56 protein-coding genes and 2 tRNA genes (2 of these 58 only partly in view) are annotated in these 54,571 nt (G+C 66.4%); 9 read left to right on the top strand and 49 right to left on the bottom strand.

The window, feature by feature from the left end:
• Positions 1 to 255, top strand: partial view of a DUF4384 domain-containing protein gene (locus LXN00_RS06785; protein WP_234506664.1) — the 3' portion only. 216 nt of this gene lie to the left of the window's left edge; the window shows 255 of its 471 coding nt (coding positions 217–471); its start codon lies beyond the left edge, outside the window; it ends in the stop codon at positions 253 to 255.
• On the opposite strand, the gene LXN00_RS06780 is transcribed toward LXN00_RS06785, so the two are convergent.
• The 13 genes from LXN00_RS06780 to LXN00_RS06720 all read right to left on the bottom strand — a co-directional run bounded on the left by LXN00_RS06780 (position 252) and on the right by LXN00_RS06720 (position 12,630).
• Positions 252 to 1,298 (bottom strand): 3-dehydroquinate synthase, encoded by a 1,047-nt coding sequence (locus tag LXN00_RS06780; protein WP_234506661.1) that lies wholly within the window; start codon positions 1,296 to 1,298, stop codon positions 252 to 254. The genes LXN00_RS06785 and LXN00_RS06780 overlap by 4 nt on opposite strands.
• Positions 1,276 to 1,830 (bottom strand): shikimate kinase, encoded by a 555-nt coding sequence (locus LXN00_RS06775; protein WP_234506658.1) that lies wholly within the window; start codon positions 1,828 to 1,830, stop codon positions 1,276 to 1,278. Before LXN00_RS06775 ends, LXN00_RS06780 begins: the two co-directional genes overlap by 23 nt.
• Before the next feature lie 18 nt (positions 1,831 to 1,848).
• The gene (aroC, locus tag LXN00_RS06770; protein ID WP_234506655.1) at positions 1,849 to 3,000 is read right to left on the bottom strand and encodes a chorismate synthase; all 1,152 of its coding nucleotides are present in this window, start codon (positions 2,998 to 3,000) and stop codon (positions 1,849 to 1,851) included.
• Between the two features lie 53 nt (positions 3,001 to 3,053).
• On the bottom strand, positions 3,054 to 5,330 hold the full coding sequence (locus LXN00_RS06765; RefSeq protein WP_071677086.1) for a secretin N-terminal domain-containing protein: 2,277 nt from the start codon (positions 5,328 to 5,330) through the stop codon (positions 3,054 to 3,056).
• An 11-nt stretch (positions 5,331 to 5,341) separates the two neighbouring features.
• Complete coding sequence (locus LXN00_RS06760; protein ID WP_071677087.1) at positions 5,342 to 6,286, bottom strand: competence protein; 945 nt, start codon at positions 6,284 to 6,286, stop codon at positions 5,342 to 5,344.
• Positions 6,283 to 6,882 carry a type 4a pilus biogenesis protein PilO gene (locus LXN00_RS06755; RefSeq protein WP_071677935.1) on the bottom strand — a complete coding sequence of 200 codons (600 nt, stop codon included), beginning with the start codon at positions 6,880 to 6,882 and terminating at the stop codon, positions 6,283 to 6,285. The genes LXN00_RS06760 and LXN00_RS06755 overlap by 4 nt, the downstream gene beginning before the upstream one ends.
• Entirely contained in the window at positions 6,872 to 7,495 is a 624-nt protein-coding gene (locus tag LXN00_RS06750) for a flagellar protein FliT (protein WP_234506650.1), read from the bottom strand. The genes LXN00_RS06755 and LXN00_RS06750 overlap by 11 nt, the downstream gene beginning before the upstream one ends.
• Positions 7,488 to 8,621 carry a type IV pilus assembly protein PilM gene (gene pilM / locus LXN00_RS06745; RefSeq protein ID WP_234506648.1) on the bottom strand — a complete coding sequence of 378 codons (1,134 nt, stop codon included), beginning with the start codon at positions 8,619 to 8,621 and terminating at the stop codon, positions 7,488 to 7,490. Before pilM ends, LXN00_RS06750 begins: the two co-directional genes overlap by 8 nt.
• Before the next feature lie 181 nt (positions 8,622 to 8,802).
• Complete coding sequence (locus LXN00_RS06740) at positions 8,803 to 9,807, bottom strand: homoisocitrate dehydrogenase (RefSeq protein WP_234506643.1); 1,005 nt, start codon at positions 9,805 to 9,807, stop codon at positions 8,803 to 8,805.
• Positions 9,808 to 9,857: 50 nt separating this feature from the next.
• On the bottom strand, positions 9,858 to 10,352 hold the full coding sequence (locus LXN00_RS06735; protein WP_234506639.1) for a DUF5317 domain-containing protein: 495 nt from the start codon (positions 10,350 to 10,352) through the stop codon (positions 9,858 to 9,860).
• A gap of 50 nt (positions 10,353 to 10,402) precedes the next feature.
• On the bottom strand, positions 10,403 to 11,833 hold the full coding sequence (locus LXN00_RS06730) for an HD-GYP domain-containing protein (protein WP_234506637.1): 1,431 nt from the start codon (positions 11,831 to 11,833) through the stop codon (positions 10,403 to 10,405).
• Between the two features lie 643 nt (positions 11,834 to 12,476).
• A tRNA-Phe gene (locus LXN00_RS06725) sits at positions 12,477 to 12,552 on the bottom strand.
• 1 nt (position 12,553) lies between these two features.
• Positions 12,554 to 12,630 (bottom strand) — tRNA-Asp (locus LXN00_RS06720).
• A gap of 65 nt (positions 12,631 to 12,695) precedes the next feature.
• On the opposite strand from LXN00_RS06720, the gene LXN00_RS06715 reads away from it, so the two are divergent.
• Positions 12,696 to 13,061, top strand: coding sequence for a hypothetical protein (locus LXN00_RS06715; RefSeq protein ID WP_234506634.1), 366 nt, complete (start codon positions 12,696 to 12,698; stop codon positions 13,059 to 13,061).
• Here the strand turns inward: LXN00_RS06715 and LXN00_RS06710 are convergent.
• Entirely contained in the window at positions 13,024 to 13,782 is a 759-nt protein-coding gene (locus LXN00_RS06710) for a type III pantothenate kinase (RefSeq protein ID WP_234506631.1), read from the bottom strand. The two genes, LXN00_RS06715 and LXN00_RS06710, sit on opposite strands and share 38 nt — an antisense overlap.
• On the bottom strand, positions 13,783 to 14,205 hold the full coding sequence (locus LXN00_RS06705; RefSeq protein ID WP_234506626.1) for an OsmC family protein: 423 nt from the start codon (positions 14,203 to 14,205) through the stop codon (positions 13,783 to 13,785).
• 48 nt (positions 14,206 to 14,253) lie between these two features.
• Between LXN00_RS06705 and LXN00_RS06700 the strand changes: the two genes are divergently transcribed.
• A complete protein-coding gene (locus LXN00_RS06700) occupies positions 14,254 to 15,351 on the top strand; it encodes an N-acetylmuramoyl-L-alanine amidase family protein (protein WP_234506623.1) in 1,098 nt (365 codons plus the stop codon).
• Here LXN00_RS06700 and LXN00_RS06695 read toward each other — a convergent pair.
• Entirely contained in the window at positions 15,348 to 16,121 is a 774-nt protein-coding gene (locus LXN00_RS06695; protein ID WP_234506620.1) for a serine/threonine-protein kinase, read from the bottom strand. The genes LXN00_RS06700 and LXN00_RS06695 overlap by 4 nt on opposite strands.
• A 48-nt stretch (positions 16,122 to 16,169) precedes the next feature.
• On the opposite strand from LXN00_RS06695, the gene LXN00_RS06690 reads away from it, so the two are divergent.
• Positions 16,170 to 16,925 carry a patatin-like phospholipase family protein gene (locus tag LXN00_RS06690; protein ID WP_234506616.1) on the top strand — a complete coding sequence of 252 codons (756 nt, stop codon included), beginning with the start codon at positions 16,170 to 16,172 and terminating at the stop codon, positions 16,923 to 16,925.
• The gene (lepB, locus tag LXN00_RS06685; protein ID WP_234506611.1) at positions 16,922 to 17,728 is read left to right on the top strand and encodes a signal peptidase I; all 807 of its coding nucleotides are present in this window, start codon (positions 16,922 to 16,924) and stop codon (positions 17,726 to 17,728) included. Before LXN00_RS06690 ends, lepB begins: the two co-directional genes overlap by 4 nt.
• Here lepB and LXN00_RS06680 read toward each other — a convergent pair.
• From LXN00_RS06680 to LXN00_RS06635, 10 genes are all read right to left on the bottom strand, one after another.
• Entirely contained in the window at positions 17,721 to 18,284 is a 564-nt protein-coding gene (locus tag LXN00_RS06680) for a LutC/YkgG family protein (protein WP_234506609.1), read from the bottom strand. The genes lepB and LXN00_RS06680 overlap by 8 nt on opposite strands.
• Positions 18,274 to 19,668: a LutB/LldF family L-lactate oxidation iron-sulfur protein gene (locus LXN00_RS06675; protein ID WP_234506606.1), complete on the bottom strand. Its 1,395-nt coding sequence runs from the start codon at positions 19,666 to 19,668 to the stop codon at positions 18,274 to 18,276. Before LXN00_RS06675 ends, LXN00_RS06680 begins: the two co-directional genes overlap by 11 nt.
• On the bottom strand, positions 19,658 to 20,368 hold the full coding sequence (locus LXN00_RS06670; protein WP_234506603.1) for a (Fe-S)-binding protein: 711 nt from the start codon (positions 20,366 to 20,368) through the stop codon (positions 19,658 to 19,660). The genes LXN00_RS06675 and LXN00_RS06670 overlap by 11 nt, the downstream gene beginning before the upstream one ends.
• Before the next feature lie 22 nt (positions 20,369 to 20,390).
• The gene (locus tag LXN00_RS06665) at positions 20,391 to 22,832 is read right to left on the bottom strand and encodes a cation-translocating P-type ATPase (RefSeq protein WP_234506600.1); all 2,442 of its coding nucleotides are present in this window, start codon (positions 22,830 to 22,832) and stop codon (positions 20,391 to 20,393) included.
• Between the two features lie 2 nt (positions 22,833 to 22,834).
• The gene (locus LXN00_RS06660; protein WP_234506597.1) at positions 22,835 to 24,049 is read right to left on the bottom strand and encodes a cysteine desulfurase; all 1,215 of its coding nucleotides are present in this window, start codon (positions 24,047 to 24,049) and stop codon (positions 22,835 to 22,837) included.
• A gap of 15 nt (positions 24,050 to 24,064) precedes the next feature.
• Entirely contained in the window at positions 24,065 to 26,089 is a 2,025-nt protein-coding gene (locus tag LXN00_RS06655) for a heavy metal translocating P-type ATPase (protein WP_418952987.1), read from the bottom strand.
• On the bottom strand, positions 26,089 to 27,492 hold the full coding sequence (locus LXN00_RS06650; protein WP_234506595.1) for a multicopper oxidase family protein: 1,404 nt from the start codon (positions 27,490 to 27,492) through the stop codon (positions 26,089 to 26,091). The genes LXN00_RS06655 and LXN00_RS06650 overlap by 1 nt, the downstream gene beginning before the upstream one ends.
• Before the next feature lie 57 nt (positions 27,493 to 27,549).
• The gene (locus LXN00_RS06645) at positions 27,550 to 27,939 is read right to left on the bottom strand and encodes a DUF302 domain-containing protein (RefSeq protein ID WP_234506593.1); all 390 of its coding nucleotides are present in this window, start codon (positions 27,937 to 27,939) and stop codon (positions 27,550 to 27,552) included.
• A gap of 135 nt (positions 27,940 to 28,074) precedes the next feature.
• Positions 28,075 to 28,728: a peptidase M4 gene (locus tag LXN00_RS06640; RefSeq protein WP_234506590.1), complete on the bottom strand. Its 654-nt coding sequence runs from the start codon at positions 28,726 to 28,728 to the stop codon at positions 28,075 to 28,077.
• Entirely contained in the window at positions 28,725 to 28,964 is a 240-nt protein-coding gene (locus tag LXN00_RS06635) for a hypothetical protein (protein ID WP_234506588.1), read from the bottom strand. The genes LXN00_RS06640 and LXN00_RS06635 overlap by 4 nt, the downstream gene beginning before the upstream one ends.
• A gap of 93 nt (positions 28,965 to 29,057) precedes the next feature.
• On the opposite strand from LXN00_RS06635, the gene LXN00_RS06630 reads away from it, so the two are divergent.
• A complete protein-coding gene (locus LXN00_RS06630) occupies positions 29,058 to 29,888 on the top strand; it encodes a sulfite exporter TauE/SafE family protein (RefSeq protein ID WP_326491130.1) in 831 nt (276 codons plus the stop codon).
• A gap of 16 nt (positions 29,889 to 29,904) precedes the next feature.
• Positions 29,905 to 30,525: a class I SAM-dependent methyltransferase gene (locus LXN00_RS06625; protein ID WP_015716300.1), complete on the top strand. Its 621-nt coding sequence runs from the start codon at positions 29,905 to 29,907 to the stop codon at positions 30,523 to 30,525.
• Positions 30,526 to 30,528: 3 nt separating this feature from the next.
• On the opposite strand, the gene LXN00_RS06620 is transcribed toward LXN00_RS06625, so the two are convergent.
• The 23 genes from LXN00_RS06620 to LXN00_RS06510 all read right to left on the bottom strand — a co-directional run bounded on the left by LXN00_RS06620 (position 30,529) and on the right by LXN00_RS06510 (position 52,859).
• Complete coding sequence (locus LXN00_RS06620) at positions 30,529 to 31,287, bottom strand: WD40/YVTN/BNR-like repeat-containing protein (protein WP_015716301.1); 759 nt, start codon at positions 31,285 to 31,287, stop codon at positions 30,529 to 30,531.
• Positions 31,288 to 31,293: 6 nt separating this feature from the next.
• Complete coding sequence (locus LXN00_RS06615; RefSeq protein ID WP_015716302.1) at positions 31,294 to 31,809, bottom strand: CueP family metal-binding protein; 516 nt, start codon at positions 31,807 to 31,809, stop codon at positions 31,294 to 31,296.
• Between the two features lie 10 nt (positions 31,810 to 31,819).
• A complete protein-coding gene (locus LXN00_RS06610; protein WP_234506580.1) occupies positions 31,820 to 32,941 on the bottom strand; it encodes a sensor histidine kinase in 1,122 nt (373 codons plus the stop codon).
• Positions 32,925 to 33,602, bottom strand: coding sequence for a response regulator transcription factor (locus LXN00_RS06605; RefSeq protein WP_234506577.1), 678 nt, complete (start codon positions 33,600 to 33,602; stop codon positions 32,925 to 32,927). The genes LXN00_RS06610 and LXN00_RS06605 overlap by 17 nt, the downstream gene beginning before the upstream one ends.
• Positions 33,599 to 33,811 carry an SHOCT domain-containing protein gene (locus LXN00_RS06600; RefSeq protein WP_019551341.1) on the bottom strand — a complete coding sequence of 71 codons (213 nt, stop codon included), beginning with the start codon at positions 33,809 to 33,811 and terminating at the stop codon, positions 33,599 to 33,601. Before LXN00_RS06600 ends, LXN00_RS06605 begins: the two co-directional genes overlap by 4 nt.
• A gap of 37 nt (positions 33,812 to 33,848) precedes the next feature.
• Complete coding sequence (locus LXN00_RS06595) at positions 33,849 to 36,224, bottom strand: heavy metal translocating P-type ATPase (protein WP_234506575.1); 2,376 nt, start codon at positions 36,222 to 36,224, stop codon at positions 33,849 to 33,851.
• Positions 36,209 to 36,712: a DUF305 domain-containing protein gene (locus tag LXN00_RS06590; RefSeq protein WP_234506572.1), complete on the bottom strand. Its 504-nt coding sequence runs from the start codon at positions 36,710 to 36,712 to the stop codon at positions 36,209 to 36,211. Before LXN00_RS06590 ends, LXN00_RS06595 begins: the two co-directional genes overlap by 16 nt.
• A 10-nt stretch (positions 36,713 to 36,722) precedes the next feature.
• Positions 36,723 to 37,004, bottom strand: coding sequence for a metal-sensitive transcriptional regulator CsoR (csoR, locus tag LXN00_RS06585; protein WP_234506570.1), 282 nt, complete (start codon positions 37,002 to 37,004; stop codon positions 36,723 to 36,725).
• Positions 37,004 to 37,204 (bottom strand): CopZ family metallochaperone, encoded by a 201-nt coding sequence (locus tag LXN00_RS06580; RefSeq protein ID WP_234506567.1) that lies wholly within the window; start codon positions 37,202 to 37,204, stop codon positions 37,004 to 37,006. Before LXN00_RS06580 ends, csoR begins: the two co-directional genes overlap by 1 nt.
• 89 nt (positions 37,205 to 37,293) lie before the next feature.
• A complete protein-coding gene (locus LXN00_RS06575) occupies positions 37,294 to 37,596 on the bottom strand; it encodes a Rieske (2Fe-2S) protein (protein WP_234506565.1) in 303 nt (100 codons plus the stop codon).
• Between the two features lie 57 nt (positions 37,597 to 37,653).
• Positions 37,654 to 38,949, bottom strand: a complete 1,296-nt coding sequence (sufD, locus tag LXN00_RS06570; RefSeq protein WP_234506562.1) for a Fe-S cluster assembly protein SufD — start codon at positions 38,947 to 38,949, stop codon at positions 37,654 to 37,656.
• A gap of 56 nt (positions 38,950 to 39,005) precedes the next feature.
• The gene (sufB, locus tag LXN00_RS06565; protein WP_234506559.1) at positions 39,006 to 40,412 is read right to left on the bottom strand and encodes a Fe-S cluster assembly protein SufB; all 1,407 of its coding nucleotides are present in this window, start codon (positions 40,410 to 40,412) and stop codon (positions 39,006 to 39,008) included.
• Positions 40,409 to 41,161, bottom strand: coding sequence for a Fe-S cluster assembly ATPase SufC (gene sufC, locus LXN00_RS06560; RefSeq protein WP_234506558.1), 753 nt, complete (start codon positions 41,159 to 41,161; stop codon positions 40,409 to 40,411). Before sufC ends, sufB begins: the two co-directional genes overlap by 4 nt.
• Before the next feature lie 89 nt (positions 41,162 to 41,250).
• On the bottom strand, positions 41,251 to 44,013 hold the full coding sequence (locus tag LXN00_RS06555) for a hypothetical protein (RefSeq protein WP_234506555.1): 2,763 nt from the start codon (positions 44,011 to 44,013) through the stop codon (positions 41,251 to 41,253).
• Between the two features lie 84 nt (positions 44,014 to 44,097).
• Positions 44,098 to 45,414 carry an isocitrate lyase gene (gene aceA, locus LXN00_RS06550; RefSeq protein WP_234506550.1) on the bottom strand — a complete coding sequence of 439 codons (1,317 nt, stop codon included), beginning with the start codon at positions 45,412 to 45,414 and terminating at the stop codon, positions 44,098 to 44,100.
• A gap of 107 nt (positions 45,415 to 45,521) precedes the next feature.
• Complete coding sequence (locus tag LXN00_RS06545; protein WP_234506547.1) at positions 45,522 to 46,853, bottom strand: FAD-dependent oxidoreductase; 1,332 nt, start codon at positions 46,851 to 46,853, stop codon at positions 45,522 to 45,524.
• 43 nt (positions 46,854 to 46,896) lie between these two features.
• Complete coding sequence (locus LXN00_RS06540; protein WP_234506544.1) at positions 46,897 to 47,577, bottom strand: ABC transporter ATP-binding protein; 681 nt, start codon at positions 47,575 to 47,577, stop codon at positions 46,897 to 46,899.
• A complete protein-coding gene (locus tag LXN00_RS06535; RefSeq protein WP_234506542.1) occupies positions 47,577 to 48,716 on the bottom strand; it encodes an ABC transporter permease in 1,140 nt (379 codons plus the stop codon). The genes LXN00_RS06540 and LXN00_RS06535 overlap by 1 nt, the downstream gene beginning before the upstream one ends.
• A 44-nt stretch (positions 48,717 to 48,760) precedes the next feature.
• Entirely contained in the window at positions 48,761 to 49,033 is a 273-nt protein-coding gene (locus LXN00_RS06530) for an NIPSNAP family containing protein (protein ID WP_234506539.1), read from the bottom strand.
• A gap of 9 nt (positions 49,034 to 49,042) precedes the next feature.
• Positions 49,043 to 50,392, bottom strand: coding sequence for an FAD-binding oxidoreductase (locus LXN00_RS06525; RefSeq protein ID WP_234506536.1), 1,350 nt, complete (start codon positions 50,390 to 50,392; stop codon positions 49,043 to 49,045).
• Positions 50,393 to 50,401: 9 nt separating this feature from the next.
• Positions 50,402 to 51,646, bottom strand: a complete 1,245-nt coding sequence (locus tag LXN00_RS06520) for an MFS transporter (RefSeq protein ID WP_234506531.1) — start codon at positions 51,644 to 51,646, stop codon at positions 50,402 to 50,404.
• Positions 51,647 to 52,606, bottom strand: a complete 960-nt coding sequence (locus LXN00_RS06515; protein WP_234506528.1) for an aldo/keto reductase family protein — start codon at positions 52,604 to 52,606, stop codon at positions 51,647 to 51,649. It abuts the gene before it with no gap.
• 43 nt (positions 52,607 to 52,649) lie between these two features.
• A complete protein-coding gene (locus LXN00_RS06510) occupies positions 52,650 to 52,859 on the bottom strand; it encodes a CDGSH iron-sulfur domain-containing protein (RefSeq protein WP_234506526.1) in 210 nt (69 codons plus the stop codon).
• A 98-nt stretch (positions 52,860 to 52,957) separates the two neighbouring features.
• Between LXN00_RS06510 and erpA the strand changes: the two genes are divergently transcribed.
• Both erpA and LXN00_RS06500 read left to right on the top strand, forming a co-directional pair.
• Positions 52,958 to 53,338, top strand: coding sequence for an iron-sulfur cluster insertion protein ErpA (gene erpA, locus LXN00_RS06505; RefSeq protein WP_234506524.1), 381 nt, complete (start codon positions 52,958 to 52,960; stop codon positions 53,336 to 53,338).
• 130 nt (positions 53,339 to 53,468) lie between these two features.
• A protein-coding gene (locus LXN00_RS06500; protein WP_234506521.1) for a peptide ABC transporter substrate-binding protein crosses the window boundary here: on the top strand, positions 53,469 to 54,571 show its 5' portion. It continues 778 nt past the right edge of the window; only the first 1,103 of its 1,881 coding nucleotides appear in the window; the start codon lies at positions 53,469 to 53,471; its stop codon lies off the right edge, out of view.

Here is a 54,571-nt window from a genome sequence, read left to right as displayed (position 1 = left end):
GATGGGTACGCATATACCCTGGACCAGTTTTACTTACCTCGCGGTACCCACGCCCTGCCCCCACGGGCTTACCGCTATGTGGCAGCGCCTCCCCGAGGCCTTCACCGGGTACGGGCGGTTTACACGGAGGGTTATCCGGGCTCGCTGCACCTGGAGGGGCTTTACACCGATTGGGATGCCCGCTGGAGGGTATACCTGGAGGCTTCCGGGGTCGGCCGGCACCAGGTGGCGGAAACCTATTTTTACGTCTACTAGCCCTGGGCGAACCCTTCTCGGGTTATGAGCTTCTGCCACTCCGCGTACGCCGCCTGTAGGAGGGTTTCGGGGAGGGGCCTTATCTCAAGCCTCCCTACGTCCAAGGGTACTACCCAGTGAAGGCTTTCGGAGAGCTTTTTCTTGTCGCGCAGGAGGTAAGGCACAAGAGTAGCAAAGGGCATCAAGGGGACGGGGGGTGGGTCAAGCCACCGGAGGAGCCCAACCAAGAGCGGCGTGAGGTCCTTTCCCCCCAAAGCCCTGCCCAACAGGGCGGCGAAGAGGAGGCCGTAGGCCACCGCCGCCCCGTGGGGCAGGGCGTGGCGGGTGTGGGCCTCGAGGGCGTGCCCCAGGGTGTGGCCCAGGTTCAAAAGCCTCCTTTCCCCCTTCTCCAAGGGGTCTTTCTCCGTGATGGCCACCTTCACCGCCACCGCGCGGGCCAGGTAGGCCTCGAGGCGGGGGTTTTCCGGGGTGAGGTCCTCCACCCGGAGGAGCGCCTCGTCCCCTGCGATGATCCCGTGCTTGAAGGCCTCCACCAGCCCCTCCTTGAAGGTGGAGGAGGGTAGGGTCCGGAGCGCCTTCAGCTCGGCGTAGACCCCTTGGGGGAAGTGGAAGGCTCCCACCAGGTTCTTGCCCTCGGGGAGGTTGAGGCCCGTCTTCCCCCCCACGCTGGCGTCCACCACCGCCAAGGTGGTGGTGGGGAAGGCCAGGTAGCGTATCCCCCTCAGGTACGTGGCGGCCACGAACCCCCCGAGGTCCGTGAGGGTGCCCCCGCCCACCACCAGGAGGGTGGTGTTCCGGGGAAGCCCCCTTTCCGCCAGGAAGGAGAGGGCCTGGCCATAAACGGCCAGGCTCTTCGCCCCTTCTCCCCCCTCCAGGCCCAGGCGGTGCTCCACCCTAAGCGCCTCCGCCACCTCCAGGGCGAAGGCCTCCACCTGGCGGTCGTAGAGGAGGGCCCGGGGGCCTTCCACCCTCACCTCGGCCAAGACGCCCTCCCCGATGAGGATGGGGTAGGTCACGGGACTACGGACGCTTAACCTTTGCATACGCCCAAAGCTTCTCCACGATCTCCTCCACCACCTCTTCCACCTTGCGGTGGTCGGTGGACACGTGCACGTGGGCTTCCCGGTAGATGGGGGCGCGGGCCTGGAGGAGGGTGCGGATGCGCTCCAAGGGGTTTTCCACCTGGAGGAGGGGCCTTTCCCCGGGCTTCCTCGTGGCCCGTTCCAGGATGGTTTCCGGGCTTGCCCAGAGGGCCACCACCGGCCCCCGGGCGAGGAGGAGGCTTCGGTTTTCCGGGTCCACGAAGGTTCCCCCGCCCAGGGAAAGGACCAGGAAGTCCTTCGCCACCAGCTCCCGCACCGCCTCCTTTTCCATGCGGCGAAAGGCTTCCTCTCCCAGGTGGCGGAAGATGTCGGGGATGGAAAGCCCCGTGCGCCTTTCAATGTAGCGGTCTAGGTCTATGAAGTGGAGGAGGAGGGCCCGGGCCAGCTCCCGCCCGATGCGGCTTTTCCCCACCCCCATGAAGCCGGTGAGGCTGATGAAGGTGGCGGGGCGGGGGACCTCGAGGCGGGCCATGGACCTATCCTACGTTCCTTAGTAGCGGAGGACCCATTCCCGGTAGCGGGCCACTCGTTCCTGGATTTCCTCCAGTGTATCCCCGCCAAACTTCTCCAGGTAGGCCTGGGCCAAGACGATGGCGGAGAGGGCGCAGAGGATGACGCTGGCGGCGGGGACAGCCGTGGTGTCCGAGCGCTCGCGGGCGGCGTCTTTGGGCTCGTGGGTCACCACGTCCACCGTGGGAAGGGGGCGCATGAGGGTGGCGATGGGCTTAAGGGCCGCCCGGATGACCAGCTCTTCCCCCGTGGTCATGCCCCCCTCCAGGCCCCCGGCCCGGTTGGTGGTGCGATAGAAGCCCCGTTCTGGGCTCCAGTAGATGGCGTCGTGCACCTCCGAGCCCCGCTTCATGGCGTTCTCAAAGGCGGGGCCGATCTCCACCCCCTTGACCGCCGGGATGGAGAGGGCCATCTGGGCCAGGCGGCCATCCAGCTTCCGGTCCCAGTGCACGTGGCTTCCGAGCCCGGGCACCAGGCCGCGGAAGCGGGCCTCAATGACCCCGCCCAGGGTGTCCCCTTCCGCCTTGGCCTGGTCAATGCGGCGGATCACCTCGGCCTCCGCCTCGGGGTCGGTCATGCGCACGGGGCTTTCCTCTATGCGGGGGACGAGTTCCCAGACGAAGGGAACCTGGCTCCACACCCCGGCCATCCCGGGCACGTAGCCCACCCCTTCCACCCCCAAAAGGGAAAGGAGCTTTAAGGCCACCGCCCCCACCGCCACCCGCATGGCGGTCTCCCGGGCGCTCGCCCTTTCCAGGACGTCCCGCAGGTCTTTGTGGCCGTACTTGATGCCCCCCGCCAGGTCGGCGTGGCCGGGGCGGGCGGCGGTAAGGGCCTTTTTGCGGGGCTCGTTTCCGGGGGCTGGGTCCATGATCTCCAGCCAGTTGCGGTGGTCGGCGTTCCGGATGGCCAGGGCCACCGGGGCCCCGGTGGTGCGCCCGGCCCGTACCCCGGCCCGGAACTCCACGCGGTCCGTTTCAATGACCATCCGCCGCCCCCGGCCGTAGCCCTGTTGCCGCTTGGCAAGCCAAGGGTTGATGTCCTCTTCCGTGAGGGGAAGCCCGGCGGGAAGCCCCTCAATGATGGCCAGAAGCTCGGGGCCGTGGGACTCGCCTGCTGTGAGAAACCTCATGGGGTCATTGTAAAGGGGTGGGGCCTTAGGGCCCCACCCGGGCCTTGGCGGTTTTAGGGACGGTTGGCGGTCTCCCTTACGATATTGGCGGTTATGACCACCAGGAGTTCCTTCTCCGTGGTGTCCTGGCTACGCTGTTTGAAGAGTTCGCCGATAAGGGGAATATCCATGAGGAAGGGCACACCCTGTTGCGTCTGGTTGGTTTCCTGGGAGGTAAGCCCCCCTAGGACCACGGTCTGCCCGTCCCGCACCCGCAGGGTGGTGGTCACCACCTGCTTGGTAAACCGGTCCACATCCCCGTTCACGGGGTTGCGCTGGACGTTGCCGGAAACCTCGGCCTTGATGTTCAGGAGAATCTGCCCGTCGGCGGTGATCTGGGGAGTGGCCTCCACGATGATGCCGATGTCAAAGGGAACCCGTTCCTCCCGATCGTTCACCACACGGCGGATGAAGAAGGTTTCGCCCGATTGCAACCGTGCCGTTTGGTTGTTCAACACGAGCTGGTTTACATCCCTGAGGGCACGGGACAGGCCTTGTTTTTGTAGAGCATCTAGGGTCGCTATGATGTTCAGGCTGGCGAGGCTGCGGGTGCTGTCAAAGATCAACGACAGGCCAGAGCTCAGGATGCTCGCTACCACGTTGCCGCCGGAGATGGTGTTCCATCGGATTCCCAGGCTACGGCTCAGGTTGGACTGCACCTCTTGGATGCGCACCCTCAGGTTCACCTGGGGCACCGACTGGTCCAGCCGGGGGATGAGCCCCTCCACTAGGGCCAGATCCTCCTGGGTCCCGGTGACGATGAGGGTGTTGGTGCGCTCGTCCGCCACCACCGTGGCCGGGCGCCGGGTGGGGGTTTGCCCCTGCCCCTGGCCCTGGGCCTGGCTTTGGGCCTGGAGGGCCTCTTGGAGGACCTTGGCGAGCTCGCTGGCCTTGGCGTTGGAGAGCTGGTAAGCCCGTTGGAAGAGGGGAGGGCCCTGCTCGGGGGCCCGGTCAATCTGGGCGAGGAGGGTTTCCACCTCGGCCAGTTGCCTCTCCGTGCCCCGCACGGAGAGGACGGGTTGCCCCGGCACGGTCTGCACCACGATGCCTGGCACCTCCCGGGCCAGGAAGGGGGCCACCTTCTCGGCGTCGGCGAAGCGCAAGGGGTAAAGGCGCCTTTGCGTGGCCTCCTGGGTGGGGGCGGGGGCCTGCGGGGGCACGTCCACCGCCTTTAGGAGCTCGGCGAAGAGGGCCTGGTCGGCCTCACTGGCCTCCAGGAGTAGGGCTTTGGGGTTGCTGGGGATGCTTTCCAGGCGGGCCGTGGGAAGTTCCTTTTCCAGAAGGGGCTTTAGGCGCTCCTGGGCCTCGAGGAAGGTGAGGTTTTGTAGGGCGTAGACCCGGCGCACCTTGGCCGGGGGTTTGGGGACATCGGCGGCCTTGAGGAGCTCGGCCAGGCGGGCGTGGTCCTCCTCCGTGGCCAGGACAAGGGCCTTTTTGGGGTCCGTGGGCACCACGCTGATCTGGGCCCCGGGCACCTGGGCCTGGAGGAAGGCGAGGAGCTCGGGGAAGGTAGTGTGGGTTAGGGCGTAGGCCCGCTCCAGGCGGGGCTTGGGCTGGGCCAGGGCGGGAAGGGGCCGGAAGTCAATCCCCGCCCGTTGGAGGATATCGGAGAAGCGGGCGTGTTGCTCGGGGGTGGCCAGGACGGAGAGGATGGCCTTGAGACGCCCGGCCTCCTCCACCACGATCCAGTTCACGTTGAGCCCGGCGGCCTCCCGGGAGAGGAAGGGAAGGAGGTCGTTTTGGACCCAGGCTTTGGCGGATTCCACATTGGACACCACCTGGACTTGTCCCCCCTGGCTTTGGATGGCTTGGCGATAGGCAGCCTCGGGAATCCCCACCACATAAGGCCTGCGCTCCGCCGCCCCGGCGCGGCTTGGGGCGTCCACCAAGGCGGTGATCACCTGGGTGGGGGCCACCACCACCACGTCCGGGGGCAGGAAGAGGTAGTCCAGGTTGAACTGGGCCCCGTAGGTGGCGAAGAGGAGGTCCCACACCTCCCGGAAGGGTTTGCCCTGGAAGTCCAGTTTCACGTTGGGCAAGGGGGGCTGGGCCTTGGCCGGGTCCCCGGAGGCGTCGTAGGCCCGGTAGATGAGGGGCTGAAGGCCCACGCTTTTGGCCAGGGCTTCCAGGACCACGTCCAGGGGCAAGGTGGCCCCGGCCCGCACCTGGCTCTCCGAAACCTTTAGGTCCACCCTGGCGGCGAAGCGGGGCTCGTCCGGAAGGCTCCCCGCCAGGGCAAAAAGGCTCAAGCTTCCCAAGGCCCAAATCAAGACCCAAACCAAGGGCTTCATAAGGGTTCTTCTCACTGACCACCTCCCGCTTGCGCTTGCGAAACTGCCAGTTCTAACGTTTCCTCTTTCAGGGCTAAGGTGATGCGCTCGCCTTCTATACGGCGCACCACCGCCTCGGTCCCGGGGATGGGGCTACCCACAGGCAGGACCAGGTAGCCCTCCTTGCTCTCCAGGATGGCCACGCTTACCGGGCCCAAAAGGGTACCGGATAGCTTAAGCCCCTTTTCCTCCACCAGGGCCTCGAGGGGGGTCTTGGCGGGGCCCTCCGGGGCTTGGCCCGGCGTGGGCGGAGCCTCCTGGGAAGCTTGGGATAAAGGCGCTTCCACGAGGGCGGTGGGTGGGGCCGGGGCCACGCTGGCCTCCACCGGGGCTTGGGCTACCTGGGCCTTGGGGGTGGGGGTGAGCACCTTGGGGGCGGGAAGGGCCCCGGAGGTCCCGGGCAGGGGCCTTGGGGCGGTGGCCACCTGGGGCGTGGGCAAAGGGGTGCCCTGGCTCACGCGCACCGGGGCGCCCGTGGGCACCGGCTGGGGCCGGATGGCTGGGGTGGGGGTGGGCGAGGAGAGGGGCGGGGCCGCCGTGGCCGGAACCTCCACCACCAGGGGTACGAAGGGGTTAGGGGGTGGGGCTTCCTGTTTGGCTTGGGGCAGGGGGAGAGGGGTGGTCTCGGCTTTGATGGAGGCTTGGGGGGCGGTGGGCGCTGGGGAAGGGGTGGGCGGGGAGGGTTGGCTGGGGGCGGATTCGGCCAAAGGAGGGATGGGAGGGGCCTCGAGGGCCTTCGGCGTTTCCTCAGCGGGGGCTTGGGGCGTTTCCGCCGCCACCGGCGCCTGGGCGGGCAGGTAGAAGCCCACGTACCACAAGCTGATGGCCAGCACCAGGAGCAAACCCGCCAAGAGAAGTTTGGTGGACTGGGGCAGGTTTTGCCACGCCTGGGCGAGGCGCGCGAGGGTTTCCTTCACCGCTCACCTCCTTGGGTTGGCTGGCCCGAGGGCGCGCCCGTCTCTAGGTCCCTGGCCAGCATGTACAGGGTCAGGGTGAGGCTCGTGCTCAGGATGGGGTTTAGGTCCTGGCCCTGGACGCTCAGATTAATCCCGGAGAGGGAGCTAAAGCGGGAAAGGCCTTCTAGGCGCTTTAGATAGGCGTAGGTTTCGGGGAAGGGCGCCTCGAGGGACAGGGCTAGGTTCACCGCCCGCACCTCGGGCACGGGGGCCGAGGTGGGGGAGCGGGTGAAGGAGCGCACCGTTACTCCGCTCCGGAGGGCTTCGCCCAGGATCTCGTTCAGCACCTGGGCGAGCCGTTCCTCCCGGGGAAGCGCCCTTAGGAAGGCCTGGCGCTCGGCCTGGAGGGCGGCGATGGCCGCCCGAAGCTCGGGGAGGGCCCTTTGGGCCTGGCGGCCCCGGTCCCGCTCGGGGATGAGGGTCTGGATCTCCTGGCGCACGGTTTCCGTTTCCTGCCGTAGGGGGACGATGAGGAGGAAGTACCAAAGAAGGGCCACCACCACCGTGAGGGCGATGGCGATGAGGGCCCATTCCCGTTGTCCCAACCTAGCGAGCACCTTGCTCACCCCCCACCACGCCTACCCGGGCGCTGAAGGTGTAGAGCCCCCGGTTCTGGTCCAAGGAGGCCCCCTGGAACTCTATGCCAAAGCGGGGCGAGGCTTCAAAGGCTTGGATGAAGCGTACCAAGGCGCTTTGGTTCAGGGCTTCCCCTTGGAGGGTGAACTCCACCCGCACCTTCTTGCCGTCAAAGGCCCCGTTTTGCGCCTGCTGGGCTGCCTCTTCCTCCGTGAGGGCCCGGGTGCCCACGGAGCGGAGCGCCACGGGGAAGCGCCCCCCTTCCCGGGGGATCTGGTTGATGAAGGTGGCCAGGTACTCGGACCAGGGGACGAAGTTCTTGCGCAGGCCCTCGCGGATGGCGAGGAGGGCCTCGAGGGCCTTCCTCTCCTGTTGCAAGCGGTTTTGCTCCTGGATGAAGGGCCTTAAGGCCTCCACCTCGGCCCTGAGGGCGTCCCGCTCCTCCTTGGCCAGGGAAAGCTCGGTGTAGGCGGTGTAGTGGAGGAAGCCCAGGACCAGGAGGACCACCAGGGCGAAAAGGGCGGCCACCAGCCGCCACCAGCCGGGCTCCACCCGGCGGCGCAGGTTCTTGGGCAGGAGGTTTAGCCTAATCAAGGGGACTCACCCCCCTCAAGGCCAGGCCCACGGGCACCATGAGCTCGGGCCCCGCCTCCCGGAGCTTCTCCAGGTCAAAGCGCTTGGGGTCCACCTGGACCCCGTTCCAGGGGTCGGGCACCAGGAAGTTGACCCCCAGGGTGTCGGTGAGCAAGGTGGCGAGCCCCCTAAGGCGGCTTCCGCCCCCGTAGAGGTAGCCCACCTCGGGCTGGATATCCCCGAGCTGTACCCGGAAGAACTCCAAACTGCGGCGGATTTCCTGGGTCAGGTCCACCAGAACGGGCCGGATGGCATCGTAGATGCGGGCGGGGCTATACCGCTCCCTTTCCGCATCAAAGTCCAAGAGGAGCTCCTCGTCCTCGGTGGGGATGGTGGCGAGGCCATAGGTGCGCTTGACGTCCTCCGCCGTGAGGAAGTCTAGCCCGAAGCTCTTGGCGATGGCCTCGGTGAAGTCCTTGCCCGAAAGGGTGAGGAGGCGCACCGCCAAAGGACGGTCCCCCCGGGTGAGGACGAGGCTCGTGCTTTCTGCCCCGATTTCCACCGCCACCGCAATTCGGTCAGGCTCCTTATTCAGCTCTTCCTCTAGGGGGTAAAGCCCGGCGAAGGGCTTGACGTCCAGGACCACAGGGGTAAGCCCTGCTTCCCGCAGGGCCTCTATGAGGCTGGCCACGGCTTCCTGGCGCGCCGCCGCCACCATGACCTCCATCTGTTCCCCTTCGGCCACCTCCGCCAAAGGATCTAGGGGAGCGAAGTCCAGGACGACCTCGTCAATGGGGAAGGGGATGTAGCGCTCCGCTTCCCAACGCACCGCTTCCTCCATCTCCTTGGGGGGCATCTTGGGCACCTGGAGGGTGCGCAGGATGACGGCGGGGTTGGGCACGGCGCTCACCACATACCGCTTCTTGGTCCGGGCTTCGGCGAGGAGTTCGCGGATTTCCTGGGCTAAGGCTCCAGGTTCCCGGACCACGCCGTCCACCACGGTGCCGGGAGGAATGGGGCGGGTGGCGTAGGCCCTAAGGGTTGGAGGGTGGCCGGAAAGCTCCACCAACTTGAGGCTCGAGGCCCCCACCTCGAGGCCTAAGGCTTCCACCCGAGGTTTAAATAGCTTGCTCAAACCCGAGAACACAGCGCCTCCTTATTAGGCTACAGGGACAACCCAAACCGGACTCATAGACGAACTTAAGTCTATACCACTTAGGGGGGTGCGGGGAAGAGGCCCTAAGGGTACGTGGTTCCAGTTTACCTTAGCTCTGCGCAAAAATACTATCCCCCCCGGTAGGCCGGGGAGGATGTGGGGATTTAGGGGTTCAGAGCGTCTTCAGCGTTTCCACCACAGCTCGGGTGAAGGCCTCCGTAGTGGCATCCCCCCCTAGGTCGGGGGTGCGGGGGCCTTTTTCCAGGACCAGGTCCACCGCCCTTTCCACCTTTTTAGCCGTTTCCTTCTCCCCGAGGTAATCCAGCATCATGGCGGCGGAGAGGATGGTGGCCGTGGGGTTGGCGATGCCCTTGCCGGCGATGTCGGGGGCGGAACCGTGGACGGGCTCAAACACCGCCGTGGTGTCCCCGATGTTGGCGGAAGGTGCAAGCCCCAGGCCGCCCACAAGCCCGGCCGTGAGGTCCGAGAGGATGTCCCCCAGGAGGTTGGTGGTGACGATGACGTCAAAGCGTTCGGGGCGCATGACGAGCTGCATGGCGCAGTTGTCCACGATGATGTCCTGGACGTTGACCAAGGGGTAGTCCTTGGCCACCTCCCGCACCGTGTCCAGGAAGAGGCCCTGGGTCACGGGGAGGACGTTGGCCTTGTGGGCGATGTGGAGGGTCTTGCGGGGGCGGCTTTCCGCAAGCTTCAAGGCCACGCGCCCGATGCGCTCACTGGCCTTTTTGGAGATCACGGCGTCGGCGATGGCCACGTCTAGGTAGCGCCGCTCCTGCTCCACGTAAAGGCCTTCCGTGTTCTCCCGCACGATGATGAGGTCCACCCCGGGGCGGCTTCCGGGGATGGGGCGGCTTTTGGCGGGGCGCACGTTGGCGTAAAGGTCTAGCCGCCGCCTCAGGTAGCGGATGGCCCCGAAGAAGCCCGGTACCTTGCGGGTGGGGCTTGTGGCGGCCCCGAAAAGGGTGGCGTGGCAGGAGAGGATCTTCTCTACGGTTTCCTCTGGGACGGAGGTCCCTCTTCGCTCAAAGGTTTCCCAGCCGGCCTCGGCCTCCACGAACTCCAAGGGAAGCCCGGTGGCCTCCAAGACTTTCCTGGCAGCGGGCACCACCTCGTGGCCGATGCCGTCCCCTTCAATCAAACAGATGCGGTACGCCATTTCGCCTCCCGGTCAGGGGTATGCCCCCCCATATACACTACACCGAAGGGCTAGGCCCGCAGGAGGAGGAGGGCCCACACCAAGGCCAGGAAGAGGAGGACCCTTAGGGCCTGAACCCGCCGGGAAAGGCGCGGACGGCTAGACCTTAAGGCACCTTCCACCACTACCCCGGCGATGCCCAGGAGGATGAAAAGGTCCCCCGGGCTCACCACCTTGCGCAAGGGAGGCAAGGGAATGACGTCCCCGAGAAAGGGCAGGCGGGTGGTTTCGTCCAGAAGGGCGTGTACCGCATCTCCCTTGGTCTCCACGATGGGCACGAAGCCCCCAATGCCCGCCCGCTTCAGCGCCTCGGCACTTACGGGCATGTGCCCCCCGTTGGCGAAGATCGCGGCAGTGTTGAGAAGAAGCCCCACCAGGACCAGGTAAAGGCTTTTCAGGTGGCGGTTTTGGTAAAGGCCATAGCCCACCAGAAAGAGGACCAGCAACTTGGCCAAAGGTCCCGCCCATTCCGGCCGCAGGAGGCCCCGATAGGTGCCATAGGCCAATCCTCCCTCGGCCAAGGCGGCGAGGAGGAAGGCCCAAGGAGCCTTTAAGTCTATTCCTCCGAGGTCCTTGAGCCGGGCTCCGAGGGCGAGGGCGAGCCCGAGGCCGAAAAGAGCTGCGGCGAGGTAGAGCGTGATAAGGATCCCTCCTTTGCTGCGATGTAGGCTTGCCGGTCACGCCAGATGGGGTTTTGCTCCCAAAGCTGGGTGAAGAGGCGGACCAGGTCGGGGTCAAACTGGCGGCCGGAGTTTTCTTGGACTTCCTTTAGGGCTTCTTCGGGTGGTAGCGCCTCCCGGTAGGGGCGCCCGGCGGTCATGGCCTCGTAGGCGTCCGCCAGGCCCACGATGCGGGCCTCTTCCGGGATGTTGTGCCCGGCAAGGCCCTTGGGGTAGCCCCGCCCATCCCAGCGCTCGTGGTGGTAGAGGATGACCCGGTAGACCAGGTCGTCAAAGGCCACCTTCCGGGCGGGAGAAAGGAGTTCTACCCCCTTTTGCGGGTGGCTTTGGATGAGGGCGTACTCTTCGTCCGTGAGCTTTCCGGGCTTTAAGAGCACCGCTTCGGGGATGGCGATTTTGCCGATGTCGTGGAGCCTAGCCGCCCGGTAGATGTCTTGGGCCTTGGCTTGGTCCTTGTAGAAGGCTAGGGCCAGGTCCCGGGAGATGTCCGCCACGCGCTCGGAGTGGAAGCGGGTTTCCTGCTCCTTGGCCTCTAAAGCGTTCATCAGGACTTCCAAGGTGGTATCAAAGGCCTGTTCTAGCCTGACCTTCTCATCCCAGTAGAAGCGGCTGTAGTAGAGGGGGATGAGGAACATGAGCACGGTCCACCCTCCCCAGTTGCCGATAAGGGGCGTTTGGTAGGCGCGGGCGAGGAGGAGGGCGAGGGGGGAGAGAAGGAGGTAGCTGAGAGCGAGCCAATGGTAGTTTCGTTGCCAGATTTCCCGGAGGGGTGTGCCACTATCCAAGTGAATTATATAAGTTACCAATCCAGTATTCACGGCGAAGAAAACCAGGGCACTTAGAGCAATGCCAACTGCTGCACTTAGATTCCAACTTCCTAGCCAGACGGGATTTTCCTGCAAAAAAGCCCATACCAGAGCAGCAAAGGCTGTGGCAACCCCATCTTGCGACCGGTTAAAAAGTTGCTTATACCAAGCCTCACTTCCCCACTGGGCGAGGAAGGCCAGTAGAGGGGGAAGCCAGGGGGGACTGATGGCAATGAGGGCGAGGGCAAAAAGGAATAGCTGAGACATGCTTGCGCTGAGGGGGAGTCTTACTTCCACCCGGACAGACCAGAACAGGAGTAATGCCCAAAACGCTATTTCCCAAGAGGATAAGGTGAGGGGTTTTTCGGAATAGTGTGCGAATAAAAGCCCAACAGAAACCAGAAAGCTAAGAAAGACGGCTAGCACAAACGCCAAAACTTTAAAGGAAGGCAGCTCCAGCCGCCCGGCTACCTTAAAGAAAAAAGCCCCCTGTACCCTCATTCCAAGATAAGCTTAGCACAACGGGGGGCTTTATCAAGCAAAAACAGCCAGCGCAAGCTGGCTGTTTACTTCCAGTGGGTGCTCGCTCCAGCCGCAAGCCCGAGAGCGATCAGAGAGCCGATAAGCGTCAGAACCTTAGCGATCAGCTTCTTCATCTTCATCCCTCCTTTTCCTTAGCTTCCGGGGGGTCGGCCCCGTTTGCTTGTCTTTCACTTTAGGAGGGTCTGTCAACACTGTCAAGAGGGGAAGAATAGGTATCTCTACGATAAAAAATGCCACTACTGCCACAAAAGATTGGAACTAGTCAGATTTATACTACCCAGCCTAGCACAAGGCCCGCCAGCTGGGTAGAGGTCCTGGCTTGGGGGGGGAACCTTCCGGGTTGGGGGGGAATACCTGAGGAACAACAAAGAGGCCCGTGGGGCTAGCTACCCCACGTGGCCCAATGGCCCGCTTTAAATGCAACCCCAGAATACACCGGCAATACCCAAAAAATGCCAAATCCGCCGAAAATTTACTGCCCCAAATGCACACCCGGAATTAAGGAATTTGGTTGCAGGTTCCCACCCCCTTCAGGGGTAGTTTAGCAAAAGGTGGGCTCGGGCAACCCGTGCAAAAGAAAACCGCCCATGAGGGCGGCTTGTGGTGCCGAGGGGCGGAATCGAACCGCCGACACTGCGATTTTCAGTCGCATGCTCTACCAACTGAGCTACCTCGGCCTGGCGGCCCCGACGGGACTCGAACCCGCGATCTCCCACGTGACAGGCGGGTGTGTTAACCAACTACACCACGGGGCCTAGAGGTTTTGCCGGGTCGGGGGCGTCCGACCGGGCACTTAGGATGATAGCCGGGGGAAGGGGAAGTGTCAAGGTTAACCTGGAGCGAGGTCTTCGCCTTTCACCGCACCCGGCGGGGGATTGGTCGGCGAAGCCTCCTGGTGGACCGGGGAGAGTCGGGGTACCGGAACGTTTTCCTGCCGGATGGCCGCATCCTCTACATGGGGGAGGGGAGACGGGGGCACCAGGAGCCCCTGGGGGGCAACCTGCGGCTTCTCCGAGCCCACCAGGAGGGGACGCCCTTGCGGGTCTTCCTGCGGGAAGCGCCGGGGGCCTGGCGGGAGCTTGGGTGCTACCGGGTGGAGGGGTGGCGCTACGCCCTTTTGGAGGAGGAGGGGCGGTACGTGTACTGGTTTACCCTTGCGCCCTGTAGATGCGAAGGAGGCCCTTGAGGGTTAGGTCCTCGTCCACCAGGTCAAAGGAGGGGCAGAGGTCCTTGAGGGTGCCGGCAAAGCCCCCGGTGGCGATGACCAAGGCCTCTCCCGCCTCTTCCTTGAAGCGGCGCACCATGCCCTCCACCAAGGCGGCGTAGCCCAGGACGAGCCCCGAGCGCAGGGCGTCCAGGGTGTTCTTGCCCACCACCCCCTTGGGGGGTACCAGGTCTATGCGGGGCAGTTTGGCGGTGCGGGCGGCGAGGGCGTCGGCGGCGGTCTGGGGGCCGATGGTGATGGCCCCGCCCAGGTAGCGGTTGGGGGCTTCCACTAGGTCAAAGGTGGTGGCGGTGCCGAAGTCCACCACGATGTAGCGGCCCGAGGGGCTTGGGTAGCCCAGGGCCCCCACGGCGTTCACCAGGCGGTCCGCCCCCGCCTCTTTCGGGTTATCTATGAGGACCTCGAGCCCCGTGCTCTCGGCGTCCACTACCTGGGCCCGGATGCCGAAGAGCTTTTCTATGGCCTCCTTCATCTCCCGCTCCACCGGGGGGACCACGCTGGAGAGGAGGGCGGCCTTGGGGGGTGGGAGGCCGTCCAAGGAGAAGAGGTTTTTGAGAAGGACGCGGTACTCGCTTTCCATCCGCATCCGGTCGGTGTGGATGCGGAAGTGGGCGATGAGTTCCTCCCCGGCGAAAACCCCGAGGGCGGTGGAGGTGTTGCCGATGTCCACGGCGAGGAGCATCTAGCCTTCCTCTCCCCCTTCCCAGGGTTCCAGGACCACGCGGGTGGTGATCTCGGCGTTGAGGCTAGCGGATACGGAGCAGTACTTGGTGTGGGAGAGGTGGACGGCACGTTCCAGGGCCTCGAGGGTCACCCCTGGCCCCGAGGCGATGTGGGTCACGGTGATGTGGGTGTAGCGCCGGGGGTGGGTTTCCGCCCGCACCCCCTCCACCTCCACCCGGTAGCGGGCGAGGGGCTGCTTCTTCTTGCGCATGATGTCCACCACGTCGTAGGCGGTGCAGGCCCCCAGGGCCATGAGGAGGAGCTCCATGGGGCGGGGTCCGGTGGCGGGCTGGTCCCCGTCAATCATCACCTTGTCCCCTTGCTCGTTCACCCCCAGGAACCGGTGCCCCACGATGTTATGGACCACCACCTTCTTCGTCATGAGCAGGATTTTACCAAGCCCTCAGCTTTGCCGCTAGAATGGGCGTGAATGCGGGTTTTCCTTCTGGTTTTCCCCCTGGTATGGAGCCTGGCCCAGGCCTTCCCCCGCATTGGGGTGCACGAGGGTTTTACCCGGCTCGTGTTTGACCTACCGGGGAAGGAGGTGGCCTACACCTTGTCCCAAGAAGAGGGGCTTTTGGTCCTCCTCTTCAAGGGGGTGGGCGCCGAGGCCAAGGACCAGGTGGTGAACTCCCAAGAGGTGGCCTCGGTCCAGACCGTCCCCGAAAAGGGGCAGGTGCGGGTTCTGGTGCGGCTGAAGGCCCCGGTGGAGGTGGCGACCCATCGCTACAGCGACCCCGAGCGCCTAGTGGTGGACCTGAGCCTTAAGTCCTCCGCCCCTGCCCCCCCCGCCAAGCCTGTGGCCCCGCCCAGCGCCAAAGCGCCCAAGCCCCCTCGGCCCGTGGTCCTCCTGGACCCCGGCCACGGGGGGGTGGACCCGGGGATGGTGGGGTACGTGGTGGAGAAGGAGGTGGTGCTGGATGTGGCCCTTCGCCTCAAGCGGCTTCTGGAGCGGGAGGGGATAGAGGTGCGCCTCACCCGGGACAAGGACATGCACCTTTCCCCGGACAAACGGGAGGACCTCTCCCGGCGGGCGGCCATGGCGGACAGCTCCCAGGTTAACCTCTTCATCTCCATCCACGTGAACGCCACCCCCACCCGCACCGCCCAGGGGGTGGAGGTCTTCTACTTCGGCCGGGCCCAGGACCCCCGGGTCTTGAGCCAGGTCATCCGGGAGAACGGCGGGGGGGATATCGGCCAGAGGCTTACCCGGGAGGCCCAGAGCGTTGCCGAGCGCATTCTCACGGACATCGTGGCCCAGGCCAACCAGCGCTATAGCCAGCGCCTGGCGGAAACCCTGGGGCGCAAGCTTTCCCAGGCTACGGGAAGCCCTTACCGGGGGAGCTTCCCCGGCGATTTCTTCGTCCTCCGCTATGCCAAGGTGCCGGCGGTGTTGGTGGAAATCGGCTTCGGCGACCACCCGGTGGAGGGGCGGAGGCTCGCCGACCCCGCTTACCGGGACAAGGTGGCCCAGGGGCTTTTGGCAGGGGTCCTCACCTTCTTGGCCAACGGGGCCTTCGTCCGCTAGAAGGGTAGGGCCTCCAGGGCTTCCTTGGCCGTGGGGAAGCGCTCGGCGGGCTGCTTGGCCAGGAGGCGCTTTAAGAACGCCTCCTGCTCGGGCTCGAGGCCGGGGATGGGGGGGATGGCCCCCTTGAGGTGTCCCCAGAGCACCTCCTCCGGGGCCCCCACGAACGGGTGCTCTCCCGCCAGGATCCAGTACAGGATGACCCCGGCGGCGTAGACGTCCGCCTCGGGGCCGGGGCTTTGCCCCAGGACCTGCTCGGGGGCCAGGTAGGGGAGGGTACCCACCCGCAAGGGCTTCTTGAAGGCCTCCAGGGCGGGTCCCGAGAGGTCAAAGTCCACCAGCCTGGCCTCGTCCGTGCCCGCCACGATAATGTTTTCCGGTTTCACGTCCCGGTGGACCAGGCCTTGCGCGTGCATGTGGGCGAGGGCGGAGAGGAGCTGGCGGAAGACGAAGAGGGCCCTTTTGCGTTCGGGCCGGCGGAGCATCCAGCGGCCCATCTCCTCCCCGGGGGCGTAGGCCAGGAGGAGGGCGGGGCCCTCCTCCAGGTCCAGGGCCTCGAGGACGGGGTTGATGTTGGGGTGGGAAAGCCTTTGCCCCACCCATAGCTCCCGGTCCCTGCGGGCCTCTGCCCCCTTGGGGAAGACCTTGAGGGCGTAAGGGGTGCCGAAGCGGTCAAAGGCCAGGAAAACGCTCGCCAAGGCTCCCTGGCCCAAGAGCCGTATAACCCGGTACTTTTCCAGGAGCACCTTCCCGGTAAGGCTCACCCCCCTCACTATACCCGCCCCTCACCCCTTTCACCTGAAAGCCGGTAGGATTTTCCCGTGCGCGGGCTTGCCCTTTCAGGCGGCGGGGCCAGGGGCCTCGCCCACATCGGGGCTTTGGAGGTCTTCCTGGAGGCGGGGCTGGACTTCCAGGTGGTGGCGGGGACCAGCATGGGGGCCATCGTGGGGGCCCTGTTCGCCGCCGGGCTTTCCCCAGGGGAGATCCTCGCCATCGCCCGCAAGACGCCCTGGCTTGGCCTCCTGGGCCTTTCCCCCAGGGAAGGGATTTTCTCCCGGAGGAAGCTCAAGGACTTCTTGGCGGAGCACCTACCCCCCACCTTCGCCGAGCTAAAGCGCCCCTTGGCGGTGACGGCGGTGGACGTGCGTTCGGGAAGGCTTCTTTTCCTCACCCAAGGGGACCTGCCGAGCGCCGTCTTGGCCTCCGCCGCCTACCCGGGGCTTCTCGCCCCGGTGGAGCGGGAAGGGCGGCTCCTCTTTGACGGGGGGGTCTTGGACAACCTGCCCGTGGACGCCGCCCGCCTTCTGGGGGCCACGGAGGTCTACGCCGTGGACGTGACCCCGGAGCGCTCCCTGGAGGAAAGCCCCCGGGGGCTTCTGGCCTTGGCCCGGCGGGCGGTGGACCTGATGCAACTCCACCTCACCTCCGTGCGCTTAAGCCTTTACGCCCCCGAGGTCTACGTGCGGCCTAACCTTCCCGGGGTGGGTATAGAGGATTTCCGCCGCCTCGAGGAGATCGCGGAAGCGGGGCGGGAGGCGGCAAGGCGCGCCCTTGGGGGTAGAGTAGGAGGGGTATGAAGGCCTTTTGGGAATACCTTTTCAAGGAGTGGTTCCGCCAGGTGGGGGAGGCCCTCCTGGTGGCCTTTTTGGTCACCACCTTCGTCTTCACCACCGTGGGGGTGGTGGGCCAGAGCATGTTCCCCACCTTGAAAAATGGCGAAAGGGTCCTGGTGCCCAAGTGGGAGACCTGGCTGGTGCGCTTTGGCCTTAGGGAGTGGCGCCGGGGGGAGATCGCCATCCTCAAGCCCCCGGAGGGCACTCCCTACGCCACCGCCCGCTTCCCCGTGCTAGGCTTTTCCTTCCGGGCCTTCTTCATCAAGCGCATCGTGGCCGTGCCGGGGGACGAGGTTTACGTGGAGCGGGGGGTGGTGTACGTGAACGGCACCCCTCTGGACGAGCGCCACATCACGGACCACCTCTCCCCCTGGCCCGACTCCTTTCCCGGGGTCTGCTACAAGGACGGGCGCATGACCCGGATCATCACCCAGCAGGGGGACTTCGCCGTGGAGCTCCTTCCCGCCTACCTGAAGCCCCTGAGGGAGATGCTCCTTCCCCCATCCGAGGAGGTCCTGGCCCGAAGCCGCCTGGCCGAGGCCTGCGAGGTGGGCCGGATCAAGCTCAAAAAGGGGTACTACTTCGTCCTGGGGGATAACCGCACCCTGGGGGGCAGCGAGGACTCCCGCACCTTCGGCCCCGTGCCCGTGGAGGCCATCGCTGGGCGGGCGAGCTTCGTGTGGTGGCCCCTCTTCGTCCGGGACGAGGGAGGCTTGCGCCTGAACTTAAGGCCCCTTTCCCCGCCTGCGGCCTACGGGCTTAGGTGAGGACGGCCACGATGAGCCTCCCGGGCCCGTGGACCCCCTTCACCATCACCTGGCCGATGTCCGCGCTCTTGGAGGGGCCCGAGTGGAGGCCGAGGGCGCTGGGGAGCGCTTTTAGCTCCTGGAAGGCCTGAAGGAGGGTGGGGTAGACCCTTTCCCCCTCCACCAAGACCAGGTGGGTGGGGGGAAGGAGCTGGGCCTTGCGGCCGTCGGCGCTCGTGAGGGCCAGGGTGCCCGTCTCCGCCACGGCGAAGAGGGCCTGGGAAACCCCTAGGGGGGCTTCCTCCGGGGGGAGTTCGGGAAGGCCTTCCCGGAAGGAGCGGGGCACCTCCCGGCCGAAGGCCACCCCGGGAAGCCCCTGGGCGAGCCCGTCTAGGAGGGCCTTGGCCTCCTCGGGGGAGAGAAGGTGGCCCTCGGCCCCGTTCTCCGCCAGGCGCTTTAGGAAGAGGGGGATGGGGTCCTCGGGAAAGGGCAGGTGGGGGTGCTCGGGGAGGAGGGCCTTGGGGCGGCCCTCCAGGGCCCTACGCACCCGGTTTAGGATGCGGGTTCTAGCGTCCATGTTCCTCCTTAAGTTCCTTCCAGAGCTCGTGGAAGGGCTTGGGGCTGGGCTTTAGGGGGCCTCTTCCCTCCGTCCAGGCCCTGAGGAGGGGGAGGAGGTCCTGGGGGAGGGGCAGGCCCCTGAGGGCCTTGGAGAAGAGGCGGTAGAGGGCGGGGCTTTCCATGACCCTGCGGTAGGCGGCGAGCATGGCCCGTTCCCAGGCGGGGCTTAGGCCCTCTGCCACCGCCCGGTGGCGCCAGGTGAGGAGGAGCTTGGGGATGGGGATTTTCACCGGGCAGGCCTCGAGGCAGGCCCCGCAGAGGGTGGAGGCGTAGGGGAGGGGGTACGCCTCCTCCAGGGAGAGGAGCCCGGGGTCCAGGACCGCCCCGATGGGGCCGGAGTAGACGTAGCCGTAGGGGTGGCCCCCGGTTTGGCGGTAGACGGGGCAGGCGTTGAGGCAGGCCCCGCAGCGGAGGCACCTTAGGGTCTCCCAGGCCTCGGGGTCGGCGAGGAGGGCGGTGCGGCCGTGGTCCACCAGGACCACGTGCACCTCCTCGGGGCCCTCCTCCCCCTTTCGGGCGGGGCCTTGGATGAGGGAGACGAAGGTGGAAAGGCGCTGCCCCGTGGCCGCCCGGGCGGTGAGGGGGAGGAAGAGGGCCAGGTCCTGGAAGCGGGGGAGGAGCTTCTCAATCCCCACGAAGGCCACGTGGACCTTGGGCAAGGAGGTGGAGAGGCGGATGTTCCCCTCGTTCTCCATGAGGGCCAGGGTGCCCGTTTCCGCCACCAGGAAGTTGGCCCCGCTAATCCCCAGTTCGGCGGTGAGGAACGCCTCCCGCAAAACCTTGCGGGCCACCTGGGCCAGGGCCTCGGGCGGGGCGTCCAAGGGGGTGCCGAAGCGCTCGTGGAAAAGCTTCTGGATCTCCCCCAGGGAGAGGTGAATGGCGGGGCCCACGATGTGGCTTGGGGGCTCCCCCAGGAGCTGGATCAGGTACTCCCCCAGGTCCGTCTCGTAGACCTCCACCCCTAGGGACTCCAGGAGGGGGTTTACCCCGAGCTCCTCCGTGAGCATGCTCTTGGCCTTCACCGCCCGCTTCACCCCGCGCCGCTCTACGATCTCCCTTAGGAGGCGGTGGGCGTCCTTCGGCTCCTCGGCGTAGTGGACCTGGACCCCGTTTTCCTTTAGCCGCTTTTCCGCCAGCTCCAGGTACTGGTCCAGGTGGCTCAGCGCGTGGTCCTTGATGGCCTTGGCCCGCTCCCGCCACTCGGCGATGGGCACCTCGGCGTAGGCCTTGAGGCGGTTCCTATCAAAGTGCAGGGTGGCCCCTGTTACCGCCTCCCGCACCCCAGGTTTTTCCCGGAGGAGCCTCGCCGCCTCCTTGGGGTAAAGCTTGGCCTTAGCCCGCATACGCCTCCCAAAGCAAGGTGGCGAGGGGCGCCACCTTTAGGCCCACCCCCTTCTTGGCCAGGCGCCCCGCCAGGTGCAGGAGGCAGCCCGCGTCCGTGGAGGTGAGGACCTCCGCCTGGGGCAAGGTGGCGACCTTGCGGTCCGCCATGGCCAAGGAGACCTCGGGGAGCTTCACCGAGAAAAGCCCCCCAAAGCCGCAGCACTCCTCCGCCGCCTCCCAGGGCACGAGCTCCGCCCCGGCTCCCTTTAGGAGAAGGAGGGGCTCCTCCCGCACCCCAAGCTCCCTCAGGGCGTGGCAGCCGTGGTGGTAGGCGATCCGCTTTCCCTTAAGCCCTTCCCCCAGCTTTTCCACCCCCAGGACCCCCACCAGGAAGGCGGAAAGCTCATAGGTCCTCTCGGCGAGGTCCAGGGCCTTTTGGCTTCCGGGAAGGAGCTCGGGGTAGTGGTTTTTCACCATGCTGGCGCAGCTTCCCGAGGGCAGGACCACGTAGTCCGCTTCCCGGAAGACCTCGAGGGTCCTTCGGGCCAAGGGCCTCGCCTCCTCCCAGTAGCCGGCGTTGAAGGCGGGCTGGCCGCAACAGGTCTGGCCCTCGGGGAAGTCCACCTCCACCCCCAAGGCCCTTAGAAGCCGTACCGCCGCCACCCCGGCCTCGGCGAAGAACTGGTCCGCCAGGCAGGTGATGAAGAGGGCTACCCGCATTTGCGCCCCAGTATACCTCCGCTCACGCGCCCTTCTGCCTCTGCCAAGCCGCCTTAAGAAGGGCGTCTCCCAGGGCCACCAGGGGGAAGGCTAGGACCGAGAGGCCAAGCCAAGGACCCGGGTAGGCGTGGTGGAAGGCCTGGGCCAAGGGGGAGGTGTAGGCGAGGAAGAGGAGAGCAAGGCTCGCCAAAAGGGCCCAGGCCATAAAAGGGTTGGTTTTGAGGGACAGGCGCCAAAGGGGATGAACGTCGCTCCGGCTCGCTAGGGCGTTGGCCGCTTGGCCGAAGACCACGGCGGCGAAGGCGCTTCCCGAGGCCGCCGCCGCATGGTTCCCCAGGAAGAGGACGAGGAGGAAGGTGGCCATGGTCCAAAGGGCCTCGAGGGGGCCGAGGACCCCCAGGGCCCTCAGGAGCACCTCCCGGGTCACTAGGCCGCTTTTGGGCGGGGGGGTTCGCATCACCGCCGCCTCGGGGGGTTCGGTGCCCAGGGCCAAGGAAGGGAGGGCGTCGGTGCCCAGGTCCAAGGCGAGGACGTGGAGCACGTTCAACGCCAAGGGGATCCGCCCCCCGGTGAAGGCCCAGGCCAAGAAGGGGAAGAGCTCGGCCACGTTGTCCGTGAGGTGGTAGGCGAGGAGGCGGCGCAGGTTGGTGTAGGTGGCCCGGCCTTGGCGGATGGCCTCGAGGATGGTGGCGAAGTGGTCGTCCAAAAGGATGATGTCCGCCGCTTCCCGGGCCACGTCCGTGCCCCTTAGACCCATGGCCACCCCCACGTGGGCCGTCCGCAGGGCGGGGGCGTCGTTCACCCCATCCCCGGTCATGGCCACCACGTGCCCCCGCGCCTGGAGCGCCTGGGTGATGCGGAGCTTGTCCTCTGGGGTGGAGCGGGCGATGACCACCTCGTCCCGGTCCACCAGGGCCCCTAAGAGGGCAAGGTCTTGGGGAAGTTCGGAGCCCAGGAGCAGCGTGGGGTTTTCCCGAACCAGCCCCACTTTTCGGGCCACGGCCAGCGCCGTGGCCGGGTGGTCCCCGGTGACCATGAGGACCCGGATCCCCGCTTCCTGGGCCAGGCGCACCGCCTCCGCCGCTTCGGGGCGGATGGGGTCTTCCAGGGCCAAAAGGGCGAGGAAGCGAAGCTCCCTTTCCGCCTCCTCGGCGGTGGCGGGGGGCGGGCCAGAAAGCTCCCGGTAGGCCAAGGCCACCACCCGATACCCTTCCTCTGCCCAGGCCTCCGCCTGGGCCAGGAGGGTTTCCCCCTGGGGCACCAAGGGGGCGATGGCTTCGGGGGCGCCTTGGACCACCAAAACGTTCCCGGCCACGAAGCCGGAGCGGCGCCGCCTAGGGTCAAAGGGGTAGCGGTGGACCACCGGGCCCAGGGGCTTCCCGCCCAAGGTCGCCCCCAGGCGCCTTAGGGCCTCCTCCAGGGGGTCTAACCCGGAGAGCTCCTCGGTGGCCAGGATGTCCGCCAGCACCTTGAGGTGGAAGGGGAGGGGGCCTTGGACCGCTTCGGGCCGCACCACGCCTTGGGGAGTGAGGAGGAGGCGGGCCTCGAGGCGGTTTTCGGTAAGGGTCCCCGTTTTGTCGGTGCAAATCACCGTGGTAAGCCCGAGGTTTTCCACCGCCTCCAGGCTCCGCACCAAGGCCTTCCGCGCCGCCATCCGCTGGGCGGCCACGGCCAGGGAAAGGGTGAGGGTGGGCACCAACCCCTCGGGTACCAAGGCCACCGTGACGCCAAGGGTGAAGACAAAAGCCTTGTAAAGGTCCAGCCCGGCCACCAAGAAGAGGACGAAGAAGGCCGCGCCAGCGCCCAAGGCCACCCAGGCGATGGTCTGCACCAGGCGCCGAAGCTCCTTTTCCAAAGGCGTGGCCTCCCGGGGAGGCGTCTGGCTGAGGCGGGCGATCTCCGCCAGGCGCGTGCGCCTTCCCGTTGCCACCACCTCCCCAAGTCCCTCCCCTCGGACCACCAGGGTGCCGGCCAAGACCAGGTCCCCGGGTCCAGGCGTTTCCGGCAGGCTTTCCCCGGTGAAGGCGGAGGCGTCCACCGCCAAGTCTTCGCTTTCCAAAAGGCGGATGTCCGCCGGGACGCGGTTGCCCAGGGTGAGCTTCACCACATCCCCGGGCACCAGCTCCCGGGCATCCAGGAGGCGGAAGCGCCCATCCCGCAGGACCATAACCCGCTGGGGCACGAGCTTGAGGAGCTCTTCTGCGGTGCGCTCGGCCCGGTACTCTTGCCAAAAGGAAAAAAGCCCGTTCACCCCGATGACCGCCAGGATGGCCACCGCCAGCTCGGGGGTGCCTGCCAGGTAGGCGAGCCCTGCGGCGGCCCAAAGAAGGAGGGCCAGGAGGTGGACGAACTGGCGCAGCAAAAGGACCCAGGGGCTAACTTTACGCCCCCGGGGGATCTCGTTGGGGCCGTAAACTTTTAGGCGTTCTTGGGCCGCGGCTTCGCTGAGTCCTAAAACGGCCATGGCTAAACCCAGGCGGCCATCTCTTTGCGGATCTTGAGGAGGGCTTCCACCAGGCGGTCCACGTCCTCCTTCGTGTTGTAGAGGTAAAAGCTCGCCCGGGCGGTGGCGGGCACGCCCAGCTTGCGGTGGAGGGGTTGGGCGCAGTGGTGGCCCGCCCGCACGGCGATCCCCTCCTGGTCCAGGAAGGTGGCCAGGTCGTGGGCGTGGAGCCGGCCCAGGGTGAAGGGGATGACCCCGCCCCGGTCCTCCCCTTTGGGGCCGTAGACCTTGAGGTCCGGCACCTCCTCCAGGCGCTCCAGGGCGTAGGCCAAAAGGGCCCGGTCGTGGGCGAAGACCCGTTCCATGCCCACCTCCATGAGGTAGCTCGCCGCCTCCCCCAGGGCGATGGCCTCGGCGATGGGCGGGGTGCCCGCCTCAAAGCGCTGGGGCGGGGGGGCGTAGGTGGAGCGGTCCACGTGCACCTCGAGGATCATCTCCCCTCCTCCCAGGAAGGGCCCCATGCCTTCCAGGACCTCATACCGCCCCCAAAGCACCCCGGCCCCCGTGGGCCCCAACATCTTGTGGCCGGAAAGGGCGAAGAAGTCTGCCCCCAAGGCCTTCACGTCCACGGGCAGGTGGGGGGCGCTTTGCGCCCCATCCACCACCATCAAAGCCCCCACCTCCTTGGCCCTCCTGGCGATCTCCGCCACGGGGTTAATGGTGCCCAGGACGTTGGACATGTGCACCACCGAGACCACCTTGACCCTCTCCGTAAGCAGGCGGTCCAGGGCGGAAAGGTCCAGCCGGCCCTCCTCGGTGAGGGGGATGGCCTTGATCCGGGCTCCCTTGAGCCCCGCCACCAGGTGCCAGGGCACAAGCCCTGCGTGGTGCTCCATTTCCGTGACCAGGATCTCGTCGCCCTCCTTAAGGTTCCTTAAGCCCCAAGCGTAGGCCACCAGGTTCAGGGCCTCGGTGGTGTTGCGCACGAAGATGATCTCCCTTTCCTCGGCGTTGAGGAAGCGGGCCATGCGGCGCCTTGCCTCCTCGTAGGCCTCGGTGGCGGCCACGGAAAGCCGGTAGGCTCCCCGGTGCACGTTGGCATTAAGCTCCTTGTAGTAGCGGTCCAGGGCCTCCAGGACCCGCTTGGGCTTCTGGCTGGTGGCGGCGGAGTCCAGGTAGACCAGATCCGGCCGCCCCGCAATCAAGGGGAAGGCTTCCCTTAGGCTGGTGAAGTCCATGCCTCCAGTTTAGCCCTAGGTATCCAGGCGCGCCCGCCTTAAGAGGAGGGCGTTGAGGGCTACCACCACCGTGGAAAGGCTCATGAAGAGGGCCCCGAGGGCCGGGGGAAGCAGGAGGCCAAAGGGGTAGGCTACGCCGGCGGCCAGGGGCAGGGCCACGATGTTGTACCCCGTGGCCCAGAAGAGGTTTTGGAGCATCTTCCTCCGGGTGGCCCGGGCCAGGTGGAGGAGGCGGACCACGTCCAGGGGATCGCTCTTGACCAGCACCACATCGGCGGATTCAATGGCCACATTGGTCCCCGCTCCGATGGCCACCCCAAGATCCGCCTCCAAGAGGGCAGGGGCGTCGTTGATCCCGTCCCCTACAAAGGCGGTGGGGCCTTGGGATTTTAGTTCCCGCACGATACGGGCCTTGTCCTGGGGTAGCACCCGGGCGCGGTAGCGCTCTATCCCCAGCTCCCGGGCCACGGTTCGGGCCACGGCCTCCGCGTCCCCGGTGAGCATCACCGGGGTGATCCCCATGCGCTTCAGGGCGTCTATCGCCTGCTTGGCCGTGGGGCGGAGGCGGTCGCGGAGGGCCAGGTAGGCGAGGACCCGACTTTCGTCCATCAGGGCCACCACGCTCTCCCCCCGGGCCTCGGCCTCCTCCAGGCCCTGCCGCAGGGAAGGGGGCACTTCCAGGCCCAGCTCCCCCGCCCACTCTGGGCGGCCCACCCGGTAGAGGCGGCGTTCCACCCGGCCCTCCACCCCTTTCCCGGGGATGGCCCGGAAGTCCTGGACCGAGGGGAGGGGAAGCCCCCGCTCCTTGGCGGCCTCCAGGATGGCCTGGGCCAGGGGGTGCTCGGAGAGGGCCTCGAGGGCCGCGGCCAAGGTTAGGGCCTCCTGCTCCCCAAGGCCATCCGCATACACCGCCCGCACCTCAAACTGCCCTTCGGTGAGGGTGCCGGTCTTGTCCAGGGCCACGTACCGGAGGCCCGTGGCCCGCTCAAAGGCCTCCCGGTTTCGGATGAGGATTCCCCTTTGGGCGGCCATGGCTGTGGCGTTGACCACCACCAAGGGTATGGCCAGGCCCAGAGCGTGGGGACAGGCGATAATCACCACGGTCACCGCCCGCTCCAGGGCGAAGGACAAGGATGCGTCGGCTAGAAGCCATAGGAGGAAGGTTGCGCTTCCACCCAGCACCGCCACGTAGAAAAGCCACCCCGCGACTCGTTCACCAAGGTCCTGAAACCGGCTCCGGGAAACCTGGGCTTCCTCCACCAGGCGCATGATCTGCCCCAGGGTGGTGGAGGTTCCGGTGCGGGTTACCCGCACCACGATGGCTCCTTCCCCGTTTAACGCCCCAGCCAGCACCTCGTCCCCCACCCCTTTGGCCACGGGCCGGGACTCCCCGGTGAGGAAGGCCTCGTTCATGCTGGTGGCTCCTTCCACCACCACGCCATCCGCGGGCACCTGCTCCCCCGGGCGGATGAGGATGAGGTCGCCTTCCTTTAGGGCCTCGGTGGGCACGTCCTCAATCCGGCCATCCCGGACCCGGTGGGCCGTCTGGGGCATCAGCTTGGCCAAGGCCCTTAGGGCCTCCCCTGCCCCCAGGATGGCCTTCATTTCCAGAAAGTGGCCCAGGAGCATCACGTCCACCAAGGTGGCCAGTTCCCACCAGAAGGGTTTCCCCTTTAGGCCCAGCTCCACAGCCAGGCTGTAGGCAAAGGCCACGGTGATCCCCAAGGCCACCAGGGTCATCATCCCCGGCCGCCTTCCCCTTAGCTCCCGGCTGGCACCCTGGAGAAATACGCCCCCGCCATAGAAGTAGATAATGGTTCCGAGGAGGAGGGGCATCCAAGGGACCCCGTCCCAGGGGGGTAAGCGGAGGAAACCCCTCACCTCATCAGAGGCGTAAAGGATCGGCAGGGTGAGGAGAAGTGAGACCAGGAAGCGATTCCGGAACATCTCCGGGGTATGGCCGGCATGCCGGTCCAAAGCCTTAGTAGAGGCAGTGTGGGAAGGGTGGTGATGGTGGTGGTGATGGTGGTGGGGAGGCATTAGCTCACCTCCAGAATCCCCATCATGCCCCGGTCCTCGTGCTCCACGATGTGGCAGTGGAAGACGGTCTTCCCGGGCAGGTTCCTAAGGGGAACCAGAAGGCGCACCACCTCCTTGGCCTTTAGGTTCACCACGTCCTTAAGGGCGCGGTAAGGGAAGGCCTTGCCGTTCACGGAGAGGACCTGGAAGGGATGGGTGTGGAGGTGGAAGGGATGGTCCATGTCCCCTTGGTTTTCCAACTCCCAGACCTCGAGGTCGCCCACCCGCCCGCGGAAGTCCACCCGACGGTGGTCAAAGGTCTTGCCGTTGATGAAGAAGCGCCCGGCCATCATGTCCTCCGTGAAGGTGATGCGCCGGGTCACCCTGGCCTGGTTGGGGCTGAGGGCGGGCAGTTTGGCCAGGGCCTTGGGCAGGGGGAGGGGTTTGGGGCGGGGCGGGGCCACCAGGGTGAGGAGGGTTTGGGGCCTTTGGCTTGTCCCCATGGACATTCCTCCGTGGCCCATGTGCTCCATCCCGCCCATCATGTGGACCCCTCGGTCGTAGGGAAGGGCGAGGAGGCGGAAAGCCCCTTCCTTCTGGAAGCGCACCAGGACCTCTGCCCGTTCCCCGGGGGCCAGGAGGAGTTCGGGGACCTCATAGGGTTCCTCCAGGAAGCCCCCGTCGCTGGCGATGAGGTAAAGGGGATGCCCTTCCAACTGGAGCCGGTAGTAGCGGGCGTTGCTGGCGTTCAGGAGGCGGAGGCGCAAGGTGGCCTTGCCGGCCCGCAAGGTGGGGCGGGAGGCCCCGTTCACCAGGACCAGGCTGCCCTCTTTGCCGTTGATCCAGTCCATGGGGGAATGGGCGGCGGGACGGCCCGATGCGAGCTCCAGGTCCTTGAGGACCAAAAGGTGCTCCTCGGCTTCCCGGAGTTCGGGAATCCCGTCCACGGGGCTTTCCACCACAATGGCCCCCGCTAGTCCGGCGAAGAGCTGGGGGGCCACCCGCCCGTGCAGGTGGGGGTGGTACCAGAAGGTGCCCGCCAGGTCCTGGGGCACGGTGAACTCGTAGCGCCAGGTTTCCTTGGAGGGTATCTCCAGGAGGGCATCGTCCACCTTAGGGGAGATGGGAAGCCCGTGCCAGTGCAGGTTCGTGGACTCGGGAAGGAGGTTTTCCAGCTCGAGGCGCACGGTATCCCCAGGGCGTACCCTAAGGGTGGGCCCCGGAAAGCTACCCCCATAGGTCCAAAGCCGCGCCTCCCGCCCGGCTACGGTAACGGGGGTGGGGGCGGCCTTCAGCCGCACCTCCAGGAGCCCTTCCCGGCTTTTGAGCACCGGGGGCTCGGGAAAGGAGGCCTGCCCCCTGGCCAGGGGGGAGAGGAGGAGGCCTGCGGTGAGCTTAAGAAGGGTTCGGCGGTCGGTATTCATACCCTTAGAGGATAGGGGGGGTTTGTAAAAGAAGTATAAAGGTCCCTCCAGAACCCCCTAGAGTTTGGCCAAGGCTTTCTCCAGCCGGTTTCTCGCCTCCTCGGCTACGGGTTTGAGCGCCTCCTGGGTTTCTGTAGGAAGGACCCGGAACATCTCCCTGGGATCCTGCAAGAGGACCTCCACGCCCTCTGGCCCCTCCTTGAGCACCGCATTGCAGGGGAGGAGGAGGCCGATAGCGGGCTCGGCCTCGAGGGCTTTGGCGGCCAGGTTCGGGTTGCAGGCCCCCAGGATCAAGTAGGGGGGCCTTTCCAGGCCCAGGCGGGCCTTGAGGGTGGCGGCCACGTCGATCTCCGTGAGGATGCCGAAACCTTCTTCCCTTAGCGCGGTTTCCAACCGGGCCCGGGCCTCGGCCAGGCTGGCCCTAAGGGTCTTCCTTAATTCCGTCATGATACCCTCCTAACCTAAAGTGTAACGGAGCCTGAGGCAAAGGGTCTTTTGTGAAGGTTGTGTTGAGCTCCCTGGGGGTATAGGAAAACCTGGGACCCCGCCTGGGTCTTTGGCCCCAGGCGGAGCCCCTGGGAGTTACTTACCCAGGAAGAAGCCATGCCAGGTGTGGACCCAGACCTCCCCCGTGTAGGCGTTCACGGAAAGCATGCCCTCCACCTCCTTGCGCCCGAAGTCAAAGGTGTAGTAGCCGGGGAAGGCCCCGGCTTCCATCACCCGGGCCCCCGGGAGGTAGCCTTTTAGGAAGGTCTCGGCCAGCTTTTTGGCCTCCTCCAAGGGGAAGCGGACAGGAGTCTGCACGGGCCCGCCCATCATGCCGTAACGGGTGTTCCACATCATGTTGGGGCCAGGTTCCGGGGAAACCACCCCGGTGTAGCGATCGGCGATGAGCTCAAAAAGCCCCTGCCCTTTCTCGTCCACCACCTGGGCGTAGTAGTTTTGGCTGAAGGCCATGAAGTCCTTAAGGCGTGCCCCCGGGTAGATGCGCTTGGCGTAGGCTTCCATCCGCGCTTTGGCTTCTGCCTGGGAAATGGGGCGGGCTTCCGGGGGGTAAACCGCCATCATGCCCATCATCCCGTAGCCGCCCATCATGCCGTAGCCCATCATCCCCGGGCCGTACTGCGGGCCGTAGCCCATCATCCCCGGACCAAAACCCCCCATCATGCCCTGGGTGAGGGCAAGACCTAAAAGCATAAGGGCCAGAACTCCTAGAGTTAAACCGTAGCGTTTCATGCTTCACCTCCCTGTTCCAGTTCCTTCCGCAACCTTCTGTAGGTTTCCTCGTCCAGCTCGCCCCTGGCGTACCGGAGGCGCAGGGCCTCCAGGGCCGCATCCTTTCGCGGCTCCCCGCTTCCCCGTTCCCAGGCCCGAAGGCCCAGGTACAGGAGAAGTCCCAGGAGGGCCAGCACCAGGAGCATGTTGAGAAGCCCGAAGAACCACCCGAAACCCATGCCGCCCCAACCCATCATGCCCACGATCCACCTCCATCTGTACCCTAGGCCGGTATTGTTAAGCTGGCATAAAGGGGTTTTACCGGCGCTTAACGTTTGGCCCTTAAGCTGATGGACATGCGAAGAGGGCTCCTGGCGCTTGGTCTTGCTGTCCTGGGCCTGGTGGGGTTGGCCTTGGGAAGCGGGCTACTGGAGGAGGTTTCCCGAAGCCTTTACCGAATGGCCAACACCCTGTACGCTCTCCTGGCCCCCTGGGTGGATGGCCTGAGGCGGGAAGTGGGGGTCCCTTGGCTTTCCGCTTTCCTACTCGGGGTCTTGGCGGCCTTTGCCCCCTGCCAGATCACCACTGGGGCCAGCGCCCTGGCCTATCTGGCTCCCTTCGCCCTCGAGGGAAGGGTCTGGCCCAGGTTTCTGGCCTTTCTCCTGGGGAAGGCCTTCACCTACCTGGTGCTCGCCGGGGTGGTTCTCTTCGTTTTGGGCGGGACCCTGGACAACCCCGGGGCCATCTTCCGCCCGGTGCGGCTGGCCCTTGGGCCCTTCATGATCCTGGTGGGCCTGGGCCTTTTGGGAGTGGTGCGCTGGCCCCTGGCCTGGGCGGCACCGGAGGGCTGGGTGGCCCGGGTGGGGGCGTGGGGTGGGCTTCTGGGGCCCTTGGCTTTGGGTGGGGTTTACGGCTTGGCCTTCTGCCCTACCCTCTTCTGGCTTTTCTTCGGGCTTCTACTCCCTTTGGCCCTGGCTTCTTCCTTTGGGTTTCTCTTTCCCCTTCTCTTCGCCCTGGGGACGGGCTTTCCCCTGGGTTTTCTGCTCCTCCTTTTCACCCGCATGGGCCGGGGCCAGGCCCTCAAGGGAATGCGCCTCGTGGGAAGCCATCTTCTAAGGGGTGCAGGGGCAGTCTTCGTGGCCCTGGGGATGTTGGACACGGTGCTTTACTGGAACCTCTAGCATGGGAGGCAAGGGGATGAAGAAGGGTTTAAGGGCTCGGTTTTTCGCCACCCTCCTTCCCGTCCTTTCCCGGGGGCACGTGGGCTTGAGCGAACCCTGGCGGAAGAAACTCCTGGGAAGCCTGGCGGGGAAGGTTTTGGAGATCGGCCCGGGGACGGGGGTTAACCTGGCCTATCTGCCGGATGGCGTCCACTGGATTGGCCTCGAGCTCAATCCCTACTTCCACCCCCACCTTAAGCAGGCCCTAAGCCTGAGGGGGCTTTCCGGTGAGGTTCTTTTAGGCCAGGCGGAGGCCATCCCCCTGCCGGAGGAAAGCGTGGAGGCCGTGGTGGCCACCTTGGTCCTTTGCTCGGTGGAGGATCCCAGAGGGGCTTTGGCGGAGATCCTCAGGGTGTTGAAGCCCGGGGGGCGTTTGGTCTTTTTGGAACACGTGGCCGCTCCCCGGGGCTCCTCCCTGCGCCGATTCCAGGACCTCCTTTGCCCCTTATGGAGTTTTTTGGGGGACGGCTGCCATCCCAACCGGGAAACCCTAGCCCTTATTCGGGAGGCGGGGTTTGCCCGGGTGGAGGCGGAGGCCTTTGAACTACCCCTCCCCCTGGTGGCCCCCCATGTGGCCGGGGTGGCCTGGAAGGGATAGCCCTCAGCGCCCCTGCCAGAGGGTGCCCCTTTCGTCCACCCAGGCCAGCCAACCCTCCTCCTGGGGATGGGCGGTGAGGGCCAACACCGCTCCCTGCCAGATCCTGCGCCACCCCGCTTCCGTCCGCCGCCAGAGGCCGAGCTTTCCTCCCAGGTACAGGGTGCCCGAAGGGGAGAGGGCCAGGGGTCCCGGGGCGGGGTCAGGGGAGGGAATGGGGCGGAAGCTTTCGCCTCCATCCTCGCTCAGGAAGAGCCCCCTTTCCATAAGGGAAGCCCAGAGGCGGCCCTTTTGGTCCACCAGGAAGAAGGCCATCCCCGCTTTGGGCAGGCCCCGGGCGGGAAGCTTTGCCCAGGTCTGCCCGCCGTCCTGGCTGCGGAAGTAGCCGTAGGTGGCCTCGAGGGTGTAGTGGACCTCAGGCTTCCTGGGATCGATGGCATAGGCGTGGAGGTCCAGGGCGGGAAGGCCCTTGGGCCTTAGGTCGCGGAAGCGCTTGAGATCCCGGCTTTCCGCAAGGATCCAGTGCCCGGCCGCGATCAGGCGTTCGCCTCCCCAGGCCAGGTTCATGGCGTCCCAGTCCCGCCGCCGCACCAGGTCCTGGGAGGTGCTGTTGCTCCAGGCAACGATGCCGTCGTGGTGGCCCAGGAGCAGGACTCCCGAGGGGTGCCACAAAAGGGCGTGAACATCCCGCGTGGGCACCGGACCCAGGGGAGTTTGGGCCAGGGCGAGGCCGAGGAAGAGGGTAAAAAAGGTGAAAGGGCGCATGGCGTTCTACCGTGAGGCGAGGCGGAAGCCGGTAAGGCAGGTGGGGCTTTGGCTGAAGGTGGTCACGGAGCTGGTGGCTGCCAGGTTCCCCCAGCGGATCTCCAGGGTGTAGCGGCGGTTGCGGGGCAACCAGAGCTCAAAGAACCCGTCCTTCCCCGATCTGACCTGGGTCTTGAGCACCTCCTTTTCCCCCTCCAGCACCCGAACCTCAAAGACCTCCTCCTGGAGTTCCCCCGTGCAGCTGGAGAAGTAGTGGACCTGGCAGGGATGGGTACGGCTCACGTAGGGGGCTATCGCCAGGAGGAAGCGGTCCTTGAGGGCCACCTGGGCCTTGCGGCCGTCCGGGAACTCGAAGAAGAAGGCCTCGGGGGTCACGTAGCTCACCACCCTTTGCCCTTCCTCCCGCCACCGCTTGGCCAGAGCCAGGGCCTCTTCGGGCTTCAGGCCTTTGAGGGCCTCGGGGGAGGGAGTCTGGGCCAGGCCTAAAGCCACGCCTAGGGCAAGCGCCAGAAGCTTCTTCATGGCTCTCACCCTAAGCCTTGCCCGTTAAGCCTGTGTAAAGGGGCAGGGTGAAGCGGAAAACGCTTCCCCGGCCCAGCTGGCTTTCCACCCAGATCCTTCCCCCCATGGCTTCTACCAGGCTCTTGGTGATGGTGAGGCCCACTCCGGTTCCCCCATCCTGACGGCTGCGGGAGGGGTCTATGCGGTAGAAGCGCTCAAAGATGCGGGGAAGGTGTTCCTCGGGGATGCCGGGCCCTGTGTCCTCCACGCTGAAGACCACCGCCTGGCCTGTCCTTTCCGCCCCAAGCCTCACCCTTCCTCCCTCCGGGGTATGGCGGAGGGCGTTGGAAAGCAGGTTGGCGAGCACCTGGAGGGTCCGTTCCGCATCGGCCCAGACCCGGGGAAGAAAGGAGGGGGCCGCCACCTCCAGGGCCACTCCCTTGGCCTGGAAGGCGGGGCGGAAGCGTTCCGCCGCCTGTTCCAGGAGTTCTTTGGGATCCAGGGGCCCGGGGTGAAGCTCCACGGCTCCCGACTCCACCTGGGAAACCAGGGAGAGGTCCCGGACCAGCCGGCTCATGGCCCGCACTTCCTGCTGGATCCTTTCCGCTGCCTTTTCAGGCTCCATGACCCTGTCCGCCAGGGCCTCGGCGTAGGCCTGCAGGGCGGATAGGGGGGTCCTGAGCTCGTGGGCTACGGTGCCGATGAGCTCTACCCGGCTTTGTTCCACCTTTTCCAGGGCCTCGGCCAGGCGGTTGAAGTGGAGGGCCAGCTCGCCCAGCTCGTCCTGCTCCAGAAGGGGAAGGCGCACCCGGTACTCCCCTTGGGCCATGCGCCGGCTTCCCTCGGAAAGAAGCCTTGCGGTGCGGGAGAAACGCAGGCTGGCGAAGGAGGCGGAAAGGGCAGCCCCGGCCACGGAGAGGGGAAGGGCGGCGAGGAGGGCGGTAGTGAGGGTGGAACGCAGGCCCGCCTCGAGGTCCCGCCTCAAGGCCTCGCCCATCATGAGCCCCCCCATCATGGAGAGGGCGTGGTACATGCGCTCCACGTGTCCCCGGTAGAAGGAGGGAGCCAGGGCTTCGGCCAGGAGGAAGAACAGGAAAAGGGCCAGGAGGGCCACCAGGAGATGGCTGAGGAAGAGCTTAGCGAAGAGGCGCATCGGTTTCCCGGAAGCGGTATCCCACACCCCGCACCGTTTCGATGAACCGGGGGTTTTCCGGATCGTCCATGAGCTTTTTTCTCAAAGCAGCGATGTGCACGTCCACCACCCGGTCTATGCCCGGGAAATCCGGCCCCCATACCTTTTCCAAGAGCCTTTCCCGGGTGAAGACCATCCCCGGATGCTGGGCCAGGGTGAGGAGGAGGTCAAATTCCAGCTGGGAAAGGGGAAGGGGCTTGCCCTCCAGGTAGGCCTGCCGCTCCTTGGGAAGAAGGCGCAAGGGGCCATAGTTGAGCTCTTCCTTGAGGCCAGCCCGCCTGAGGAGGGCCTTGACCCGGGCCACCACCTCCTTGGGGCTGAAGGGCTTGACCACGTAGTCGTCGGCCCCGAGCTCCAGCCCCTTAACCCTTTCCTCCTCCTCTCCTCTTGCCGTCAGCATGAGGATGGGTAGCTCGGGCCTTTCCCGGCGGACCTCCGCCAGAACCCGGAAGCCATCCAGCTTGGGCAGCATGAGGTCCAGGATGATGAGATCGGCCCGGGGAAAAAGCTCCAGGGCCTTTTCCCCATCTTTTGCCTCCAGCACCTCAAACCCAGCCCCCCTCAGGTAGGCCCCCAGGACCTCGAGGAGGGCCGGGTCGTCGTCCGCCAGGAGGACCTTCATGCCAGGTCCCGCTTCATCCGCTCAAAGGTTTCCTTGTCGATCTCCCCCCTGGCGTAGCGCTCCCTTAGCACCTCTAAGGCCCGGTCCCGCCGCTCAGGGGCTAAGGTCCTGACGATCCAGTAGACCAAGAGGCCTAGGAGGGCGAACCAAAGGAGGCTTAAGAGGGGCCCCCACCAGCCCAGGTACCCACCGTGGTCGCACCACCACATACCTTTCACCTCCTAGTTCCAGCTTAGCCTCGGCGGATTAAGCTACGGTAAAGCTCCTTGGCTGGAACCCTTTTAGCCTCAAGGAGTTGCTGAGCACGAAGAGGCTGGAGAGGGTCATGGCACCGGCCGCCAGCATGGGGTTCAGAAGAAGCCCGGTGAAGGGGTAAAGAGCCCCGGCCGCCACGGGGATGAGGAGGATGTTGTAGGCGTAGGCCCAGAAGAAGTTGAGGTAGATGGTCCGAAGGGTACGCCGTGCCAGAAGGATGGCGTCCACCAAGCTTTCCAGGCTCGGAGAAAGCAGGATGACATCCCCTGCCTCCACGGCGATGTCCGTGCCCGTGGCCAGGGCGATGCCCGCATCGGCCTGGGCCAAGGCGGCGGCGTCGTTGATGCCGTCCCCCACAAAGATCACCTTCCGCCCCTGGGCCTGGAGGTGCCGTATGGCCTCCACCTTACCCTCAGGGCGCACCCCGGCCAGCACCTCCTCTATGCCCAAGGCCTCGGCCACCCGCCTGGCCGGGATGGGGTGGTCCCCGGTGAGGAGGACGGGTTTGAGGCCCAGGGCCTTTAAAGCGGCCACCACCCTTCGCGCCTCGGGCTTGGGGGGGTCAAAGACCCCGAAGGCGGCCAAAAGCCTCTCCCCATCCGCCAGGTAAAGGGGAGTGTAGCCCTTTTCGGATAGCTCCCAGGCCTCCTTGGGAAGCGCCACCCCAAGCCTCTCCATCAGGGCTGGACCCCCCAGGTAAAGCTTCTTCCCCTCCACCACTCCCTCGATCCCCTCCCCGGGAAGAGCCCGCACCGCCTGGGCCTCGGGCAGGCTGAGATCCCTGGCTGCCTCCAGAACCGCCTTGGCGATGGGGTGTTCGCTTCCCCGCTCCAAGGCGGCGGCGAGGCGCAAGGCCTCCTCAGGGCTTAGGGCAAACCCCAGGCGTTCCGTGAGGGTGGGCTTCCCTTGGGTCAGGGTCCCGGTCTTGTCCAGGACCACGGTATCCGCCCGGGCGAGGCCTTCGATGGCCTGGCCCTTGCGGAAGAGGAGGCCGAGCTGGGCCGCCCGCCCCGTGGCCACGGCGATGGCCGCGGGGGTGGCGAGGCCCATGGCGCAGGGACAGGCGATGAGGAGGACGGACAGGGCGGCCACGAAGGCGTGGGAGAGGGAGCCGGAGGCGAGCCAGAGGAGGAAGGTGAAAAGGGCTACCCCAAGCACAGCGGGCACGAAAAGGGCGGCGATGCGGTCCGCCACCTCCTGCACCTTGGGTTTGTGGGCCTGGGCCTCCTCCACCATGCGGGCCATCTGGGCGAGGAGCGTGGCCTCCCCTACCCGGGTGACCCGCACCAGGAGAAGGCCTTCCCCGTTCACGGTGCCCCCCACCACCTCGTCTCCCGGCCCCTTGGCCCTAGGGATGGGCTCCCCGGTGAGCATGGACTCGTCCACGTGGCTCTTGCCCTCCACCACCACCCCGTCCGCCGGGATGCGCTCCCCGGGCAGAACCCGCACCAGGTCCCCGGGGATCAGGGCCTCGGCGGGGATCTCCTTTTCCTCCCCGTCCTGGAGGACCCGGGCGGTCTTGGGCCTCAGGGCGAGGAGCCGCCTTATGGCCTCTGAAGCCTTTCCCTTGGCCCCCTCCTCCAGGTGCTTGCCCAGGAGGATCAGGGCCAGGATCACCGCCCCGGCCTCAAAGTAGAGGTGGCGGGCCTCCTCCGGGAAAAGCCCGGGGAAGAGGAGGACCAAAAAGGAGTAGAGGTAGGCGCTCCCTGCGCCCAAGGCCACCAGAGTGCTCATGCCCAGGGCCCGGTGGCGCACCTCGGAGAGGGCTTGGCGGAAGAACCGCCTCCCGGCATAGAGCACGGGAAGGGCGGTGAGGGCTTGGAGGAAGGGGGAGAGGTGGGGGAGGGATAGGAGCATGGGCCCCATGGCCAGGAGGAGGGTGAGGAGGGCGAAGGGCAGGGCAAGGAGGAGGTCCTTGCGGTAGGTGGCGCCCTCTTCCTTCCCCTCTTCCTCCACCGCCAAGGGTTCGTACCCCGCCTCGCGGATGGCCTGGCGGATGCGGGAAAGGCTTACCGTATCCGGCAGGTATTCCACGAAGGCCTTTTCCGTGGCCAGGTTGACGCTTACCGAAAGGATACCGGGAAGCTTCCTTATGGCCCGTTCCACCCGGGCCACGCAACTGGCGCAGGTCATCCCCTTCACGGGGATTTCGCTCCTGGCCACCACGGGCTCGTAGCCCGCCTCCTCCACCCGCTTGAGCACCTCCTTGAGGTCTACCCCTTCTTGGAGGCGCAGGAAGGCCTCCTCGGTGGTGAGGTTGACCCGCGCCTCCTCCACGCCTTCCGCCCGCTTCAAAGCCCGTTCCACCCGGGCCACGCAACTGGCGCAGGTCATCCCCTTGATGCCAACCTTTACTTCAAGAGCCATAGCCTAAAAGCGTGCATCTCCTGGGCTTGGGCCCGGAGGATGTCCCGGGCCAGGTCCAGCACGCGGCGGTCCTTGGCCGTGGTAAGGGCCTCGAGGGCCATCTCCACCGCTCCCTTGTGGTGGAGGAGCATGAGCTCCACGAAGGCGCGGTCAGGGTCCGGGGCCGCCTTCAGTTGGGCCAGCATGGCAGCCATCTCCTTCTGCATGGCCCCGTAGGCTCCCTGGTCCAAGCCGCCCAGGCTCACCAGCCAGGTGCGCATCTGGGCGATTTCCTGGGCCTGGTCCTTCAGGATGGCCTGGGCCCAGGCCTTTACCGCCGGGTCTTTCCCCCGCTCCAGGGCGTACCGAGCCATTTCCAAGGCCCCCTCGTGGTGGGCGATCATGCCGGAGAGGAAGCCCCGCTCCGGGGTGGCCTGGGGGGTGGGGTGGGCGTGCTGGGCCAGGACCAGGCCTAGGAGTAGGGGCAAAAGCAGGGTCAAAAACCGCACGGGCTCCTCCTTAGCGGTACTTCAGCGCCTCCATGAGTTCTTCCACGATCTCCTCCACGTCCCCCCGCTCGTGGGCCGTGGCCACGTGGTCCCGGAGGTGAGCCCTTAGGACCATCTCCCCCACCCGGTCCAAGGCCCCCTCCACCGCCTTCAGTTGCTTCAGGACATCCACGCAGTAGACGTGGGGGTCTTCCAGCATGCGGAGGATGCCCTCGAGGTGCCCCTTGGCGGAGAGGAGGCGCTTTCTCGCCTCCTCCCGCACCTTGGGGTCCAGGTGGAGGTGGCCCTTCATTACGCCAGGGGGAAGGCCTTGTAGCCTTCCTCCTCCACCGCCCGGATGAGGGCCTCCACCTCCGCCTTCCCTTCCACCCAGGCCTCGCCCTTCTCCAGGGACACCTCGGCCTTCTCCACGCCGGGCACCTGGGAAAGGGCCTTCTTCACCGCCATCACGCAGTGGTTGCAGGTCATGCCTTCCACCTTGAGCTTCAGCATTCCACACCTCCCCCCACCCCAGGTGGGGTGGGTATCCTCACCCTAATCCGCCCGCCCCCTTCCGTCAAGGACAAACGCCACCCTAGGGCCTAAAGGTCCAGGAAGACGGTATCCCCTTCTATGCGGGCGGGGAAGACCTTGATGGGCCTGGGGGCGGGGAGGGTTTGCCGGCCCGTCCTCAGGTCAAAGCGGGCCCCGTGCCGGGGGCAGACGATGGCCCCCTCCTCCACCTCCCCCTCGTGCAAGGGGCCGTCGTCGTGGGTGCAGAGGTCCTCCAAGGCGAAGACCTCCTCCCCGGTGTAAAGGAGGAGGATGGGCTTTTTGTGCTCGGGGCGCCGGAGAACCAGGCGCCCGTTTTGGAACTCGCTGAGCTTGGCCACGGGCGTCCACATAGCCCTAAGGATAAGGGAAGGCCGGGCACCCTCAAGGTGCCCGGCCCAAAGGCGCTTCTAGAGCCGTACCTTTTCCTCTATGACCGCCTCGAGGTGGGCCCTAAGGGCCTTCAAGGGGATGCGGGTGAGGACGTCCGCCAGGTGGGCCTTCACCAAGAGCTCCTGGGCCAGGGTGCGGGGCAGGCCCCGGGACTGGAGGTAGAAAAGCTGCATCTCGTCCACGGGGGCGGTGGTGCTCCCGTGGGTGCAGCGCACGTCGTTGGCCCCGATTTCCAGCTGGGGGATGGAGTCCACCCGGGCCGTGGGGGAGAGGATGAGGTTGCGGTTGGCCTGGTAGGCGTCCGTCTTCTGTGCCCCCCGTTCCAGCTTGATGAGGCCGGAGAAGACCGCCCGGGCCTCGTCCTTCACCGCCCCCTTGTAGAGGAGGTCGCTTCGGGTGTGGTGCTCCACGTGGTGCTGCAGGGTATAGTGGTCAAAGTGCTGGCGTCCGTGGCCGAAGTAGAGGCCGAGCATCTCGCTTTCGGCCCCGGGGCCCAGGAGCTCGGAGGCCACCTCGCTTCGGGCGTAAGCGCCCCCCAGGTTCACCACCAGGTCGTTGAGCCCGGCGTCCCGCTCCAGGAGGGCCCGTTGGCGGTGGAAGTGCCACACCCCCTCCCCGAAGGTCTGGATGTGGGCGTGGCGGAGCCGGGCCCCAGGGCGGAGGACCATCTCCGTGGCGGAGAGGTGCAGGGTGGGGGCGAGGTCGGGGGAGAGGTACTCCTCAATGTAGGCGGCCTTGGCGTTGTCCTCGAGGACGAGGAGGCTCCGCCCAGCGGAGGCCTTGCCCCCTTCCAAGAGCACCTTGAAGACCCCTAGGGGCTTTTCCACCTCTAGCCCTGCGGGCACGTAGAGGAAGGCCCCATGGGTGAAGAAGGCGCTATTTTGGGCGGCGAACTTGTCCTCGGTGTAGACCCCCTGGAAGAGGGCGCTTTCCACCTTAGCGGGGTGGGCCTTCAGGGCCTCGGCCAAGGAGGTGAAGACGAGCCCCTGGGCCGTGAGCTCCTCGGGCACCTCGGCGTAGACGAGGTCGGGCCCCACGAAGACCAAAAAGCCGGAGACGTCCGTCTTCTCCAGGCGGCGCTTCACGGGCTCGGGAAGCGCATCCCGGGAAAGCCTTAGGCCCTTTGGGGCCTCCACCGCCTCTTCCAAGGGGGCCTCGGAAAGGTCGGTGTAGCGCCAGTTCTCGTCCTTCTTGCTGGGGTAGGGGAGGTGGGCGAAGGCCTCGAGGGCCCTAAGCCGCTTCTCCAAGAGCCAGGCGGGCTCGCCCAGCGTCTGGGAGATGGCCTCCACCTGCGTCTTGTCCAGTACCTGCATCTTGCCTCCTCAAAAAGGAAGAGGCCCTTGGCCCCTTCCCAAGACACGTCTGGCCTTTAGCCGACGGAGCCCTCCATCTCCAGCTCAATGAGCCGGTTGAGCTCCACGGCGTACTCCAAGGGAAGCTCCTTGGCGATGGGTTCAATGAAGCCGCGGACGATGAGGGCCGCCGCCTCGTCCTCCTTGAGGCCGCGGGTCTGGAGGTAGAAGATCTGCTCATCGTTGATCTTGGACACCGTGGCCTCGTGGCCCACGTGGGCGGAGTCCTCCTCAATCTCAATGTAGGGGTAGGTGTCCGTGCGGCTTTCCGGGTCAATGAGGAGGGCGTCGCACTCCACGTTGGCCTTGGCGTGCTTGGCCCCCTCCAGGACCTTCACCAATCCCCGGTAGCTCGCCCGGCCCTCGCCCTTGGAGATGCTCTTGGAGACGATGGTGCCCGAGGTGTGGGGGGCGCCCAGGATGATCTTGGCCCCGGTGTCCTGGTGCTGCCCCGTCTTGGCGAAGGCGATGGAGAGGATCTCCGTGCGGGCCCCCGGCTCCAGGAGGTAGCTGGAGGGGTACTTCATGGTGACCTTGGAGCCCAGGTTGCCGTCCAGCCACTCGTGGAAGGCATCCCCGTAAACCAAGGCCCGCTGGGTCACCAGGTTGTACATGTTGGTGGACCAGTTCTGGATGGTGGTGTAGCGGCTCCGCGCCCCCCGCTTCACCACGATCTCAATGACCCCGGTGTGGAGGCTTTCCGTGGAGTACATGGGGGCGGTGCAGCCCTCAATGTAGTGCACCTCCGCCCCCTCGTCCACGATGATAAGGGTGCGCTCAAACTGGCCGAACTCGGGGGTGTTCACCCGGAAGTAGGCCTGCAAGGGGAGCTCCACCTTGACCCCGGGAGGCACGTAGACGAAGGAGCCCCCGGACCAGGCGGCGGAGTTCAGGGCGGCGAACTTGTTGTCCTCCGGGGGGACCACCTTGGCGAAGTACTCCTTGAAGAGGTCCTCGTACTTCTTCATCCCCTCTTCAATGGCCACGAAGATGACCCCCTGCCGCTCCAGTTCTTCCCGCACCCGGTGGTAGACCATCTCCGAGTCGTACTGGGCCCCCACCCCGGCCAGGACCTTGCGCTCCGCCTCGGGGATGCCCAGGCGCTCGTAGGTCTTGCGGATCTCCTCCGGGATCTCCTCCCAGCTCTTGGCGTCCCGCACCTCGGTGGGCTTCACGTAGTAGACGAGGTTGTCCAGGTCCAGGCCGGAAAGGTCCGGGCCCCAGGTGGGCATGGGCTTCTTCTGGAAAATCTCCAGAGCCCGCAGGCGGAACTTAAGCATCCACTCGGGCTCGCCCTTGTGGTAGCTGATGGCCTCAATGACCCGGCGGCTAAGCCCCCGCTCGGCCACGTAGACCGGCTTGACCTCGTCAATGAAATGGTATTTGTACTCTTCGCCCAGGGTTCTAAGGTCAACCTGGCTCATACGCCCTCCTTTACCCGTTCCCGCAGCCACTCGTAGCCCTTGGCCTCCAACTCCAAGGCCAGCTCGGGGCCGCCTTCCGCCACCACCCGGCCGTCCATCATCACGTGGACCCGGTCGGGGACGATGTAGTTGAGGAGGCGCTGGTAGTGGGTGATGACCAAGGCCCCGAAGTTGGGCCCCCGCATGGCGTTCACGCCCCGGGCCACCACCTTGAGGGCGTCTATGTCCAGCCCGGAGTCCGTCTCGTCCAAGACGGCGTAGGTGGGCTCCAGGACCAATAGCTGCAGGATCTCGTTCCGCTTCTTCTCCCCGCCGGAGAAGCCCTCGTTGAGGTAGCGGGAGAGGTAGCTTTCATCCCAGTCCAGAAGCTCCAGGGCCTTCTTCACCTTGCTCCAGAACTCCGCTACCCCCACCTCCCGGCCAAGCCTGGCCTGGAGGGCGAGGCGCAGGAAGTTGGCGATGGTGACCCCGGGGACCTCCACGGGGTACTGGAAGGCCAGGAAGAGCCCCTTGCGGGCCCTTTCGTCGGGGGAAAGCTCCAGGATGCTCTCCCCGTCCAGGAGGATGTCCCCCTTTTCCACGGTGTACTCGGGGTCCCCGGCCAGGATCTTGCCCAGGGTGCTCTTGCCCGCCCCGTTGGGGCCCATGAGGGCGTGCACCTCCCCTTTGGGGACCACCAGGTTCACGCCCTTTAGGATGGTCTCGCCGTCAACGGAAGCCCAGAGGTCGCGGATTTCTAGCTGGCTCATGCTTTTGCCTCCCAAAGGCCGGGCCGCACCCTTACTGCGACCCGTTCGCAGTAAGAGTATAGCCCCTTCGCCTCCAAAAGTATAGTGATTTAGTCGGGATTTGCCAGGTGGAAGCCCAGGGCCTCAGGCAGGGCCAAGGGGCCTGGGGCGAGGCGGGCCTCCAACTCCGGGCAGAAGCGGCCCAGGGCGCGGCCCAGTTGGAAGCGGAAGGGCTCGGGTAGCCTCCCCTGGCGGGCCTCCTCGAGCTTCTGCCAGGCGGCCTCCTTCTCCCCCAGGCCCAGGAGGGCTAGCACCTCCACCGCCCGGGCCTGGGCCAAAAGGCCAGGATCCTCCAAGGGAGGAAGGGCCACGATCTGGGCTAGGGCCTCTCCATAGCCTCCGCCCCGGGCCAGGGCCTCGGCGTAGCCCAGGCGGGCCTGGGCGCGGAGGTAGGGGTTTTCCAGGGCCAAGAAGGGCTTGAGCATGAGGGCGCCTTCCTCGGGGGGGAGGAGGAGGGCCAGGAGGCTTGCCGTATCCAAGCGCAAGGCGGTGTAGCGGTCCGTGGCCTCTTCGGGGATTTCCCGAAGGAGGTCTTGGAGGAGGCGGAAAGCGGTGGGGGCGGATAGCCCCCCCAGGAAGGGCGCGCGGTAGGGCTGGCCTGCCTCCAGGAGGAGGTAGGCAGCTCCCAGGCGAAAAAGGGTGCGTAGGTGGCGGTAGCGCGCCTCCTTGGGCCTTTCCCGGGTGGCGCGGAAGTAGGTTTCGGCCCGCCGGAGGTAGCCCAAGGCCTCAAAGGCCCGGCCCCGGGCCGCCTCGAGGATCCCCGCCTCGCTCTCCACCCGGGCCCGGGTGAAGGGGTCCTCCGCCTCCGCCAGGGCCTTTTGGATGGCGGCCTCGGCCTCGCCGTAGCGGCCAAGGCGCCGGAGGAGGGTGGCGTACCGGGCCCGCACCCGGGCCACCTCGTCCTTGGGGGCCCCCGCTTCCTCCAGAAGCCGAAGCCCTTCCCCCATGCGCTCGTCCGCCTCCAAGCGCCCGAGGCGCATGAGGAGGTCGCCCATCTGGTAGCGGGCCCGGCCTAGGAGAAGGGGGTCGTGGCCCACCTGGCCCAAGGCGGCTAGGGCCTCCTCGTAGCGGCCCAGGTCCTTGGCCACCAGGCCCCGCCAAAGCTGCACCCGGTCCCGGAGGAAGGGGGCCACGGGCAGGGCCTCCGCCTCCTCCACCAGGCTGGCTGCCCTTTCGTAGTCCCCTTTCCAGCGCTCCACCGCTGCCATCACCAAAAGGCCCTCCGCCTGGGCGGTTTCGTCCAGGTGGAGGAGGTCCTCCTTGGGGGGGAGAAGCTCCTCCGCTTCCCGGTAGAGGGCGGCGTCCGCCTTGGCCTCCGCCCCCTTGATGCGGGCCCAGGTGCGCAAGGTGGGGTTATCCGCTTGGGAGAGCACCTTAAGGGCTTCCTCCGCCTCGGGGTGGGCGTACTGGCCCAGGACGGCCCGGTAGCGCACCACCACCGCTGCCAGGGCTTCCAGGTCCTCCTTGGGCCAGGCTTGGGCCTCCTGCCAGAGGCCTGGAAGGAGGGCGAGGCGGGCGGGATCTTCTTGAAGCAGTTCTAAAAGGATTTGGCGCTCCCCCGCCTTGTGGGCGTGGTAGAGCTTGCGGAAGAGGTTTTCCTTGGGAAAGTATTCCAGGGCCAGGCGGTGGAGCTCCTTGGGCGCCTCCTCGGGGAGGAGGGTGCGCAGGGAGGGGCGCACCAAGCCTTCCCCTACCCAGTCCAAAAGGGCCCTTTCCGCCTGGGAAAGCTTTTCCAGGGAGCGGCCCAGGGCCTTTTCCAAAAGTTCTAGGGGGAAGGCGGGGTCGGCCTCGGGGCTGAAGGCGGAGAGGGCCTGGAGGAGAGGCCTCAGGGTGGGGTCGTCCTGGAGAGGGGTTTTGGGGTCGTGCTTGGCGGCTTCCAGGAGGACGAGCCGGGAAAGCTCCCCGAAGTTGCGGCCCGCCTGGTTCACCAGGGCCTCGAGGCGCTCGGGGGGCAGGTGGGGAAGCCTCTCCCGCACGAAACGCCTGGCCTCCTCCCGGCTCGGCGGGGAAAGGGGTTGGTAGGGGAGGGTGGGGGGAGGTTCGGAAAGGGCGGCTAGGTAGGGGATCTGCAGGGCCTTTAGAAAGGGCTCAAGCCAGGCCGCCAGGCTCCGCTTGCTTCCGTCTGGGCCCCGTAAGGGGAGGCCCTCCAAGGTGCCTTCGGCCTCGGCCCGGAGGAGCAGGGGGCGGCCTTTGCCGTTCAGGGCCCGTGCCAGGAGGGTGAGGACCTCTTGGGCCAAGGCTCCTTGGAGGATGTAGGGCTGGGTGGGGGAAAGCTGGGCCAAAAGCCCCCGCACCTCCTCCCCTACCCCCAGGGTTTCCGCCAAGGGGACCAGGGCCTGGGCCAGCTCGCCCCCTAGGTTGAGGAGCATGGGTTCCTTGCCCGGCAAGGCGGAAAGGGCCCGGGCCAGGGCGGAAAGGAGCACCCCCTTGCCCGTGGCCGGGCCTCCCACCACCACCATCTGCGGCCTGCCTCCCGCCTCCAGCTCCTTGAGGAAGCGGCGGAAGATGCGCCGCTTGTCCCGGCCCAGAGCCTTGCGGGCGCTTTCCAAGAAGAGCTCCGCCGGGGGAGGTGGGGGGGTGAGGCCCGCCTCCCGGTAGAGGTCGGCGATGACCCCGTAGAGGCGCTCCTTCTCCTCAGGGCTTCCCAGGTCCTTGTAGAGGATGTTGCGCACGGTGCCGGCCCGGCCGCCCCGCTCGCTCATGAGGGCTTCCAGCCAGCGCAAGGAACCCCGCTTGCCCCGGTGGTCCCGGCCCCGGAGGTGGGGCCTTAGCTCCTCCAGGTAGCGGAGCCAGGGTGTAGGTGCCTCGGCCATAGTATCTACACTATCTTAACTTGGTGTGTCTGTTTTTTACAAGCAAAAGCCGCCCCCTTGGGGGGCGGCCAGGCGAGGCGTCCTTTAGTGAACGGGCTCGTTGAACTGGGCCTCCTCCGTGGAGCCCTTGAGGGCCAGGGTGGAGGCTTCTCCTTGGGTCAGGGCCAGGACCACTTCGTCAAAGTAGCCAGCCCCCACCTCCCGCTGGTGCTTCACGGCGGTGAAGCCCTGGGCCTGGGCCAGGAACTCCTTCTGCTGGAGCTCCACGAAGGCGGGCATGCCCCGGGCCTTGTACCCCTTGGCCAGCTCCCAGGTGTAGTAGTTCAGGGTGTGCCAGCCGGCCAGGGTGATGAACTGGAACTTGTAGCCCATCTCCCCCAGTTCCCGGTTGAACTTGGCGATGGTCTCGTCGTCCAGGAACTTCTTCCAGTTGAAGGAGGGAGAGAGGTTGTAGGCGAGGAGCTTATCCGGGAACTCCCGCTTCACCGCTTCGGCGAACTTGCGGGCTTCTTCCAGGTCGGGCTTGGAGGTTTCCATCCAAAGGACATCGGCGTAAGGGGCGTAGGCCAGCGCCCGGGCGATGCACGCCTCAATTCCATTCTTCACCCGGTAGAAGCCCTCGGGGGTGCGCTCGTCCTTGAGGATGAAGGGCCGGTCCCGCTCGTCAATATCGCTGGTGATGAGGGTGGCGGCCTCGGCGTCGGTGCGGGCGATGATCACCGTGGGCACCCCCATGACGTCCGCCGCCAGGCGGGCCGCCTGCAGGGTGCGGATGTGGTGGGAGGTGGGCACCAGGACCTTGCCCCCCAGGTGGCCGCACTTCTTCTCCGAGGCCAGCTGGTCCTCGTAGTGGATGCCGGCGGCCCCCGCCTCAATCATGGCTTTGGTGAGCTCAAAGACGTTGAGGGCACCGCCAAAGCCCGCCTCGGCGTCGGCCACGATGGGCACGTACCAGTCCCGGGTCACCTTGCCCTCGGACCGCTCAATCTGGTCGGCCCGCATGAGGGCGTTGTTGATGCGCTTCACGATCTGGGGCACGGAGTTGTAGGGGTAGAGGGACTGGTCGGGGTAGGTCTGCCAGGCCAGGTTGGCGTCCGCCGCCACCTGCCAGCCGGAGAGGTAGATGGCCTCGAGGCCCGCCCGCACCATCTGCACCGCCATGGCCCCGGTGTAGGCGCCGAAGGTGTGGACGTAGGGGCGTTCGTGGAGGAGCCGCCAGAGCTTCTCCGCCCCCCGTTTGGCCAGGGTGTACTCTATGGGGATACTGGGCCTAAGGCGCACCACGTCCTCGGGCCGGTAGTCCCGCTTCACGCCCTTCCAACGGGGGTTCGTCTCCCACTCCCGCCTGAGGGCCTCCGCCTCTTCCCGCATCTCCGGGGTCAGCATGCCGAGGGGTTCCACGCTTCCACCTCCAAGGGCCAGTCTGGAGCCTGGAGGCGTTTCGGTGTAGTGTGTAAGCCCCGGAGGCCCACACGGGGCTTTGGTGTGAGCCGCCCTTTTCTACACCGCTAGCGGGCCTGTTGGGCGGCGATGAGGAGGGGGTCCCAGACGGGGCTATAGGGAGGGGCGTAGGCCAGGTCCAGGGCCAGGAGGTCCTCCAGGGTGCCCCCTCGGTGGAGGAGGGCGGCGAGGACGTCCACCCGCAGGGCCCCGTGGCCGTGGGCCACCACCGCCCCGCCGAGGAGCCTATCGGTGCCCTCCTCGTAGACCAGTTCCACCCAAAGGGGGCCGCTTCCCGGGTAGTAGTGGGCCCCGTCCCGGCTCTGGATGAAGACCTTTTTGGCCCGGTACCCTTCCCTTAGGGCAACCTCTAAGGAAAGTCCCGTGGTGGCCACCGCCAGGCCGAAGGTCTTGAAGATGGCCGTGCCCACCACCCCGTGGAAGCGGGCCTCCTTGCCGGCGATGACGCTTCCCGCCGTGCGGCCATGCTTGTTGGCCACGTCCCCCAAGGGGAGCCAGTAGGGGCGCTTGAGGACCTGGTGGAAGCTTTCCGCCACGTCCCCGGCGGCGAAAACCCCCTCCAGGTTGGTGCGCATCCTCTCGTCGGTGGCGATGGCCCCCGTGGGCCCGAGGGCCACCCCCATGGCCTGGGCCAGGGAGGTATTGGGCCTTACCCCCGTGGCGATGAGGACCAGGTCCGCCGGCACCACCCCTTCGGAGGTTTCCACCGCCTCCACCCGGCCCGAGCCCCTGAGGGCCAGGACCCGCACCCCGGTCCAGACCTCCACCCCGTGGCGCTCCAGCTCTCCCTTGAGGAGCGCCCCCACCTCCTCGTCCCAGTGGGGGAGGGGGCGCTCCTTGGCCTCCAGGAGGGTCACCTCGAGGCCCCGTTTGCGGAAGGCCTCCGCCACCTCCAGCCCGATGTACCCCGCCCCCAGGATGGCGGCCCGCCTTGCCCCCTCCAGGGCCCTAAGGAGCCTTTCCCCGTCCTCCAGGCTCCTTAGGGTGTAGACCCCCGCCTGTTCCGTCCCCGGGATGGGGGGGAGGGTGGGCCTCGCCCCCGTGGCCAGGACCAGGTAATCGTAGCGGTCCTGGAAGGTGCGCCCTTCCCGGTGGTCAAACACCGTGAGGACCCGCTCTTCGGGGTTTATGTCCACCACCTCGTGGTGGGTGTGGACCCAGACCCCCTGCTTGCGGAACTCCTCCGGGGTGCGGGCGATGAGCTTGGCGAGGCTAGGGATCTCCCCCGAGAGCACGTAGGGCAGGCCGCAGGCCCCGTAGGAGACGAAGCCCGATTTCTCGTAGACCACCACCTCGAGGTCCGGGTTTTCCCGCTTGGCCTTGGCGGCGGCGGAAGCACCCCCCGCCACCCCGCCCACCACCACCATGCGCTTGCCCATGGGGGGTATTTTGCCACAGGGGCCTTGGGCCAAGGGTCCCGGCCTAAGGCGCCCTCTGGGGTACCTCCTCCCGCCAAAGCCTTCCCCCCTTCAGGTGGAGGATGCGCTCCGCCCGGGCGGCGAGCTCCAGGTCGTGGGTCACCAGGATCAGGGTGCGCTCCCGGCCCGCCTGGAAGAGGAGGGCCGCCACCTCTTCCTTGGCCTCGGCGTCCAGGTTGCCCGTGGGTTCGTCGGCGAAGAGGATGGGGGGGTCCAGGGCCAGGGCCCGGGCCAGGGCCACCCGCTGTTGCTCCCCCCCGGAGAGGCGGCTTGGCAGGTGGTGGGACCGCTCCCCGAGCCCCACCTGCTCCAGAAGCTCCAGGGCCCGGGCCCGCCGCCTCGAGGGGGGCCAGCCCGCAAGGAGGAGGGGAAAGGCCACGTTCTCCCAGGCGGTGAGGGTGGGGATGAGGTTCCACTGCTGGAAGACGAAGCCCATATGCTTTAGGCGCATCCCCGCCCGCTCGTCCTCGGAAAGGCGGTGGAGGGCGGTTTCCCCCAGGTAGACCCCGCCCTCCGTGGGCAGGTCCAGCCCGGCGAGGAGGTTGAGGAGGGTGGTCTTGCCGCTCCCCGAAGGCCCCACCACCGCCGTGGCCCCTGGGGGAAAGGCGTAGGTGAAGCCCTGGAGGGCCACCACCTCCTTCTCCCCTTGCCGGTAGCGCTTGGTCAGGTTCTCGGCCCGAAGCATCACACCCTCCCCAGGGCTTCCACCACGGGGATGCGGCTTGCGTGATGGGCGGGCAGGAGCCCGGCCAAGAGCCCCAGGCTCAAGGCCACCAGGAGGGCGAAAAGGGAGAGCCTGGGCGTCACGGCGGAAAGGGCTAAGCCCACCTCGCTTTGCGTGTAGAGGTTGATGGCCTGGGAAACCGCACTCCCCAGGGCGAGCCCCCCTATTCCCCCCAGGAGGGCCAGGAGGAGGGCTTCCAGCACCACCAGGCGGAAGATGAAGCCCCTCTTAGCCCCCAGGGCCCGCATGACCCCAAACTCCCGGGTGCGCTCGTAGACGGACATCATCACCGTGTTGGCCACCAGAAGGCCGCCCACCACCAAGGCCACCAGGCTGATGCCGAAGCGCACCAGGTCGCTGATCCTGAGGGCCCGCTCGGCGAAGCGCATCACCTCCCCCGTGGTCTGGGCTTTGAGCCCAGGCACCGCCCGCTCCAAGGCCCGGGCCACTTCCTCCGCCTTCTGCCCCGGCTTGAGGGCCACGAGGAGGGCGCCCACGTTTTCCGTTCCCAAGACGGCCTGGAGGGCGGCGAGCGGGGCGAAGACCAGATTATCCGCTAGCCCCCCGCTTTCCTCCAGAATGCCCTCCACCCGCAAGGTCACCTTGGGGGAGAGGCGCAAGGGGCTTCCCAGGCCAAGCCCGGCCCGTTTCGCCAACTTGGCCCCCACCACGGCCCCCTCGTCCGAGGGGGTGAGCCGGCCTTCTTTGGCCTTTAGCCCCGGGTATAGGCGGTCCGGGCTCACCCCTTTGGGAAGGCCTTGAAAGAAGAAGCTCGTTTGCGGGTCAAACCCCCCGCGGGCAAGGAAGAGGGTGGGCACCACCTCCGCCCCCAGGGCCTTGGCCGCCCTTTCCAAGGCCTGGGCCTGGGCGGGGGTGATTTCCGGGTAAGCGCTAAAGCCCAGGCCCTCGGCCCCTTCCGGCACCACCTGGATGGCGGGGCCTACCCGGGAAAGCTCTTGGAAAAGGGAGCGCCTCAAGCCCTCGCCAAAGGAGAGAAAGAGGACCATGCTGGCGGTGGCGATGAGGACCCCAAGCAGGGTAAGGAGGCTCCGCACGGGGCGGGAGAGGAGGTTGCGCAGGACCAGGTGAAGGACTTCCATACCCCTGAGCCTACCCAAAGGAGGCGGGAGGGGGGTGGCGGGGGCTACAGGAGGCGCTCCACGAACCGGGTGTCCACCTCCTCCAGGAAGGCCCGGGGGTTCACCTTCTGCCTCTCGGGGTGGCTATAGTAGGCCTCCTCCGCTTGGGCGAAGTCCTCGTGGGCCACGAACCAGAGGAAGTCCCGGTCGGATAGCCAATAGGCCCCCAGGATCTCAAAGCCCAGGGCCTTCCGCAAGGGGACGATGGTTTCCAAAAAAACCTTTTGGAACGCCTCCTTGGCCCCCTCCTTCAGGCGGTAGCGGCGCATCTGGACCATGATTAGAGTCTAGACCACCTTGCCCGGGTTCAAGAGGCCCTGGGGGTCAAGGAGGGCCTTGAGCCTGCGCATCCAGTCCAGGGCGGGGCCGTGCTCTAAGGGGAGGTACTTCCGCTTCCTCAGGCCCACCCCGTGCTCGGCGGTGCAGGTGCCCCCAAGCTCCAGGGCTTTTTGCACGAGGTTTTCTGCGTAGGCCTCCGCTTTGCCGTAGTCCTCGGGGAGCACGGGGACCAGGGTGTGGAAGTTTCCGTCCCCCACGTGGCCCAGGATGTTCCCGGTGAGGCCCATCTCCCTTAGAAGCCCTTGGGCGAAGCGCACCATTGTGGGGAGGCGGGAGAGGGGGACGGCGGTGTCCGTAATCATGAAGCGGTGGCCGGGGAAAAGGTGGACCAGGGCCCAGTAGGCCTGGTGGCGGGCCTCCCACTGCCTTTTCCGTTCCTCCTCCGTCTTGGCGGCTTCCACCTCCAGGGCCCCCGCTTCCCGCATGATCTCCAGGGCCAAGGCGCTTTCCGCCTCCAGGGCCTCCTTGGTGGAGGAGTGAAACTCCACGAAAAGGGCTGGGCGCTCGGGGAAGTCCGAGCCCAGGTAGCGGTTGAGCGCCCTTAAGGCGAGCTCGTCCAAAAGCTCCAACCGGGCCACGGGGAGCCCTGCGGCCATCACCCGGTAGCTGGCCTCCACCGCCTCCTCCACCCCGGGGAAGAAGACCCTGAGGGTGTGGACGTGCTCGGGCAAAGGGTGGAGGCGCAGGGTGAGGCGGGTGATGACCCCCAAGGTGCCCTCGGAGCCGATGAAGAGGTCCTTTAGGTCGTAGCCGGCGCTCGTCTTGCGCACCCCCCGCCCGAGCTCCAGGACCTCGCCGCTCGCCAGGACCACCTGGAGGGCCAGGACATTGGCCCGCATCCCCCCGTAGCGCACCGTGGTGGTGCCGCTGGCGTTGGTGGCCGCCATGCCCCCCAGGGTGGCGTCGGCCCCGGGGTCCACGGGGAAGAAGAGGCCCGTGCCCTTTAGGGCCTCGTTCAGGGCCTTGCGGGTGAGGCCAGGCTCCACCACGGCGAGGAAGTCCTCGGGGCGGACCTCGAGGACCCGGTTCATCCGGGACAGGTCCAGGCTGATGGCCTCGCCCACGGGCAAAAGGGCCCCTTCCAGGCTCGTCCCCGCCCCGAAGGGGATGACGGCCACCCCCGTTTCCCGGGCCCAGGCGAGGGCCTTTTGCACGTCCCCTACCCCTTCCGGGTAGACCACGGCCAGGACCTCCCCTTCCTCCGGGTAGCCCTCGTCCTTGCCGTGGCGCCGCCTTTCGGAAGGGGAGGTTTCCACCTTGCCGGGCAGGAGGCTTTTTAGGGCTTCCAGCTTGTCCATGGGGAAAGTTTAGTCCGCCTTGGCGTCGGGGAGGAGGGTTTCCGCCTCCCGCACCCCTCGGATAAGGTAGCCCGAAAGCCCAAAGAAGACCCCCAGTCCCCCGAAGAGGAGGAGCATGAGGGCGATGCCCTCCCCCTGCCCCAAGCGGGGCCCGAAGACCCGGTCGGCCAGGGGCCCGGAAAGGACCATGGCCAAGGGGGTGGCGAACCAGGCGATCATGCGCCTGGCGGCGAAGACCTTGCCCTGGACGGCGAGGGGCACCTTGGCCTGCCAGATGGCCTGGTTGGAGCCGTTTAGGAGTGGGATAAAAAACGCCTCCAGGAAGGCCAGGGCCGCCCAGGCCCAAGGGCCCTCCACCACCCCCATGAGGGCCAAGGCCAGGCTGGAGAAGGCCATGCCCAAGAAGACCCCGTGAACGCGCCGCTTGGGACCGCCCCAAAGGGAGAGGAAAAGCCCCCCCGCCACCCCGCCCAGGCCCGAGGCGGAGCGCACCAGGGCCAAGGCGCTTTCGGAACGCCCCGTCTTGGCCAGGACCATGGCGGGCATCACCGTGGCCGCCAAGGTGGTGAGGAAGTTGATGCCGAAGAACATGAGCTGGAGGCCGAGAAGGGGCGGCCTTTGCAGGATGAAGCGGAAGCCAAAAAGGGCCTCCCCCAGGAGGGAGGTCTTTTCCTGGGCCTGGGGTCTTGGGTTAGGGATGGGCACGAGGAGGAGGGTGGCCACCGCCGTGGCGGTTCCCAAAAGGTCCAAGGCGAAGATGCCCTCTAAGCCCAAGGGCTTGAGGAGGGCCGCCGCCAGGACCGGGGCCCCCACCCCGGCCAGGGACTCCGCCAGGCTCATCATGCCGCTTGCCCGGGCGTAGTCCTTCTTCTCCAACAGGGCGGAAAGGGCGGCGGAGAGGGCGGGCCAGTGCAGGCTGGAAAGCGCCCCGGTGAAGGCGGACGCCAGGTAAAGGTGCCCGACCTCGAGGCGGCCCAGAAGGGCCAGGAGAAGGAGCGTCCCCGTGGCCACCCCTCCCCCCAGGTCCGAGGCCAGCATGGCCCACTTCCGGGGATACCGGTCCACCAGGGCCCCCGCCAGGGGGGAGAGGAGGATGAGGGGCAGGAAGTGGAAGAAGCCCAAGAGGGAAAGGGTGGTGGCGAGGCCCGTCTTCTGGTAGGCGAAAAGGGTAAGGGCGAACCAGGTCATCTCCCGGCCCACCAGGGCCAAAGCCTGGCCCGCCCAGAGGAGGCGGAAGGCGGCGAAGCCCGCCACCTAGGCTTCGCCCCTTAGGATGGCCTCAATCCGCTCCAGGGCCTCTTGGGGCAGGTCCACCCCGGCCGCCCCCAGGCTTTCCTTGATCTGCTCGGGCCTTGTGGCCCCGGTGATGGCGCTGGAGATCCCGGGAAGCCGTAGCACCCAGGCCAGGGCCAGCTGGGTGCGGGTGAGGCCGAGCGCCTCCGCCACCTCTTTTAGCTTCAGCACCTTCTTGCGGTTCTCCTCCGTAAGGTAGCGTTCCCGGAACTGGTCGTAGCGGGCGAAGCGGCTATTCTCGGGGATGCCCTCGTCGTACTTCCCCGTGAGCATCCCTTGGGCCAAGGGGCTCCACACCACCAGGCCCAGGCCGAACCGCTCGGCCTCGGGCAGGATCTCGCCCTCCACCCGTTCCCGGTAAAGCATGGAGTACTGGGGTTGCTCCACGATGGGGGGGTGGAGGCCGTTTTCCCGGGCGAAGGCCACCGCCTCGGCGATGCGGGGGGCGGGCCATTCGGAGGTGCCCCAGTAGAGGGCGTAGCCCTTTTCCACGATGGTGTGCATGGCGTAGACGATCTCCTCCATGGGCACCTCGGGGTCGTAGCGGTGGGCGAAGAAGATGTCCACGTAGTCGGTCTTTAGCCGCTTGAGGCTTTTGGTGATGCTCTCCAGGAGGTGCTTGCGGCTTAGGCCCCGGTCGTTGGGGTCCTCGGACATGGGCCAGTAGGCCTTGGTGGAGAGGACCAGGGTGTGCCGGGGGAACTCCTTAAGCACCTCCCCCATGATCTCCTCCGCCAGGCCCCGGGCGTAGACGTCGGCGTTGTCAAAGAAGTTCACGCCCCCTTCGTAGGCGATTTTCACGATTTCTCGGACCGTTTCCCTGTCCTTGACCACGTCCCCGAAGGTCACCCAGGCCCCCAGGGAGATCTCGGACACCTTCAGGCCCCACTTGCCCAGTTTCCGGTAGCGCATCTCGCCCATGGCAAGAGGAGTTTACCCCTTGCTCCGGCTGTTGACCAGCGGGTCAGTCCCCCTCCACCTCCAAGACCCCGCCTTCTGCCTGGAAGCCAATGCGCTTGTGGGTGCCGTCGCAGAAGGGCTTGTTGGCCGAGCCCCCACAGCGGCAGAGGAAGACCCGGGGCTTTTCCAAGACCTCTTCCTTTTCCCCAACACGCACCCGGAAGCGGGTGCCCTCGAGGCGGATGGGCCCGTTTTCCACCAGTTCCAGACGCATGCTTTCATGGTACTTGAGGTCTTGGAAGGGGGGTATGGGAGCTACGGCACCTTTCTTTACCCTTGCTGTGCTAAGGTGGAGGGCAAGGAGGTTGGGGGATGGTAGAAACGCAGGAGGCGGTCATCCGGATTACCCCGCTAGCGGCGGAAAAGGCCAAGGAGATCCTGGCCCGCTACGGCAAGGAGCACGCGGCCATCCGGGTCTACATAAAATCCGGGGGGTGCTCTGGCTTCCAGTACGGCATGGCCGTGGACGAGCGGGAGCTGGAGGGGGACACCTTCGTGGAGATGCACGGGGTGCGCCTGGTGGTGGACCCCATGTCCTTGCCCTACCTGGTGGGCTCCGAGATTGACTGGGTGGAAAGCCTCATGGGGGGCGGCTTCACCGTGAACAACCCCAACGCCGCCAGCACCTGTGGCTGCGGCCACTCCTTCCGCACCAAGGACCAGGAGGGCGAGGCCCGCACCTGCGGCCACTAAGCCTTTCGCATCGTTATTTGGGGGGCCTGGTTTCAGGCCCCTTTACCTTTACCCCATTGACCCCCAGAATGGGCGCCGTATAATGACCTCGGCCACTAAGGAGAGTGCCGCACACACGAAAGGAGGCAGTATGAGGAAACTAGGCAAACTGGCTGTACTCGGTTTAACCGCCATGGGGCTAGCCCTGGCGGGGCCCCAGGACAACAGCTTGGTCATCGGGGCTTCCCAGGAACCCCGGGTGCTGGCGGGGGACTTCCTCTCCATCATCTCCAACCAGGCCATCAAGAGCGAGATTGAGGGCTATCTCTTCGCCCCCTTCATCGGCTTTAACGCCGACAGCCAGAACTTCCCCGTTCTGGCCACCGAGGTGCCCACCCAGCAGAACGGGCGCTTGCGGGTGACGGACATCGGCGGGGGCAAGAAGCGGCTGGAGATGGACCTCACCATCCGCCCAGACGCCCGCTGGTCCGACGGCAAGCCCATCACCACCGAGGACGTGCAGTTCTACTTTGAGGTGGGCAAGGCCAAGGGGATGCCCGTCCTGAACCCCGACTACTGGGAGCGGGTAAGCCTAAAGGTAAAGGATGCCCGGAACTTCACCGTTATCTTTGAGCCCGCCTACTACTACGACACCTACGGCGGCACCTACGGCTCCCCCATCGGCTATGCTCCCAAGCACATCATGGGCGCAGAGTGGGAGAAGGTGAAGGCGGCGGCCCGCAACCTGGACCCCGACAAGGACGCGGAGAAGCTCAACGAGCTTTACCGCAACTTCTTCCTCAAGTTCTCTACGCCCCAGGCCCTGAACCGGGGGGCCATGGTGTACTCCGGGCCCTTTAAGCTCAAGCGCTGGGTGCCGGGCAACTCCGTGGAGATGGAGCGGAACCCCAACTTCCCCATCAAGCCGGAAGGTGGGGAGAGCCGCTACGTGCAGAAGGTGGTCTACCGCTTCATCCAGAACACCAACTCCCTTTTGGTGGCGGTGATCGGCGGGTCCATTGACGCTACCTCCAGCGTTTCCCTCACCTTTGACCAGGCCAGGAGCCGCCAGCTCACCTCCCGTGCCCCCGGCCGCTTTGACATCTGGTTCGTGCCCGGGGCCATCTGGGAGCACATTGACATCAACAAGTTTGAGAACTGCCAGACCGTGCGCGACCTGGGCCTGAACGACAAGCGCACCCGGCAGGCCATCCTCCACGCCCTGAACCGCGAGGGGCTGGTGAAGGCCTTCTT

This window comes from Thermus brockianus (assembly GCF_021462505.1).
GTDB classification, from domain to species: Bacteria; Deinococcota; Deinococci; order Deinococcales; family Thermaceae; genus Thermus; species Thermus hydrothermalis.
Note: the sequence above shows the minus strand (reverse complement) of the source record. Positions and strands in the feature narration are given on the sequence as shown.

Bases quoted from the DNA above. Each gene is read 5' to 3' on its own strand.
- LXN00_RS06575 (WP_234506565.1), bottom strand. From the start codon at position 37,596: ATGTGGACGCCCGTGGCCAAGCTCAGCGAGTTCCAAAACGGGCGCCTG.
- LXN00_RS06655 (WP_418952987.1), bottom strand. From the start codon at position 26,089: ATGCCTCCCCACCACCATCACCACCACCATCACCACCCTTCCCACACT.
- aroC (WP_234506655.1), bottom strand. From the start codon at position 3,000: ATGAGGTTTCTCACAGCAGGCGAGTCCCACGGCCCCGAGCTTCTGGCC.
- LXN00_RS06540 (WP_234506544.1), bottom strand. From the start codon at position 47,577: ATGCTTCGGGCCGAGAACCTGACCAAGCGCTACCGGCAAGGGGAGAAG.
- LXN00_RS06535 (WP_234506542.1), bottom strand. From the start codon at position 48,716: ATGGAAGTCCTTCACCTGGTCCTGCGCAACCTCCTCTCCCGCCCCGTG.
- LXN00_RS06680 (WP_234506609.1), bottom strand. From the start codon at position 18,284: ATGGACGCTAGAACCCGCATCCTAAACCGGGTGCGTAGGGCCCTGGAG.
- LXN00_RS06675 (WP_234506606.1), bottom strand. From the start codon at position 19,668: ATGCGGGCTAAGGCCAAGCTTTACCCCAAGGAGGCGGCGAGGCTCCTC.
- LXN00_RS06630 (WP_326491130.1), top strand. From the start codon at position 29,058: ATGGACATGCGAAGAGGGCTCCTGGCGCTTGGTCTTGCTGTCCTGGGC.
- LXN00_RS06605 (WP_234506577.1), bottom strand. From the start codon at position 33,602: ATGAAGGTCCTCCTGGCGGACGACGACCCGGCCCTCCTCGAGGTCCTG.
- LXN00_RS06700 (WP_234506623.1), top strand. From the start codon at position 14,254: ATGCGGGTTTTCCTTCTGGTTTTCCCCCTGGTATGGAGCCTGGCCCAG.
- LXN00_RS06580 (WP_234506567.1), bottom strand. From the start codon at position 37,204: ATGCTGAAGCTCAAGGTGGAAGGCATGACCTGCAACCACTGCGTGATG.
- LXN00_RS06665 (WP_234506600.1), bottom strand. From the start codon at position 22,832: ATGGCCGTTTTAGGACTCAGCGAAGCCGCGGCCCAAGAACGCCTAAAA.
- LXN00_RS06545 (WP_234506547.1), bottom strand. From the start codon at position 46,853: ATGGGCAAGCGCATGGTGGTGGTGGGCGGGGTGGCGGGGGGTGCTTCC.
- LXN00_RS06670 (WP_234506603.1), bottom strand. From the start codon at position 20,368: ATGCGGGTAGCCCTCTTCATCACCTGCCTGGCGGACCAGTTCTTCGCC.
- LXN00_RS06730 (WP_234506637.1), bottom strand. From the start codon at position 11,833: ATGAGGGTACAGGGGGCTTTTTTCTTTAAGGTAGCCGGGCGGCTGGAG.
- sufC (WP_234506558.1), bottom strand. From the start codon at position 41,161: ATGAGCCAGCTAGAAATCCGCGACCTCTGGGCTTCCGTTGACGGCGAG.
- LXN00_RS06650 (WP_234506595.1), bottom strand. From the start codon at position 27,492: ATGAATACCGACCGCCGAACCCTTCTTAAGCTCACCGCAGGCCTCCTC.
- csoR (WP_234506570.1), bottom strand. From the start codon at position 37,004: ATGAAGGGCCACCTCCACCTGGACCCCAAGGTGCGGGAGGAGGCGAGA.
- LXN00_RS06775 (WP_234506658.1), bottom strand. From the start codon at position 1,830: ATGGCCCGCCTCGAGGTCCCCCGCCCCGCCACCTTCATCAGCCTCACC.
- LXN00_RS06780 (WP_234506661.1), bottom strand. From the start codon at position 1,298: ATGCAAAGGTTAAGCGTCCGTAGTCCCGTGACCTACCCCATCCTCATC.
- LXN00_RS06640 (WP_234506590.1), bottom strand. From the start codon at position 28,728: ATGAAACGCTACGGTTTAACTCTAGGAGTTCTGGCCCTTATGCTTTTA.
- lepB (WP_234506611.1), top strand. From the start codon at position 16,922: ATGAAGGCCTTTTGGGAATACCTTTTCAAGGAGTGGTTCCGCCAGGTG.
- LXN00_RS06705 (WP_234506626.1), bottom strand. From the start codon at position 14,205: ATGACGAAGAAGGTGGTGGTCCATAACATCGTGGGGCACCGGTTCCTG.
- LXN00_RS06600 (WP_019551341.1), bottom strand. From the start codon at position 33,811: ATGTGGTGGTGCGACCACGGTGGGTACCTGGGCTGGTGGGGGCCCCTC.
- LXN00_RS06620 (WP_015716301.1), bottom strand. From the start codon at position 31,287: ATGCGCCCTTTCACCTTTTTTACCCTCTTCCTCGGCCTCGCCCTGGCC.
- LXN00_RS06555 (WP_234506555.1), bottom strand. From the start codon at position 44,013: ATGGCCGAGGCACCTACACCCTGGCTCCGCTACCTGGAGGAGCTAAGG.
- LXN00_RS06610 (WP_234506580.1), bottom strand. From the start codon at position 32,941: ATGCGCCTCTTCGCTAAGCTCTTCCTCAGCCATCTCCTGGTGGCCCTC.
- sufD (WP_234506562.1), bottom strand. From the start codon at position 38,949: ATGCAGGTACTGGACAAGACGCAGGTGGAGGCCATCTCCCAGACGCTG.
- LXN00_RS06510 (WP_234506526.1), bottom strand. From the start codon at position 52,859: ATGCGTCTGGAACTGGTGGAAAACGGGCCCATCCGCCTCGAGGGCACC.
- LXN00_RS06740 (WP_234506643.1), bottom strand. From the start codon at position 9,807: ATGGCGTACCGCATCTGTTTGATTGAAGGGGACGGCATCGGCCACGAG.
- LXN00_RS06525 (WP_234506536.1), bottom strand. From the start codon at position 50,392: ATGGACAAGCTGGAAGCCCTAAAAAGCCTCCTGCCCGGCAAGGTGGAA.
- LXN00_RS06615 (WP_015716302.1), bottom strand. From the start codon at position 31,809: ATGAAGAAGCTTCTGGCGCTTGCCCTAGGCGTGGCTTTAGGCCTGGCC.
- LXN00_RS06660 (WP_234506597.1), bottom strand. From the start codon at position 24,049: ATGGACTTCACCAGCCTAAGGGAAGCCTTCCCCTTGATTGCGGGGCGG.
- LXN00_RS06765 (WP_071677086.1), bottom strand. From the start codon at position 5,330: ATGAAGCCCTTGGTTTGGGTCTTGATTTGGGCCTTGGGAAGCTTGAGC.
- LXN00_RS06595 (WP_234506575.1), bottom strand. From the start codon at position 36,224: ATGGCTCTTGAAGTAAAGGTTGGCATCAAGGGGATGACCTGCGCCAGT.
- LXN00_RS06530 (WP_234506539.1), bottom strand. From the start codon at position 49,033: ATGGTCCAGATGCGCCGCTACCGCCTGAAGGAGGGGGCCAAGGAGGCG.
- erpA (WP_234506524.1), top strand. From the start codon at position 52,958: ATGGTAGAAACGCAGGAGGCGGTCATCCGGATTACCCCGCTAGCGGCG.
- LXN00_RS06710 (WP_234506631.1), bottom strand. From the start codon at position 13,782: ATGCTCCTCGCCGTGGACATCGGCAACACCTCCACCGCCCTCGGGGTT.
- sufB (WP_234506559.1), bottom strand. From the start codon at position 40,412: ATGAGCCAGGTTGACCTTAGAACCCTGGGCGAAGAGTACAAATACCAT.
- LXN00_RS06515 (WP_234506528.1), bottom strand. From the start codon at position 52,606: ATGGGCGAGATGCGCTACCGGAAACTGGGCAAGTGGGGCCTGAAGGTG.
- LXN00_RS06635 (WP_234506588.1), bottom strand. From the start codon at position 28,964: ATGATGGGTTGGGGCGGCATGGGTTTCGGGTGGTTCTTCGGGCTTCTC.
- LXN00_RS06625 (WP_015716300.1), top strand. From the start codon at position 29,905: ATGAAGAAGGGTTTAAGGGCTCGGTTTTTCGCCACCCTCCTTCCCGTC.
- LXN00_RS06645 (WP_234506593.1), bottom strand. From the start codon at position 27,939: ATGACGGAATTAAGGAAGACCCTTAGGGCCAGCCTGGCCGAGGCCCGG.